Below are 57,671 nucleotides of genomic sequence, written 5' to 3' on the forward strand. Positions count from 1 at the left end.
GACACCCACGATCTTCATGTTGGCCGCTTCCATAGCGTCCTTAAAGCCAGCGGTGCGCTGCTGGGCATTGAAGGTAGTGGAAACACCCTCGATGATGCCAACTTCGTCACCGGCCTTGAGCTGCTTGGCCAGGTACTCACCTACCAGACGGGCACCCTTGCGGTTGTCCGGGCCTACAAAGGGCACGTCAAGCTGCTTGCTCTTGAGTACGTCCTGATCCAGACGGTTGTCGATGTTTACGACCTTGATGCCTGCATCCATGGCTTTCTTGATGACGGGCACCAACGCCTTGGAATCTGCCGGTGCGATGACGATGGCATCGACCTGGGACACGATCATCTGCTCGACAATACGAATCTGGCTGGACGTGTCAGTTTCGTCCTTGATGCCATTGGAGATCAGATCGAACTGGTCAGAATGCTCTTTTTGATAACCCTTGGCACCGTCTTCCATGGTGCGGAAGAACTCATTGGCGAGAGACTTCATCACCAGCGCGACCTTGGGTTTATCTGCATCCTGAGCATAAGCCGCGGACAAGGGCAGAAAAGCGGAAGTCGTGGAAAACAGAACAGCAGCAGCGAGAAGCCGCATAGGGCGGGATGCGTTCATGGTGCACTCCATTGTTGTCTTTGTTATGGCGCAAACGTTTGCGTGGCAAAACTATGAGAAGAATTAGCACGGTTGTCAATCTGCGAAGTGTGATGGCGGATGGGTTGCCAGAGAGAGAAAAACAGGGAAAACAGGCATGTCGAGCCGGCCATGACCGGCTCGACGAATAGCTTACGGTTTGGCGTGCTGAGTTTTCTCGATCAGGTCGAGGCGCTCTTTCCAGGGGTCCTCTTTAAGAACCGGACCTTCATCGGCCGCGAAATCCATGACCAGATTGCCCTCACGGTTGAACGGGAGCCAGCGCGCCACATTTGTACCGTTGGGATTACCCGTCTTGATAAAGTTGACAAAGATGGCGTGAGCATCGCTGGCCATGTCCTGATCCTTGTCCGTTACCTTGTCGCCATATCGCGCTTCCAGCGTTTTGAAGAAATAGGGAATTTCGCTGGCATGCTGCGCCCCTTTGGTCTCACTGCGCAGCGAATCGGCGACGTAGGAGAAGCGATAGAGAAATGCCTGGCGATCATGCTGGGAGATCTTGCTGGCAACGAAACGAGCCGGCTCCGTCATCATCCGGTCCATAGCAACTGCGGCCCCTACCGCCTGCACATCGCCTGTATTTTCCGGGTCGTATAACTGACGGGCCCGCTCTGCTTCACGCCCAAACGGTGCGAACAGCTCTTCCATTGTCTTGGCCGTATTAAAGCCAAGATCGGCGCTGGTCGAACCGATCAGCATGGGCACCTTGTTTTCCTGACCGGCGCTGTAGACCTGCTCCGGTGTACCCACCACGACCCGCCCGTCGAGTACCGGTCCGCCCACGTAAGTAGAGGCATTGCTGCCCATGGTCATCATGTTCAGGTCGCCCAGCACACGGTTGGCCGGCAATTCACGAAGCGCCTTCAATGCCTCGGAACCAGTGCCTTCAACACCAACACTGCGGGCGAAATTCTTGCCGATGGTCTCGGCGGAGGGATTGCCGGGCAAGTCACGGCTGATCTCATGCAGCTCACCCATCAAGGAACGTCCGCCCCCTGACATGACGATGGCACGGTCAAACAGCCCCCGCGTCAGTGGCGTGGTGGTGATATTGAGCACCGAGCCGCCGCCAGCAGACTCACCCATGACGGTAACGTTGTTTGGGTCACCGCCGAACTGACGGATGTTGCGCTTCACCCATTGCAGCGCAGCGATCTGATCCATGTAGCCATAGTTACCCAGCGGACCTTCCTTTGCAGCCGTTAGCGCGGGATGTCCAAAAAAGCCGAAGCGGCCAAGCCGGTAGTTGAAACTGACAAAGACCACGCCATCGCGGGCAAAAGCACTACCGTCATAGACCGACGGCGAAGCACCGCCGTTAACATAGCCGCCCCCATAAATCCAGACGACAACCGGCAGCGTGGCCTTGCGGTTTGCCGTCTCCTGCGCCGGACGCCAGACGTTGAGGTACAGGCAGTCCTCGGAGGGCTCTACGCCCAAGGGAGCTGCATCGCTGGCCATCGGCTTTTGCATGCAGTCTGCACCATAGGCAGTCGCCTCACGCACTCCGCGCCAGGGCTTCACGCGCTGAGGCGCACGCCACCGGTTCTCACCCACCGGCGGGGCCGCAAAGGGAATGCCTTTGAAGGAGATGACATCGCCCGACTGGCTGCCTTTCAAGCGGCCACTGTCGATGCCTACCTCAGTCAACGCGCCGGGTTGAGCGAAGGCACCCAGAGGCGCCATGAGCAGCCCCAGGGTTATCAGTTTCTTTAGGGATGGAGTCATTGTTTTTCCTTTTGGCAGATCAACGGCGCCAGCCGCCTGCAGAGCATCTGGGGCTCCTGCGGGTGTGACTTGCAGGCCGCTGTCGTGGTTCCACCACCAGACCTTGCGCCAGCGTGTCTGGTACGCAGCCCGAACCTGTTTTTCCACACGAATCCATACCGCGACGGCGACCTTTGGTCTGCGAACGCGGTTGCATTGAGGATCAAAACATCATTTGCACTGTCACAGCGGGAGTTGATGGCAATAGAGCATCATCTCGCCCTTAACCACAGATCGGCGCGCCTTTAAAAGCGTAGCCGAGACCAGACGCGGTATCGACTCGCCATACTTTCCGAGACTCATGCGGGAAAGCCCCTGGTAATGGAATGCCGCAGTTTGATGACTGCCGATAAAAGGACCCCACCCATGAGCATCGCCTCGATCATTGCCTTGATTCTTATCGTCGTCGTAGGAATCCCGTCATTTAAAATCATCAGGGAAACACTGGCGCGTGCTCGCCTGCTGGAAGACCAATTGGTCGCCATCAACACGCAACTCAGAGACGTCGAGTTCAAGCTGGAAGAGCTGGATGACAAGCTGGCCGCCACACCGGCCGTACGTTCTTTAGAGCGTGCGGCACGAGTCGAGGAAGAAGCCGCTCATCACTGAGTGAGCGATTAGCCAAGTTAATGCTGCGCTCCCAGGGCGTAGATGCGGCCAGGGACCGGTCTATGGTGAACGTCTTCTTTTAGGAGCTTTCGCCATGCTTACACGCACGCTCGGCAAGACCGGCCTCCAGGTATCAGCGCTCGGACTAGGATGCATGGGCATGTCGGACCTGTACGGTCCGGCGGACCGTACCGAAAGCATTGCCACGATCCACGCGGCGCTGGAAGCGGGCGTCAACCTGCTCGACACCGGTGATTTCTACGGCATGGGCCATAACGAGCTGTTGATTGCCGAAGCGCTCAGGGATCGCCGGGAGGCAGTAACGATCAGCGTAAAGTTCGGTGCCCTGCGAGGACCAGACGGGGCCTGGATGGGTTACGACGGCCGCCCCAAGGCTATCCGGAATTTCCTGGCGTACACGCTCAAACGCCTGAATACGGATCATGTGGATATCTACCGTATTGCCCGCCTCGATCCAGACGTTCCTATCGAAGATACCGTGGGCGCCATCGCCGAAATGGTCAAGGCAGGCTATGTGCGCCATGTCGGCCTCTCCGAAGTCGGGGCCGATACGATCCGCCGGGCCGCGGCCATTACCCCTATCGCTGATCTGCAAATCGAATACTCACTAATTTCACGCGGAATCGAAGCGGACATCCTGCCTACCTGCCGTGAACTTGGCATCGGAATCACGGCCTATGGCGTGCTCTCACGTGGCCTTATCAGCGGTCACTGGTCAAAAGACCGCGCAGGTGAGCAGGACTTTCGCGCCATCAGCCCGCGTTTTCAGGGCAGCAATCTGGACGCCAACCTCAAGCTGGCCGACACGCTCAAAGTCATTGCTCAAGAGAAAGGGGTTACCGCGGCACAGATGGCAATCGCCTGGGTGCTGGCGCGCGGTGAAGATATTGTCCCGCTGGTAGGCGCACGTACCCGTGAACGTTTGCATGAGTCGCTGGGTGCACTGGATATCATGCTAACCGCCGAAGAGCTGACCAGAATCGAGCAGGCCATTCCCGCCAACGCCGCGGCAGGAGAACGCTATCCCGCCGCTCAATTGGCTCACATGGACAGTGAGAAGCGGCACGACTGAGCGGTTTGCCTGATTCCCTTTATGAATGAACGGGTGAATTTTTGTCATTTGTAAGGCAGGAAAGCGGCCAGCAGAATGGACTGATACCTCTATAGTCCGGCCTATCTAAGGAGCGGTTTGCCATGACGACGCAGGCTTTTGTCGATCCCGATGAGATTCGCGCCCGGTTCTCCCGAGCCATGTCCGATATGTACAAGGCCGAAGTGCCCTTGTATGGGACATTGCTGGAGCTGGTGAGCGATATCAATCAGCGTACGCTGGCAAACAATCCGACCTTGGCAGAGCAGCTGCGCCAGACAGGTGAAATCGAGCGGCTGGACCAGGAGCGCCATGGGGCTATCCGCGTAGGTACGGCGCAGGAGCTGGCTACGCTGCGGCGCCTGTTCGCAGTCATGGGCATGTATCCGGTGGGTTATTACGATCTTTCCGAAGCAGGCGTGCCGGTGCACTCCACCGCGTTTCGTGCCGTCCACGAGGCTTCGCTGCAAAAGAGCCCCTTTCGCGTGTTTACCTCTCTGCTCCGTCTGGAGCTGATCGAGGACGAAGCACTCAAGCAGAAAGCCGCGGCGATTCTGGCGCAGCGCATTATCTTTACGTCACGCGCGCTGGAGCTGATCGCCCGTTGCGAAACAAAAGGCGGCCTGAGCGCAAGCGACGCCGATGCCTTCGTGCGTGAAGCCTTGGAAACCTTCCGTTGGCACGGCGAGGCCACAGTCAGCGCCAAGGTGTATCAGCAGCTGCACGACCAGCATCGCCTGATTGCCGATATCGTGGCGTTCAAGGGGCCGCACATCAATCACCTGACGCCCCGGACCCTGGATATCGATGCCATCCAGCAAGGCATGCCGTCACGGGGGATTACGCCCAAGGCAGTTATCGAAGGCCCACCACCCCGCCGCTGCCCTGTTCTGCTTCGCCAGACAAGCTTTAAGGCGTTGCAGGAAAAGGTGACCTTCATCGATGAACAGGGCAATGCCGTTGCTGGCAGCCACACGGCCCGCTTTGGCGAGATCGAGCAGCGTGGTGTTGCATTGACGCCCAAGGGACGTGCGCTCTACGACAAGCTCCTGAACATTGCCCGCACCCAGGCTCCCAGCGAGAGCAACGCCCAGGCATACATGCAGGCACTGACCGACATATTCGCAGAGCTGCCGGACAGCTATGAATCCTTGAGAAAGCAGGGGCTGGCCTATTTTCGTTACTTCGTCACCGACAAGGACGATGCGGTTACCCAGGATGGGCCAAGAGATCTGGATGCCCTGATCCAGTCAGATTATATCCACTATGAACCACTGGTATATGAGGACTTTCTGCCGGTCAGCGCGGCCGGTATTTTCCAGTCTAACCTAGGCGATCAGGCTCAGACGCTGTATACCAAGGCGTCCAGCAAGGACCGTTTCGAGCAGGCACTGGGCGCGTCGGTACTGGATGAACTGGCCCTGTATGCTGATACCCAGGCGCGCTCGCTCAAGCGCTGTGAAGAGCAGCTGGGAATACCTCTTTCATAAGGCCCGCAAGGCTCAAAGCGCTCTTCTTACCAGCGGAGCGCTTTAGATCGCCGTACCAGAGCGGCTGTCGGATTATTGCTATCTGCTGGGTGCGTCCAGCCTAAAGATATTTCATTTTTTTACCGATACAGAGCAGGTGAAACCTTTACTGCCTTCTCCTATCGGAGCGCGTCCCATGCTGTCCAATTTAAGTATTGCCAAAAAGCTTGGTGCAGGCTTTGGGCTTATCATCGCGATCATCTGCATCCTGGTGTATGTAGCCCGCCACGGCTTTACCGAGGTCGATAATTCGGTCAAGTGGAACATCCATACCTATCAGACCATTGATGGGGCTAACAACCTGTTAATCAGCCTGACCAACATCGAAACGGGTATGCGTGGATTTGCCCTCAGCGGTCAGGACGACTTTCTGGAACCCTACAACGCGGGGAAAACAGCGTTTGAGCAAACCTGGACGAAGCTTAAAAACCTGACGTCGGATAACCCGACCCAGCAAACCCGTCTGGATGAACTCAAGGCCACGCAAATGAAGTGGCTGAGCGAAGACATCGAGCGTTCCATCCAGCTACGCCGTGCAGTCGTACAAGGTGCCTCCTCCATGGACGACATGGTGCAACGCATCATCGACCGTCAGGACAAGGCCAAGATGGACAAGATGGACAAGATGCGCAAGATCATCGCTGACTTCAGCAACGATGAGTCCAAGCTGCTGGGCGTGCGTAATGAAGCCATGCAGTCTGCCGAACAGGTTGCTATCTGGACGCTTATCGGGGGTGGAATCCTGGCTGCCCTAGCGGCCATAGTCATTGCCTTCAGCCTATCCGTATCCATCAAGCGCCGTCTAAATGATGCCATTCAGGTTGCTCAGGGCATTGCCGCTGGCCGTCTGGATACTCAGATCCGCAGCACCGGCGAAGATGAAATTGGCAGCTTGCTTAAGGCCTTCAACGCCATGCAGCAGCGCCTGCGGGAAATGATTTCCGAGATCAAGGGTGGTGCCGAGCAGCTTCTGACGGCCGCTCGCGATATCTCCAACACCTCGGAGCAACTGGCTGTCGCCGCACGGGACCAGTCAAGCTCGGCATCCTCCATGGCAGCCACCGTGGAAGAGCTTACCGTCAGCATCAGTCACGTTTCGACCAGCGCGAACGAGGCCCATGGTATTTCTACTGATTCCGGCAAGCGCTCCGTCGAGGGTGGCAATGTCATCAAGCAAACCCTGGACAGCATGACGCAGATCGCCGGTACGGTGCAGAGCTCGGCTGAACAGATTTCCGAGCTGGACCGCCACGCCGATCAGATCACCTCCATCGTGAACGTGATCAGCGAGATTGCCGAGCAGACCAACCTGCTGGCCCTGAACGCAGCCATCGAGGCCGCCCGTGCAGGAGACCAGGGCCGCGGCTTTGCGGTAGTCGCCGATGAAGTTCGCCTGCTGGCGCAGCGCACCGGCAAGTCCACCCAGGAAATCGCCGACATGATCAAGAAGATCCAGGCGAGCACCCAGGACGCGGTCAGCAGCATGAACGTGGGCGTGACTCAGGTGAACCAGGGTGTGGAACTGGCTCACTCGGCCAGCCAGGCCATCGACGAGATTCGCGGTGGCTCGGATCGCATCATCTCCGTGGTTGATCAGATCTCCATGGCACTGCGTGAACAATCTGCTGCCAGCCAGGATGTAGCTCGCAGCGTGGAGCGCATCGCACAGATGGCAGAGACCAACAGCCATTCCATTGAAAGCGCCTCGCGCAATGCATCGAGCATTCAGCATCTGGCCCAGTCATTGGACAAGCAGGTCGCGCAGTTCCGCTTGTAAGCCCTGTGTGTTGAAAAGCCCACCGCCTGGTGGGCTTTTTCCTGGGTGCGTCAATAACGCCCGGCGAATTTCGCTACGTTTTAGTCGGCACTGCGCTTAGAATGCGCGCCTTGCTCCCAAGAGCAGATCAACGTCATGGGTTCCCTCACCCCATTCCACTAAAAAGGATGCATCATGCAACTGACCTCTTCCGTCAGGCGCTCGGCATTGGCCGGCCTGATTGGCTTTCATATCCTGATCATCATCGCAAGTAACTACCTCGTCCAGCTGCCGCTCAACCTGTTTGGCTGGCATACGACCTGGGGCGCATTCAGCTTTCCGTTCATCTTTCTGGCCACTGACTTGACGGTGCGGATTCTCGGCAAAGGCCCGGCGCGCCAGGTCATTGCCCGGGTCATGGTGCCGGCGCTGGTCGTTTCGTACATTCTTTCCGTGCTGTTCCAGGAGGGTGCGTTCCGCGGTCTGGACGCCCTGGCGCAATTCAATACCTTTGTACTGCGTATCTCATTGGCGAGCTTTTTTGCCTATGTGCTGGGCCAGCTGGTAGATATCCATGTCTTTGATCGTCTGCGCCAGCTGCAGCAATGGTGGATAGCACCTACCGCCTCGACGATCCTGGGCAACCTGCTCGATACCTTCGCCTTTTTCTCTATTGCCTTCTGGCACAGCGACAACCCTTTCATGGCCGAGCATTGGGTCGAGATTGCCTGGGTCGACTATACCGTCAAGCTCAGCGTCAGCCTGCTCCTGTTCCTGCCGCTCTATGGGGTGCTGCTGAGCGCCATCGAGCGCATACTGCTGCGCCGCGCCTGACAGGATTCGTGTCGGACTATGTCTCGTCTGCCCCATCAGGCCAGATGAGACAACCCCTTGGAAACACCCTGAAAAGGCATTCCAGACCCAACTCGACAGCTTTGTGCGGTGTTTTACAGTTTCCGAAACAGAATCGAACTGTTCTCGTTCGCAAACATCTCTTACCCTCAGCCGCTGCGTTGAGGATTATTCGAGACAGGTTTTTGTTATCGGACAGAGCCGGCCCCGTTGCCACAGCGCTTGACGACACCTTAGTCACATAGGTTCATGTATGCACCGCAGAGATCTTCTGAAAGCTTCACTGGCCTTTGCCGCGTATACCGGTCTTCCTTCGACGACCGTATTCGCCGCTCAATCCCTGTCTGGCGCCTCCAGCCAGGATGTAGAACCGTTCGAGTTCGATCTGCTGAAAAATCAGGCCAAGCAGATGGCAGCCAGTGCCTATGTGGATACGTCTCAGCAGTTGCCGCCCACGCTGGCAAAAATGACGCCACAGCAGTTCAACGCCATTCAGTACGATGCCAACGAGTCGCTATGGCATGACCTGAAAGGCCAGCTCGATGTTCAGTTCTTCCATGTTGGCATGGGCTTCAAACAGCCGGTCCGCATGTATAGCGTTGATCCAAAGAAAAAGCAGGCCACGGAAATCCATTTCCGACCTCAGATGTTCAAGTACGAGAACAGCGGCGTCGATAAGTCACAACTCAAGGGTGATCTGGGCTTCGCCGGCTTCAAGGTGTTCAAGTCACCCGAGCTGACGCAGCACGATATCGTCTCGTTCCTGGGTGCAAGCTATTTCCGTGCGGTAGACGACACCAAGCAGTACGGCCTGTCAGCCCGTGGCCTTGCCATCAATAACTTCTCGGATACGGTGGAGGAATTCCCGAACTTCACCAAGTTCTGGTTCGAGACGCCCGAGCCGCACAGCACGCGCTTTGTAGTCTATGCCCTGCTCGACTCGCCCAGCGCGACCGGTGCATATCGCTTCGACATCGACTGCCGCGCCACGCAGGTGGTAATGGCAATCGACGCTAATATCTATGCGCGCAAGGAAATCAAGCAGCTGGGTATTGCGCCGATGACGAGCATGTTCAGCTGCGGCACCCATGAGCGCCGCATGTGCGACACCATCCACCCGCAGATCCACGACTCCGACCGCCTCTACATGTGGCGCGGTAATGGCGAGTGGGTGTGCCGTCCGCTGAATAACCCCGCCAAGCTTCAGTTCAATGCGTTCGAAGACAAAAACCCCAAGGGCTTTGGTCTCGTGCAGAGCGACCATGAGTTTTCCAGCTATCAAGATACGGTGGACTGGTACAGCCGCCGCCCAAGCCTGTGGGTCGAGCCCACTACGGAATGGGGTGAAGGCAGCATTGATCTACTGGAAATCCCGACAACCGGCGAGACGCTCGATAACATCGTGGCCTGCTGGAATCCCAAGGTGCCTATCACGGCGGGCAAAGAGCTGCGCTATGGCTACAAGCTCTACTGGAGCGCACTGCCGCCGGTTAGAACACCGCTGGCACAGGTCCATGCGACGCGCTCCGGCATGGGCGGCTTCGTAGAGGGGTGGGCGCCGGGTGAGCACTATCCGGACGTCTGGGCCCGCCGCTTTGCGGTGGACTTCGTGGGCGGTGGCCTGGATACCCTCCCCCAAGGCACCGGAATCGAGCCCGTCGTCAAGGTCTCGAGCGGTGAGCTGAAAGACTTCCACGTCCTCTGGATACCGGACATCAAAGGGTATCGTGTGATCTTCGACTGGTATCCGACCAGCGATAGCGTGGACCCGGTAGACATGCGCCTGTTCATCCGCACCAACGACCGAACGCTCAGCGAAACATGGCTGTATCAGTACTTCCCGCCAGCGCCTGAGCGCCGTCGCTATCCTTGATGGTGATAGATTGCGCCTGAAAAAAGCGGCTCTTATGAGCCGCTTCTTTCATTACGTGAAAAGAAGTTTCAAGCGGTAGGCAACTGCGTTATAGAACGAACCGCCGGATTATACCGTTGAGGTCCATCGCCATACGCGACAACTCATCACTGGCCACGCCTGTCTGTGCTGCGCTTACCACAAAGGCGCTGTCAAAAGCGTGTGAAACGTTCAACCTCACCTAACACGTCGATACCTATCATGCCCATCCACCGTCTTTGTCCAGATCATGCAATCAGTTACCGCACTCTGATGCTTGAGGCTTATGCCTTGCATCCGGAAGCTTTTACCTCCAGCGAGGCGGAGCGCGCGGTGCTACCGTTGGACTGGTGGCGATCCCGGCTGGAAAGCGATGCGGTATTTGGCGCATTCGACAAGGATCAGCTGCTGGGTGTAGCAGGACTTTTCTTCGAAACTCGAGAAAAGATCAGGCACAAGGCCACTCTGTTTGGCATGTACGTTCCACAGCGGTTTGGCCGTCAAGGCATCGGCTTTCGTCTGATCCAAGCTGTACTGGAGCATACCCGACATCGCGAAGACATCAGGCTGGTACAGCTTACCGTCACGGAAGGCAACCACACCGCACTGCGCCTGTATGAACGTTGCGGTTTTGAGGTGTTCGGGGTAGAGCCGATGGCGGTCTCCATTGGCAAAGCCTTCGTCAACAAGGTCCACCTCTGGCAAGAAATCCATCCTGCCAAATAAAACCAACTGCCAGCTCAGGTTATCGGGTCAAAACGGTCGCGGTACAGGTCAGTCAGCCACTCCACAAAAACTCTCACTCGAGGCGATATCTGCCTATGTTGGGGATAGAGCAATGAAACCGGCAGGCCCGGCGTAGCAAACTCTTGTAGAGCCGCCTTCAGCCGCCCCGCTTTCAGGTATTTTTCCACCCGAAAGCGAGGCACCTGAATCAAACCGCAACCGCTCAGGGCTGCGCGGGTATAGCACTCGGCATCGTTGACGGAGATCCAACCGCCAAGATCGCACTCGATAACCTCCCCCTCAACCTGAAAGGTAAAGGGGTAACGAATGTCGTGGCTGCTGGCGAAGAAGCCGACGGCCTGATGCCGGGTCAACTCATCTGGATGCTTTGGCACACCATAGCGGGCAAAGTAGCCAGGGCTTGCACAAACCACCTCGGGCATGAGCGCCAGCCTTTTTACGATCAGCGTTGAGTCCCTAGGGTGCCCTGCCCGTACCACACAATCGATTCCTTCACGCACCAGATCCACCAACCGATCACTGCTGCTGATGGATAACTCAATGTCTGGATAACGCTGCCGGAATTCGGCGATTCGAGGAAGGATGATTCGTGTGGCATGACTGCCGTGCAGATCGACGCGAAGCATGCCACGCGGATTGGCCGCAATGGCACTCAGGGAAGATTCAGCCTCTTCCAGATCCGCCAGAATACGAGAGCATCGCTCGTAGTAGGCCTGACCATCGAGCGTTGTGCGGACCTGTCGGGTTGTACGTTCCAGCAGGCGCGTTCCCAACCGCCTTTCCAGCTCCTTAACCGCGTGGGTTGCCGTAGCACGGGGGATACCTAAGGCATTGGCTGCCTGCGTGAAGCTGCCCAGCTCGACGATACGGGTAAACAGCCGCAGCGACTCGAATCTATCCATGGCCTCAGCCCATTGTTGGTGCCTGTTGAACGGTCTTACCAAGTTCTGTGCATTTATCCAATGCCAATGAATTGCAAAAAATGACAGCCATGAAAGGGCTGGACGTTCCGGCCCTGCCTTTAGGAGTCGGACATGCCGCATTCATCCCGTACAGCCATTGTTACCGGCGCTTCCCGTGGTATCGGACACGCCATTGCCAAACGTCTCGCCCAGGCAGGCTTTTCCGTTGCCATTCAATACGCCCACAGCCGAGGCCCTGCGGAGGCTTTGGTGGCTGAAATAGAGTCACTGGGAGGTAATGCCCTCGCGGTCAGAGGCGACGTTGCCACCCTGGAAGATGTGCAGACCCTGTTCAAGGCGGCCAAGGAAGCCTACGGACGGATCGATATAGTCGTGAACAGCGCCGGTATCATGACCAATACTCCTGTTTCGGCAGGTGACCTGGAGGCGTTTGACCGGATGATGGCCGTCAACCTGCGCGGCACGTTTCTGATGTTGAGCCAGGCGGCGCAGCAGGTAGAGCGTGGCGGCCGGATCATTGCGCTATCCAGCAGCGTGATCGCCAAATCGCTGCCCACGTACGGCCCCTATATCGCCACAAAAGCTGGCGTTGAAGGTTTGGTCAGAGTATTGGCTAATGAATTGCGCGGCCAGGACATCACCGTCAATGCCGTTGCGCCCGGCCCGGTGGCAACCGAGCTCTTTCTCAATGACAAAAGTGAGGAGCAGATCCGGCAGATCGAACAGGCTACACCGCTTGAGCGCCTCGGTACGCCTGAGGACATCGCCGAGGTGGTGGCGTTTCTGGCAAGCCCTGCAGGCAGCTGGATCAACGCGCAAGTCATCCGCGCCAATGGCGGGTTCGCCTGATCCTATCGTCCGCCCCTGTTCTGTCCCAGAAAGTACACCCTGCGTCTTTCCTGGGGTATACGAAAATCCGATCTATAAAGACGTATGTAAAGCTGGCCCGCTGTTATTTCCAGGCGGGCCTGCTTGCCGAGGCGTCAGACATCGGCGTCCGGGAGCACCTTGCCCGGGTTGAGAATTCCCTGGGGGTCCAGCGCCATTTTAAGGGTGCGCATGGTGTTCACTGCGGCGCCATGCTCAAGCGTCATGAACTTGATCTTGCCCGCCCCTACGCCATGCTCGCCCGTGGCGGTCCCGTCCAGGGCGATGGCGCGGCGCACCAGCCGTTCATTGAGCGCTTCGGCCTCCGCCAGTTCAGCCTCACTGGACGGATCGACCACCAGCCCCAGGTGAAAATTACCGTCCCCCACATGTCCAACCATCGCGATAAAGAACGAGGCGGCCAGCACGTCTTTTTCAGTTTCCGTAATACAGGGCGTCAGCTGCGAGATAGGAACGCACACGTCGGTACTCCATACCCGCCCATTCGGCCGCATGGCCTGCATGGCGTAGTGCACATTATGACGGGCCTTCCAAAGCGCGTTACGCGCGTCGGCATCGGCCGCAGCGACAAAGTTCAGCGCCCCGTTACCCTCGGTGATCGATTGGGTCAGCTCTACTTGTTCGGCAACGCCTGCCGGTGAGCCGTGAAATTCGAAGAACAAGGTGGGCCGCTCATCCAGCGTCATCTTTGAATAGCGGTTCACAGCCATGATAGTCCGCGCATCCAGCAGCTCGACCCGGGCGACAGGAATACCGTACTGGATGATCGTTACCACCGAGGTCACAGCGCTCTCTACATCGGGAAAGGTACATACCGCAGCGGACGTGGTTTCCGGAATGCCATAGAGCCTTAAGGTCACTTCGGTGATGATCCCCAGCGTACCTTCCGAGCCCACAAACAGCCGCGTCAGGTCATAACCCGCCGAGGACTTGCGGGCACGGTTGGCCGTCTTGATGATCTGGCCATCGGCCAACACCACGGTCAGCGACAGGACATTCTCCCGCATGGTCCCGTAGCGTACGGCATTGGTCCCGGAGGCACGTGTTGCCGCCATGCCGCCCAGGGTGCTTTCTCCGCCCGGATCGATGGGAAAGAAGAGTCCCGTGGCCCGCAGTTCGGTATTGAGCTGCTGGCGCGTCACTCCGGCTTCAACCGTGGCATCCAGATCGCCCGGGCGAACCGCCAGGATGCGCTGCATGCGACTAAGGTCTATACAGATGCCACCCTTGAGCGCACAGACATGCCCTTCCAGCGAGGTGCCGCCCCCAAAGGGAACGATGGGTACGCCGTAGTGGGCGCAGACCTTGACGATGCGGGAGACTTCTTCGGTGCTATGTGCATAGCAGACGGCATCAGGCATCCGGGTCGCATGGTAGGACTCGCCATGACCATGCTGCTCACGCTCCGCGAGACTGGTTACGATCCGCTCACCGAGAAATGCCTGAATCTCCTCAATAACAGCAGATAATGGAGAGAGAAAGGGTTGTTGCGCATTCATGGGCCTTTCACCTTGTTCTTGTTGTATATAGCGAGTGCTCTAAGCTTAGCCCTTTCCTGCTGGCTTATTATTCAATCCATTGAACGTTTTCCGATGATATATAGATAGCCTAGAAACAATGTCTTGAACGGAGTCGTCATGCCTGAACTTTCACACCTGCTCGCCTTTGCGGCTATCACCCTGGGCATGGCGCTGACGCCCGGACCAAACATGGTCTATCTGATTTCCCGCTCCATCTGCCAGGGCCGAACGGCTGGCATGATTTCCCTTGGCGGCGTGGCCCTGGGCTTTGCGTTCTACATGGTCTGTGCAGCCCTTGGAATCACTGCTCTGCTGATGGCGGTGCCCTTCGCCTACGATGCGCTGCGGATAGGCGGTGCGCTGTATCTGCTATATCTGGCCTGGCAGGCCGTGAAACCCGGCGGACGGTCTCCGTTTCAGGTCAGGGATCTACCCAAGGACAGTCCACACAAACTCTTCGCTATGGGCTTTGTGACCAACCTGCTCAATCCCAAGATTGCCATAATCTACCTGTCGTTGCTGCCGCAGTTCATTTCCCCTGCACAGGGCAGCGTGTTGACCCAGTCCCTGCTCCTGGGCGCGACGCAGATTCTGATCAGCGTAACCGTGAACGGATTGATCGCCTTTACAGCAGGCTCTATTGCAGCGTTTCTGGCAGGCCGCCCCTTATGGCTGACTGTTCAGCGGTGGCTGATGGGAACCGTACTGGCAGGGTTGGCCGTCAAGATGGCAGCGGAACGTTAAGCCGTTATCCGCCCGACTGCACACGGCGGGCGGATAACGGCCTGATCATGAAAGGCTCATATCGATCACGATACGTCCTTCGATCTTGCCTTCGTGCATCCGGGAAAAGATATCGTTGATGTTTTCGAGGGGTTCGGCTGCAACCGTCGCCTTGACCTTTCCCTCACCGGCAAACTCCAGGGCTTCCTGCAGATCCAGCCGCGTCCCGACGATGGAGCCGCGAACGGTTGTGCCGTTGAGGACCATGTCGAAGATCGATAATGGGAATTCTCCCGGCGGAAGCCCGTTCAGGGCAATGGTGCCACCACGACGGGTCATGCCGATAGCCTGCTCGAACGCCTTGGGCGAGACAGCCGTGACCAGGGCACCGTGGGCGCCGCCGATCTCCTTTTTCAGATAGCCCGCCGGGTCCAGCTCACGGCAGTTGACCGTAACCTCAGCCCCCAGCCGGCGCGCCAGTTCCAGCTTCTTATCGTCCACATCGACTGCGGCCACGTTCATACCCATGGCCTTGGCATACTGAACAGCCATGTGTCCAAGGCCACCAATTCCGGAGATCACTACCCACTGCCCGGGCTTGGTTTCGGTCATCTTAAGTCCCTTGTAAACGGTCACCCCGGCACACAACACCGGCGCAATCTCCACAAAGCCCACATTATCCGGCAGCCGTCCCACGTAGCCGGCATCAGCCAGGGCATATTCGGCAAAGCCGCCGTTGACCGAGTAGCCCGTGTTCTTCTGATCCTCGCACAGTGTTTCCCAGCCCCCGAGGCAGTGTTCGCAATGACCACAGGCGGAGTACAACCATGGGATACCGACCCGATCCCCCTCCTTCACATGGGTGACGCCAGCACCCACCCCGACCACATACCCAACCCCTTCATGCCCCGGGATGAAGGGCGGATTGGGTTTGACCGGCCAATCGCCTTCGGCGGCATGCAGGTCGGTATGGCACACCCCGGAGGCTTCGATCTTCACCAAGACCTGTCCTGCGCCTGGGGTAGGGACATCCACCTCCTCGATTTCCAGCGGTTTACCAAACTCACGAACGACGGCAGCTTTCATTGTTTTAGGCATGACGTGATCCCTCATGGATACATGACGTATGGAGTCGTGCTGGCAAATACAGGTCAATCGTTCCGGCGCTCCATACTGCAAGCCTGGAGCAAACAAGGCACAGAAATGATGACCTGGCTCAAGGAAGGCTCAGGTTGAGCCTTCACAGGAGTAGATACGCCGCAGTCCCAGGGGCCGATGAGGATTCACCGGCCCCCATGACGGGCCTAGAAGAAACCCAGCGGATTCGTGTCGTAGCTGATCAGCAGGTTCTTGGTCTGCTGATAATGATCCAGCATCATCTTGTGGGTCTCGCGACCGATGCCGGACTTCTTGTAGCCACCGAATGCCGCATGGGCAGGATAGAGGTGATAGCAGTTGGTCCACACACGCCCGGCCTTGATGCCGCGACCCATGCGATACGCGCGATTGATATCCCGCGTCCAGACCCCCGCGCCCAGGCCAAACTCGGTATCGTTGGCAATGGCAAGCGCTTCGGCCTCGTCCTTGAACGTGGTCACGCCGATGACCGGCCCGAAGATCTCTTCCTGGAATACCCGCATCTTGTTGTGGCCCTTGAGCAGGGTCGGCTGGATGTAATACCCATTGGCCAGGTCGCCCTGCAGGGTTTCCACAGCGCCGCCAGTCAAAAATTCGGCCCCTTCGCCACGCGCGATTTCCAGGTACGAAACTATCTTTTCGAACTGCTGCTGAGAGGCTTGGGCGCCGACCATGGTGTCGGTGTCCAACGGATCACCGCGCTTGATCTGCGCAACCTTTTTCATGACTTCCGCCATGAACGGCTCATAGATAGATTCCTGCACCAGGGCGCGGGATGGACAGGTACACACCTCTCCCTGGTTGAAGAAGCCAAGCACCAGCCCTTCGGCCGCCTTTTCAATAAAGCTTTGCTCCGCACCCATGATGTCGTCGAAATAGATGTTGGGTGACTTGCCTCCCAACTCGACCGTACTTGGAATGATATTGGCCGCTGCGCACTTGAGGATGTGCGAGCCCACCGGCGTCGAGCCGGTAAAGGCAATCTTGGCGATGCGTGTGCTAGTCGCCAGGGCTTCCCCCGCCTCCTTGCCGTAGCCCTGCACGATATTGATCACACCGGGTGGCAGCAGGTCGCCAATCATCTCAACGAAGAGCGTAATGGAGAGCGGCGTCTGCTCGGCCGGTTTGAGCACCACACAGTTACCTGCAGCCAGCGCAGGTGCCAGCTTCCAGGCAGCCATCAGAAGCGGGAAGTTCCAGGGAATGATCTGCCCTACCACGCCGAGCGGCTCATGGAAGTGATACGCCGCCGTATGCTGGTCGATTTCGGCCGCCGTCCCCTCCTGAGCCCGGATACAACCTGCAAAGTAGCGGAAATGATCGGCAGCCAGCGGCACGTCGGCATTAAGGGTTTCACGCACGGCCTTGCCGTTGTCCCAGGTTTCGGCAATGGCCAGTTTTTCCAGATTCTGCTCGATGCGGTCGGTAATCTTGAGTAGGGTCAACGAGCGCGCCTGTACTGACGTCTTGCCCCAGGCATCTGCCGCCGCATGGGCAGCATCCAACGCTTTTTCGATATCTTCAGCAGAGGAACGGGGAAACTCGCCAATGACAGAGCCATTGACCGGCGAGGTATTGGTGAAATATTGGCCCTTGACCGGCGGTACGAATTCGCCGCCGATGTAATTGCCGTAACGGGATTGCAGGGTGATCAGAGCACCTTGGCTGCCAGGGGCTGCGTAACGCATGGTGGTTCTCCCGATGTTGTGTTTGTTATGAGGACCGGTAATACCTGAGAAATAGCAAGGCCTGGGCCAACTGTGGCAAATGTGCGCCGCAGGCGGCTTCGGCTGTCCGGCACGAACCGGCAGGTGTCACATCGTGTGTCAGCGCCAGGACAGCAGGCGTGACAGGCTGTACCACTTCTGACACAGTCGATGATCTGCATTGCATTTAACCTGCGCCTGATCAAGCATAGGCGCTATTACGCACTTCGCTGAATCGGAGGGTTCCTGTGAATCAAGGACCCGGAATTCACCTTGCGGAGCACAATAAGAATGACTGCCACACCCATGAGTCGTCACACGCGTCAGGTGCTTGCCGTTGGTCATGGTCTGGGCCAGGCCGACACCGATCCAGCCATTGCCCGTTCGTGGCGCCGCTGTCTCGAACAGCACCGCCTGGATCCGTCCACTGCCACCTCGCCCAGCGTACTCGAGCACCCTCGTATCCTTGAGCAGCGCGAGCGCTCGCAACGGGTACTGGAAATCGCCCATGGCGAGATGAATCGCCTGCATCAGCAGCTCGCGGGTGCCGGTCATGCCGTCCTGCTTACCGATGCCAGCGGCCTTATTCTCGATTGCATCACCCACGAGGCCGAACGAGACACCTTTCAGCGAGCAGGCCTGTGGTTGGGAGCAGACTGGAGCGAATCCTGCGAGGGCACCAATGGCATCGGCACCTGCGCGGTCGAACGGCATGCACTGACGATTCATCAGGATGAGCACTTCCGCAATCGCCACACCATCCTAACATGCTCCGCCAGCCCGGTATTCGACCCTGCCGGAGACCTTTTGGCCGTACTGGATGTGTCCTCGGCGCGGCGCACCGTTTCCCGGCAGAGCCAGTTTCACACCATAGCGCTGGTCAACCTGTCGGCCAAGCTCATCGAAAGCTGCTATTTCCTGCGTCAATGCGAGGACAGTTATCTGCTGCGCTTCCATACCCAGCCGGATTACGTCGGGCTGCTGAGTGAAGGCTTGCTGGCGTTTGATGAGTCTGGCCGAATCAGCGCCATCAACGAAAGCGCGCTGAACCTCCTGAGCACGACGCGACCGGCCCTTCTGGGGCAACCCGTGGAGGCGCTCGTCGAGCTTCCCCTTGCTTCGTTACTTGATCGTGCACAACCGCATCCTACACATTGCTGGCCGCTGTACAGCACTGAGGGAACACGCTTCTATGGGCAGCTGCGAGCGCCGCACAAGCTTGTTCATTCCGTGCCTGTCCGTACCCCGCCGCGTCCAGCGCTGTGCCTCGAAGATCCTGCCCTTGCGCGGGAGTTCGAGCGCGCCCGCAAGGTCATGGAGCGCGATGTTCCGGTGCTGCTCACCGGTGAGACGGGGACCGGCAAGGAGGCCTTCGCCAAAGCCCTGCATCTGGCCGGTTCGCGCGCCAGTAAGCCTTTTATTGCTCTTAACTGCGCGGCGATCCCGGAATCACTTATCGAAAGCGAGTTGTTCGGCTACGCCGGTGGCACGTTTACCGGTGCGCGTAAGGAAGGCATGCGTGGCAAGCTACTCGAAGCCCACGGCGGCACCCTGTTTCTCGACGAGATCGGCGATATGCCCCTGATGTTGCAGACCCGCCTGCTGCGCGTACTGGAGGAACGGCAGGTCGTTCCGCTGGGCGGACAACCGCAGACGATTGACATCCGCATCATTAGCGCCACCCACCGCGATCTCAGGATACGGGTAGGCGACGGCAGCTTTCGAGAGGATTTGTACTACCGGCTCAACGGTCTGGTGGTGAGCCTGCCGCCGGTACGTGAGCGGCTCGACAAGGCCGCGCTGCTCAATCACTTGCTGCTTGAAGAGGCGCAGGGCCAGAGCCTGCACCTGGACGCCGAGGCTCGCCAGGCCCTGCTTGGGTATCAATGGCCAGGCAATGTTCGTCAGTTGCGCAATGTCCTGCGAACCCTGGTGGCCTTGTGTGAGGATGGGGTGATTCGCAGGGGTGATCTGCCGCAGGAGATTTCCAGCCCAGCGAGCCTGCCCGCCCTGACGCTGGATGCGCCTCTGGAAGATGCCGAAAAGACCGCTCTGCTCCTGATACTGGAGCAGGAACATTGGCAGATGACACGCACGGCCGAACGCCTTGGCATAAGCCGAAACACGCTTTACCGGAAGCTGCACAAGCACGGCATTACACCCAGACGCTAGCGATCCCGCTTGCGGGAGCCGCTCAAGACCGGTGGTTTGGCGGAATGACCATTGGTCGTGTCGCGCCTTCGAGATCGAAAGATGCCTACGCTGATGCGAAACCCATCGCCAACTACTGGCACCTTTACGGTACTATCCGCGCTTTCTCGCCTCATCGGGCCAGCAGGCCTGAAGATGGCCTGCCCAGGCATTGAACACGTCAAGTTGCCAAGACCATGAATGGATTTTCAAACCGCTACCGTTTTCATGCGGTGTTATTTTTTTTGTTCCTGCTTACTCTGGCCGTCGCGTCCAGGCTGGTCTATCTCCGAGTTCATGACAGTGAGTTCCTGATCGATCAGGGCGAACGACGCAGCGTTCGTCATATCCCCATCCCCGTTACCCGCGGCCTGATTACCGACCGCAATGGCTCCCCCCTGGCCGTCTCAACCGAAGTGTCGACGATCTGGTGCAACCCTTCGGAAATGAAGGAGAGCATGGACCGGGTGCCTGCGCTGGCAGCGGCACTGCATCGTCCCGCCGGCGAGCTTGTGTCCTATATCAAGGCCCGCTCGGAAAAGCATTTCCTTTACCTGGCCCGTGGCCTGTCTCCCATCGAAGGCGAGGACATCATGGCGCTCGATATCAAGGGCGTGCACCAGCTCAAGGAGTACAAGCGCTATTACCCTACCTCCGACCTGACAGCCCAGTTGATTGGTCTGGTGAATCTGGATGGCGAAGGCCAGGAAGGCGTGGAGCTGGGCTACAACGAGTGGCTCAGCGGGAAAGCAGGCGTTCGCGAGGTGCTGATCAACCCGCGCGGCTCCATCGTCAAGAACATCAAGGTCGACAAACAGCCCAAGCCCAGCCAGGATATTGCCCTGTCCATCGACTTGCGTCTGCAGTTCGAGGCCTATCGCGCCCTGCAGGAGGCAGTAACCAAGTTTGGTGCCCTGTCCGGCTCGGCCGTACTGGTCAACCCCAAGAATGGTCAGATCCTGGCCATGGCGAACTTTCCGTCTTATAACCCGAACAACCGGGCATCCATCAACCCGACTTTCATGCGTAACCGCGCGCTAACCGATGTGTTCGAACCCGGCTCGGTTATCAAGCCGTTCAGCATGTCAGCAGCGCTGGCCACGGGAAAATTCAACGAAAATACCCAGGTGAGTGTGGCGCCGGGCTGGTTTGTCATCGACGGCCACACGATTCGCGACGTAGCACGTCGGGACATCCTGACCATGACCGGCGTGCTGATCAACTCGTCGAACATCGGCATGAGCAAGGTTGCCTTGGAAGTCGGTCCCAAACCTATCCTTGAGCAGCTGGCCCGGGTCGGCTTTGGCTCGCCCCTGTCTCTGGGTTTCCCGGGTGAAAACGCAGGTTATCTGCCCAACCATGTGAAATGGTCCAGAATCGCCACAGCCAGCATGTCCTATGGCTATAGTCTAGCCGTCAATACCGCCGAGCTGGCCCAGGCCTATACGGTCTTTGCCAATGACGGAAAGCTTGCCCCACTCTCGCTGCTGCGCGATAACCCACAACAACTGGTGCCTGCGATGGACCCACAGGTGGCGCATCGGATTCGCATGATGCTCAAGGAGGTAGTGGAAGATCCTAGCGGTGTCGTGCGCGCCCGGGTGCCGGGCTATCAGGTGGCAGGGAAAAGTGGTACTGCCCGTCGCTCCGGGGGCGGCGGCTACAAGGAGCATGCCTATCGTTCGATGTTCGTAGGCATGGCGCCCGCCAGCGATCCCAAGCTGGTACTGGCCGTGATGATGGACTCCCCGACCAAGATCGGCTACTACGGCGGTCTGGTTTCGGCACCGGTGTTCAGCCAAATCATGTCAGGTGCGCTGCGCGCGCTGGCCATTCCGCCCGACAACCTGCCGCCTACCAATACCGCCCAGAGTGAAACACCAGCCCCTCACTCCCATACGTGAGTGAGGGCTTGCCGGAGAGGATTTCGAGGAGATCCTTTTTCCGGCCCAACGAAAAAACCCCGCCTAGGCGGGGTTTTTGCTGACCGCTCGATATCCTTATCGAGTGCCATCCTGGCGGGTCTTTCATCCTTGAGGCTCATGAGCGCGTCCTGCGCTGCATTCCATGGGTAAGAAGATTACGCCACCGCCGCCTTCTTCCCTAGCGTCAATCACAGTCACTTCTTGTAAGCCTTTGCCTACATAGATAGCTTTCTGAGCAGATATGCCATTACCGTAATCTCATGAAACAAAGCGTCCGCTATCCTGCAGAACACCCACAGTCTGGTTCTTTCTAAACCTTCGCCTGTCCCCATAAGGGCACCCCTACATACCAACGTCACATACCTGTGCTTAGCTCGGCCGACGCGACGTAATGACGCCTGTTGCCATCCGGACTTTGACTGTTGAGGTTATCATTTGAACACCAGGACACTTCCCCCAGGCGCACTGATACCGGCCGATATCGAAGCGGCCCTGTCCGAACTGATCGCGCTGCGTGACGAGATGATCACGGCGGCCTGTGACGCACCCATCCTGGCGGAGCATGTGCACCAGAGCTATACCGAGAGCGCACATAACCTACTTAACTATCTGGCGCTACGCCGTCATGACATCCGGCCGCTACAGGCACGCCTGGCACGGCTGGGACTGTCGTCGCTGGGGCGCTCGGAAGCGTACATCCTGGTTGCAATCACCACCCTTATTGAAATCCTGCAAAAGCTCTCCGGCAGCAAGAACGCGCCCCCTCCCTATGAGCCGCTGGGCATGGACCGGGGCGAGCAGCTGCTGCATGAGCACACCGAGGCTCTGTTTGGCGCAACGCCTGTCGGGCGTGGAGTCCGAATCATGGTGACCATGCCCAGCGAGGCCGCACAGGACTACTCGCTTGTGCATGATTTGCTGGCGGCCGGCATGGACAGCATGCGCATCAACTGTGCTCATGACGACGCCAAGACCTGGCAACAGATGATTGAACATGCACGCCGAGCGGAAAAGGCCCTTGGCAAGCCTTGCCGCGTCATGATGGACCTTGCGGGTCCCAAGCTGCGCACCGGGCAAATCAACGCAGGCCCGGCCGTGATACGCGTCAAGCCGACCCGCGATGATTTCGGTCGAGCAGTCAAGCCAGCCCGCCTCTGGCTGACCGCCAGAGAAAACCCTCAAGCTCCACCGACCCAGGCAGATGCCAGCCTGCCGGTGGCAGCGGACTGGTTATCGAATCTCCAGCCACATACACAGATAATCCTTCACGATGCCCGCGGCTCGAAGCGGCAGATCGAGATCGTTGATATCTCCCGCGAAGGGTGCTGGGGCGAACTCTACAAGACCGCCTACCTGACGCCGAACACAGCCCTCTCGATCAAAGACAGGAAAGGCCGGAAACGCGAGACACGCATTGCGCCCTTCCCGGCTCAAGAGCAGGCCATCAAGCTGGTGGAGGGCGATGTGCTGATTCTGACCAAGGATCAACATACCGGGCATCCGGCAACCTACGACAGTTTCGGAGAAGTCCTGACCCCAGCGTCCATCGGCTGCACGCTGCCGGAAATCTTCGAGGATGTACGGGCTGGCGAGCCAGTCTGGTTCGACGATGGCAAGATTGGCGGAATCATTGATTCGGTGCAGAGCGAGACGCTGCGTATCCGTATCACCCACGCGCCTGGGGGTGGCAAGCTCAAGAGCGACAAAGGCATCAACTTTCCGGACAGTCATCTGCGTCTCGATGCGCTTACGCCCCATGACATCGAAGCCCTGGCGTTCGCAGCCGAGCATGCCGACGTGGTCGAGTTCTCTTTCGTTAACACGGCAGATGACGTCAGGACCCTGCTCCATCACATTGATCGACTGAACGCCCATGAGCTGGGCGTCGTGCTCAAGATCGAGACACGTCGAGGCTTCGAGAACCTGCCGGCGCTGCTCTTTGCAGGCATGAACCTTCCGCGTTTCGGCGTCATGATCGCGCGGGGCGATCTGGCGGTAGAAAGCGGCTTCGAACGACTGGCTGAGCTTCAGGAAGAAATACTTTGTCTGTGCGAAGCGGCCCATGTGCCGGTGATCTGGGCGACCCAGGTATTGGAAACCCTGGCCAAGAAAGGCGCGCCGTCGCGGGCCGAGATTACGGATGCCGCCATGGGCGTACGGGCCGAATGCGTGATGCTGAACAAGGGTCCGCACATTCTGAAGGCCGTCCATACTCTGCATGATCTGCTGGCACGCATGCAGGCGCATCACTCCAAGAAGCGGGATCTCCTGCGAAAACTTCAGGTAGCGCAGCAACCTACTCTGGCGGCCAGCTGCCCGGAGTGACACCTTACCGTGCCGATAGCGGGCACCATTTTGCAGCCAGGCGCTCTACAAGGGATGTTCCATAGCCCAAAACAGTGCCAGAGCCGCGTGCTTCTGGTACGTTCACCGCAGACATAACGGGAGTGATACGCCCTCGGCAGTGCCTGGCCCCGCCCTTGCAAAGCCGTTGGCCTCGCCATAAGCGAGCCCGTTATAGTCACGTGCGTGACCGCTAATCCCAATGGAGATCCCATGAGACATATCTTTGCCGGCGCCGTTTGTGTACTGGCGTTGAGCGCCTGCGGTAAATCGGAATTTGTCCAGCCCCAAACCCCTGCCAACACGCTGCAGTCCGGCATCAAGAAGGAGAACTTCGATCCCGGCGTCCGGCCTCAGGATGATTTTTTCAACGCCATTAACGGTCAATGGTTGAAAAACACACCTATCCCGGCCGACAAGACCAGCTACGGCGCCTTCCATGCCATTGCCGATACCACCGAGAAACAGCTGCACGCCATCATCGAGGCGCTGGCCGCCAAGCCCGACAAGGCTACTGGCAGCGACGAGCAGAAAATCGGCGACCTATATGCCTCCTTCATGAATGAAGCCGCCATTGAGGCGCAGGGGCTCAAACCCTTGCAGGGTGCGTTCGATGCTATCGACTCCATTCATGATCGTCGCTCGCTGCTCATCACAATGGCCCGCCTCCAGCGGCTGGGTATCGATGTTCCGCTCGAACCCTATGTCACTCAGGATGCTAAGGACTCCAAGCGATACGTAGCCGAGATTGCCCAGTCCGGTCTCAGCCTGCCCGACCGGGATTACTACCTGATCGATGACACGTCATTCGCCGAGATCCGCTCCGGCTTCGTTTCGCACGTGCAGCGCATGTTGGACCTGGCCAACCTCCCTGACCCTGCCGGTAGTGCCCGCAAAGTGGCTGCATTGGAAAAGCAGATCGCCCTGGCCCAGTGGGACAAGGTCGACAACCGCGACCCCATCAAGACCTACAATGCCTATGAGCCCACCCAACTGCGTACGCTGACCCGTGCCATCGACTGGCCGTCGTACCTGAAGGAGACCGGCTTTGTCGATCAACACCCGATCATTGTTGAACAGCCCAGCTACATCACGGGGCTTGGCAAGCTGTTGACGTCTACACCGCTCTCCACCTGGAAAACCTATCTCAAGTGGCACGTCCTGCATGCCTATGCCCAGGCACTACCGCACGCCTATGCCCAGGAGGATTTCGCATTCTTCCAGCAGACCCTGAACGGCGCCAAGGAGCAGCGTCCACGGTGGAAGCGTGGCGTAAGTGCGGTTGAAGGCAGCCTGGGTGAAGCTCTGGGCAAGGAATATGTCGCGCGTCATTTTCCGCCGGAAAACAAGGCCCGCATGGAGGCGCTGGTGCGCAACCTCATCGCCGCCTATGGGCAGGCTATGGATAAGCTGGACTGGATGAGCGAAGACACCCGCCAGGCAGCCAAGGCCAAGCTGGCGAAGTTCACCTACAAGATCGGGTACCCCAACCAGTGGCGTGACTACTCATCCTTGCACATCGCCCCGGATGACCTGATCGGCAACCTGCAGCGGGCCCAGACATTCGAGTATCAACGCAGCCTTGCCAAACTCGGCAAGCCGGTCGATCCAGATGAGTGGGCCATGACGCCACAAACAGTCAACGCCTATTACAACCCGCTGCGTAACGAGATCGTCTTCCCGGCCGCCATCCTGCAACCGCCCTTCTTCAACATGCAGGCAGAAGATGCTGTCAATTACGGTGGTATCGGTGCAGTCATCGGCCACGAAATCAGTCATGGTTTCGATGATCAGGGCTCGCAGTTCGATGGCGACGGTAATCTGCGAGAATGGTGGACCAAGACAGACCGCGAGCGCTTCGCAAAGCGTGCGACAGCGCTGGCTGAACAGTACTCGGCCTATGAGCCGGTACCGGGCTATCACATCAATGGCCGCTTTACCCTGGGTGAAAATATTGCCGACCTGGGTGGCGTAACGATCTCCTACTCGGCGTATCACCTGTCATTGAACGGCAAACCTGCCCCTGTCATTGACGGCATGACGGCCGAACAGCGCTTCTTTACCGGATGGGCGCAGGTCTGGTGCACCAAGTACACACAACAGAACCTGCTCAATCGTCTGAAAACCGACCCGCACTCACCGGCGCAATACCGCACCAATGGGGTGCTGAGTAACGTGCCTGGTTTCTACGAGGCCTATGACGTCAAGCCAGACGACCAGATGTACCTGCCCCCGGACAAGCGCATCAAGATCTGGTAAGCCCCTCCCCTCCCGGTGAGCCTGAATCCTTTCAGGCTCACCCTTGGAGCCATTTAGGACATGCTGATGCTCAATACACTGATATTCGATCTCGACGGAACCCTGACTGATACCGATCCGGTTCATTACCAGGCCTGGAAGCAACTTCTGGCCCGCGAGGGACGCAACTTGAGTGAAGAAGACTTCAGGCGTCACATTTCGGGTCGCGCCAACGACGCAGTTTGTAAAGACCTCTATCCAGACAAGACGCCCGATGAGCACACAGTGATTGCAAACGAAAAGGAAGCCTTGCTGCGTGAGTTAGCCAACACACTCGAGCCCACCGCTGGCCTTGAAACGTTGTTGAGCTACGCGGACCAACAGGGATGGAAACACGCGATCGTGACCAATGCCCCGCGTGCCAATGTCCACCACATGCTCAAGGCGCTTGGACTGGAAAACCGCTTTCCCCTGGTCGTGCTGGGTGAAGAGCTGGAACGTTCGAAGCCGGATCCCCTTCCCTATACCACTGCGTTGAATACGCTGGAGATCCAGCCCCGGCAGGCGCTGGTTTTCGAGGATTCTATTCCCGGCCTGACGGCAGCCAAGGCAGCAGGAATCGTTACGGTCGGTATTACCTCAACACTGACAGCCGATGAACTGCTGGCAGCCGGCGCCGATCTGGCAATAGCAGACTTCAACGACCCCAGGCTCTGGGAAATGCTGAAACGAACCTCCTGATCAGGCGACGGTATGCAACTCGGCCAAGGTGCTCATTTGCACTTGTGCCTCCTGACGCGTGGTGAACGGACCACTGATGCGCTCGCCATTGCGTACCAGATACCAGCAGACCATAAAACCGGCCTCCCGAAGCGCAGCAGGTACGGCACTGCCTACTACTGACATGATTTGAACAATGGGCATAAGGACCTCTATCTACTCTTAAGCCAGGCTTCACAGTACGCTGTGATTGATACCTTGAGAAATCGACAGGATTGATAGTGGTCATTAACGGTTCAAAGGTCCGACGAAATGATGACCCTCTTTTGATTGAAGCCATTACCGCCCTTGACGATGCCCAGCGCCAGGCGCTGCTCAGCCTTGAATTACACCCTGAGCAGATAGCCTTTCCAGGCACGCCTGAGGCTGCACTGATGAGTCTTGAGGAGCAGTCACCTCGGCATGTACAAGGGTTCACCCTGTTGGAAGCAGGCCTGCCGGCAGGTCTGCTTCTACTCAAGCGGCCTCCCCTGTCTCCCCAGTGGGTCAGCGCCGATGCCTGCTCGCTCCATGCCTTGCAAATCGCGGCTCGCGCACAGGGCCGAGGGCTGGGCAAAGCCTGCCTGCGGGCGCTTCCCGAGCTGGTCTGCAGGCAGTGGCCCGATATCCGGCATATTCAACTAGCAGTAGACGCCCACAATGAATCAGCGCTGGGGCTCTATTTAAAAGAAGGATGGATCGATGAGGGCAGGACGTATAAAGGACGCGTCGGTCTGGAACGTCGACTGACCCGGAGAATAGACTGCTAAACAGCGGTGAAACGGAAAAACCCCGCCGTAGCGGGGTTTCGTTGACCATGCTCGACATCCTGTCAAGCTGCCATCCTGGCGGTCATATCGGGTCCTTGATCTACCATGAGCGCTTCCGTGCGCTGCTCCGATGTAAATAGATTACGCCTCTCCCTTCGTTTCCCCTAGAGCCAACCGCTGAGAGTCCTTGTAAGCTTTTTCCTACAAATACTGGCCAATCGCCTTTCGTCCGTTTGGCTTGCTACCCCAGCCGTGAATACGAACCGCCGCCTCAGTCGCCGGGTCTTTTCCTGTATCCCTCATAACTACAGGAAACCTAATCAGCATGACTCCCAACCGAGGCCTTACCTGGCTGGCCCGTGGTGGCTACGCTGCCCGAGGCGTGGTGTACCTCATTATCGGTGGCTTCGCGTTACTGGCAGCCATAGGCTCAGGACAGCCCGTCGACAGTCATCAGAGCCTGCAAACCGTATTGGCGCAACCGTCCGGCAGTACCCTGCTCTGGATTGTGGTGATCGGGCTTGCAGCCTTTGCAGCCTGGCGTGCCGTACAGGCTCTACGAGATTCGGATCATCACGGCACGGATCTCAAAGGATTAACGATCCGTACAGGACTCCTCGCCAGTGGCGTGACATATGTCCTCCTGGCGCTCTTCGCCCTAGGCCTTCTGATCAGCGGTTTCAAAACTCCTGGTGAGGGCGGAGGCTCTGGAGGTGGTGGTCAGGCACAGGACTTTCTTTCACACCTGCTCAGCTGGGACCACTCCAATATAGTGATACGGCTGATAGCCCTGATTCCGCTGGGTGTAGGCATTGCCCATATCATCAAGGGGTGGAAGGCCTCCTTCGAACGGTATTTCGAGGCGGATGAAGGTGTCATGCGCATGGTACGCCCCGTCTCCCGATTCGGACTGATTGCACGGGGGGTGGCCTTTATCGAGATTGCCGTACTGCTGGCTGTCAGTGGCTCACGCTACGATGCAATGCACCCACCGGGAATCAAGGAGGCTCTCAACGGGCTTCAGAACTTGCCTTTCGGCCATATCATTCTGCTGGTGGTTGCGCTGGGTTTGATCGCCTTTGCGGTCTACAGCTTTGCCGAAGCGGTATGGCGTCGTATCAATATGAACGTCCCGGTATGACGTAGCGCCCTGCAAGGCAGGATCGCAGGGCGCTTTTACCTAGCGGAACAAGGTATCGACGTAATCTGCGCCGATACCGACGCGCTCGAAATGCTCCCGGCAGAGCTTGATATAGTCGTGTACATCGAAATAGCCCGCGGCGTTGCCGTCCTGATCCAGCCAGATCAGAGGGCCCTTGACGATAAAGAAGACCCGCATCGGCTCATCATAATCATAAGCCACCAGCGTATGCCCCTCGCCAGGCGTTTCGTAAACGAAGTCGCCGGCTCTGGCCGTCCAGCCATGCTCCAGGTAGCCCCACTTTCCAGAGATGGTATAGGCAAAAACCTCATGGGGATGGTAATGACGGTTCACCAGGCCCGCCTGTTTGGCCATGAGGACATCGCACCACTTGTTCTCGGAGGGCGAGATCCATAACGGGCGACTCGAGACGGTATCGGTAAACGGCACGTAATAGCGCTCGTCTTCTGTCGGCGCGTCCTCGATGTAGACCTCAGGCCTGGCATCGGGCTTCAAGCTGTTGGGAATCGGCTGGAGTTCTTTCCAGAATTCACGACGGGCGAGTTCAGGCATGGCAGTGCTCCTCTTATTATTGTTCTAGTGACTATAGCCAGCTTACGGGGCTTTGCAGGCCAGAAACCGGAGAGTGTCCAGGTTTGAGACCTAGGCAGCTTTTTGAACCATGTATTGTTCGTAGAAATCGATCACGGCGAGGTTTTTGTGCTTGGCTTCGAACATGATGTCGAACTCGTCCAGAAATGACTTGGCGTATTCGTTACACCAGCGGTTCCACATCCGGTCGCTGTGACCATACAGGTCACGCTTGTTGACCTTGGTCAGCAGCTGCTCCATTTCAATCTTCTCGTCAGCCGAGATACCCAGCTCCATCAACATCTCCTGGGACTGTGAGTAGTGCATGGCCGGACGTACGCCCCGCCAGCTTTCAACGATGCGCTTTACCCGTGGGTCATGACGGTCGATGTAGCGACCTTCGTGAATCCAGCAGTGGTGGATATCCAGAACGACCGGAGCGTGGTCGGCTAGCTCAAGGCAGGCGTCGACACCGTATTTCTTTTCCTCGTTCTCAAAGGTTATGCAGTTGCGGGCCACGTCTGACAGGCGCGGCCAGATATGCAGGATGCCTTCGACGCCCAGCTTGCCCGCAATGTGGATATTGCATTTGAAATCCTGAAACTGCCGTCCATAGCCCATCATGCGGATCATATCGGCGTGGTATTCAAATTCGCGGATACTGTTTTCCACCGTATCCGGGTTATCCGAGGCCAGCACGCAATACTGCCCCGGGTGCATGGAGAGGCGAATGTCATGGGTACGCGCATAGTCACCGATACCTTGGAACTGTTCGGAGATGAAATCCCGGATAGCCGTGGAGTCGTAGAAATAGGCATAACTGGGATGGCTGTAGAACGGCAGGATATCGCTGCTCATGCGCATCATGTGCAGGTGAACCGGCAAAGAATTGACATACTGCAACAGACGCATCTGGGCCTGAAGATTGTGCTCGATCACATAGAGCAGCTTTTCTTCGGCCGCCTCGGTTGTCTGGCTGGACAGCCAACGTAGCGTGGTGGTCTTGCCATTGTAGAGCCGCTCGATGGCTTCGATCTCTTTTGCAGGCAGGCTTCTGTCGGGATGGCGGTAATTGCAGGCAAAGCCGATCCGGTACATGGCAAACTCCTTCGAGGCACGGACAGGCGTTGCTCATAGGCATCACCTGTTCTGGATAACATTTTATTAGGAGGCTGTATTCGGGCCGAAGTGCCTGAACAGCGATCGCTACCGGTCGACAGACGCTACAAGCGCTCGCGCAAATGCTCTGCAATAAAGTCCAGAAACAGCGTGATCCGCAGTGAGAGTTGGGTATTGCGGTAGTAGACCGCATTGATGATCTGAAAGGAGTCCTGCACCTGATCCCTCATGATCGGAACAAGCAGACCCTGCTCGCGAGCCGACCGTGTCATGTAGTCCGCCAGGCACACAATCCCCTGTCCGGCCAGTGCCAATGCCTGAATCGTCATCCCGCTTGAGGCGGATATATCGGGCGAAACCGCCAGCGTAGCGCCTCGCTCGTTTGGTAGCGGCCACTGATTGAGGTGATCAAGCTGGCTGAAACCGATCAAGGTATGTTTATGCAGGTCAGCGACAGCAAGCGGTGTCCCATGCCTATTCAAGTAGTCCGGGCTGGCCAGCAGGCTGAGCCTGCTCTGCCCCAACGGTCGCGCGTGCAGAGTAGAGTCACGCAATTCGCCGATCCGGATGGCAACATCCGTGCGCTGCTCCAGCAGGTCGATGAAGCGGTCATTCGTGTCCAGCTCCAGCGTAATGCCGGGATACTGTTCACGGAACAGGCCCACCAACGGGACGATAACGTGGTACATGAAAGACGGTGCCGCATTTACCCGCAAACGGCCTGCCGGCCGTTGCCGCCGGATCGCCAGTTGCTCCTCGGCCTCATCGACCGAGGCCAGGATGGCACGGACCTGGGTCAGGAAATGCCGTCCCTCATCGGTAAGCTCCAGACGCCGGGTCGTGCGACGTAACAGTGTGGTGTCAAGCTTTTGCTCAAGGCGGCTAAGAGCGCGGCTCACGCCCGAAACGGTTTGTCCCAACTGGTCGGCCGCTGCGGTTATGGAGCCCGTTTCGACAACGGTCTTGAATACCAGATGTTCTTCCAGCGTGGTTTTCATGCCTGCCTTCGCCCGTCATTCTTGATTTCAAATCAATTATCTTTTCCAGTTTATCTACTTTAACGACAAGCATGTGCGGAGGACACTGTACCGCTTTCTGGCGCACCCCTTTTGCGCCCTACCCGTTTAAGTGGGAGCTTTCATGAATATCTTGTTGATCAATGGCGGCAAATCGTTCGCCCATTCCGCAGGGCGTTATAACGAAACCCTGCACACTCTGGCTGTAGGCCATCTGAGCGAGCTGGGTCATACCGTCAAGGAAACCGTGATCGAGTCGGGTTACGATGTTGAGGCTGAAGTCCAGAAGTACCTATGGGCTGATGCCATCATTTATCAGATGCCGGGGTGGTGGATGGGCGCCCCCTGGACCGTCAAGAAGTATCTGGACGAGGTCCTGACCGCCGGCCACGGCTCTCTATATGCCAACGATGGTCGTACCCGTAGCGATCCTACCAAGCAGTACGGCACCGGTGGCCTGCTGCAGGGCCGTCGCTACATGCTGTCCCTGACCTGGAACGCACCGCGTGAAGCGTTCGACGAGCCGGGCAACTTCTTCGAGGGCAAAGGTGTGGACGGTGTGTACTTCCCCTTCCACAAGTCGCAGCAGTTTGTAGGCCTTGAGGCCCTGCCGACCTATCTGGCGAATGATGTCATCAAGGCGCCGGATATCGAGCGTCATCAGGCCGAATACAAAGCGCACCTGACGCGCGTATTCGGTCAGCAGTAATCAGTCTGCGTCAGCATGAAGCCCGGTCTAGACCGGGCTTTTTCATGGCCGCTTAAAAGTCGTCGCACAACCCAATTGTCATGTTCCCGCCACAGAACTGAAAAGCTGGCTACGTACGCTCCTCGACCTTTGTACCGCTTTGTACCTTTTCGTAAAGCTTCGGATACATGAAAGGAGTCGTTAGTGAGACCGTCAAACGTCAGTTCGTGTGTGGTCGCTTCATCGTTCGTTCTGTCCCTGTTGGCTGCATCAGTACAAGCGGCCGGTCGTGCCGATAACAACGCCATCAACGGTGTGGACCTGCTGTCTGGCTTCAATACGCTCTGGACACCCGGCGCCACGTGGAATACCGGTACGCCGACCGCGCTGGGGGCACCGATTCTTCAGCGTAACGTTCAGTATGTTGTGGACCTTCCCATACTCGGACACGTGAGCAGGAAATCGCAGCCTATTACGATGACCGTCGCAACCAGAGCTATAGCGCCATCGATGGGCTGGGCTCACTGGCGGACGGATACCGCGCAGGTTCCGGTGCCTTTACCACCATCACCACGTTCGACGACTCCAACCAGACCGTCAAATACGACGACAAGGGCAACGGTGCAGGCGAGACCTCATCCGCCCTGGGCAAGGTTGTCCAGCTGGTCGGTGCGGTGCGCAACGATGCATCCACTACACCCGCCAAGAATGCCTATCAGTACCCTCGCCCCTGGCGCCAGACCCAGGAAGAGATTATTCAGCCCTCCCTGCGGCCGGCTCGCAGCAGCACTCCAGAAACGGACGGCGGCTTTCCCAGTGGACATACCAACGCGGCTTATCTTTCCTCGATTGCCCTGAGCTATGCCATCCCGCAGCGCTTCGAAGAACTGATGCTGCGCGCCTCGGAGGTAGGTAACAACCGGATCGTCGCAGGTATGCATTCGCCGTTCGATGTAATAGGCGGCCGTATCACCGCGACCTACTTTGCTATCGACAACCTCACCAATAACGCCCAACTTCGCAATGAGGCTTTTCAGCAGGCGCAGGCATACTTCACCGAGCAGTGCGGTGGCGATATCAACAACTGCATGGATCCAATCGACCCGGCAACGGACCGCTTCTCGCAACATGCGCAGGACAAGGCGCTGTATACCTCACGCATGACCTATGGCTTTGCGCCGGTAGGCCCGACAGACCTTGCGCCCATCGTGCCGGTCAATGCCGAAGTGCTGCTGGAAACCCGCTTCCCCTATCTGGACGCCAGCCAGCGTCGTGATGTGCTAGCCAGTACCGAAATCTCGTCCGGCTATGTGGTCATCGATGAGTCCAACGGCTATGGCCGCTTGAACCTGTTGGCGGCTGGTGATGGCTACGGGGCCTTCACCTCCGACGTAACGGTCAACATGGATGCCAGCCTCGGCGGCTTCAACGCCAAGGATGCCTGGCGAAATAACATCAGCGGTAGCGGTGGGCTGATCAAGAATGGCACCGGCGAGCTGACGCTAAGTGGCGAAAATACCTATACCGGCGGCACGACGATCAACGGCGGTACGCTCAGGGGCTATGCCCGCGCGTTTGGCAGCGGTGCCATCACCAACAACGCCACCCTTGTGCTGGACCAGTCCGTCGACGATACGATGGGCAACACCCTTGCCGGTAACGGCTCGCTGATCAAGTCCGGAGCCGGCTCGCTGGACCTGACCGGCAATAGCAGCTTTTCGGGTACCACAGCAGTCAACGAAGGCCGCCTGGCCGTGAACGGCAGCCTCGCCAACTCTGCCGTTACCGTCAACCAGGGCGCGACCCTGGGTGGCAACGGTACGGTCGGCACCCTCGTCGTGGCCCAGGGCGGCATCGTCGCGCCCGGAAACTCCGTCGGACAGTTGAACGTGAACGGTAATGTCACGCTCGCCAATGGAGCGGTCTATCAGGTTGAAACCAACGAGGCCGGCCAGACGGATCGCATCGTCGCGACCGGTAGCGCCACGATCGATAACAGCACGCTGTCGCTGGTCCAGAGCGGCAACTGGCAACCCTTGACGCGTTATTCCATCCTGACAGCCAATGGCGGGGTTACCGGCACCTTTGCCAACGTCACCTCCAACTATGCCTTCCTGACGCCCACGCTCAGCTACTCTGCCAATGGTGTTGAGTTGGCGCTGGAGCGCAACAGCACTGCCTTTGCCTCCCTGGGCACGACCCGTAACGAGCGTGCCGTTGCGGCTGGGCTGGATAGCATCGTAGCTGGCAGTGCGTTGTGGGATCAGGTGGCACAGTTGGACACGGCGACGGCGCAGCAGACCTTCCGTGCGCTGTCGAATGAACTGCACGCCTCTACCCAGACAGCATTGGTCGAGGACAGCCGCCTGGTCCGTAACGCCATGACGGATCGCCTGCATAATGCCCAGGTCTCGGCAGCTGATACCGCGCCGGGCATGCAGAACCTGATGGGCGATAACGCTAGGGGTGTGGTCTGGACGCAAGCCCTTGGCGCCTGGGGCAAGACCGATAGCACACATAACGTCTCAGGTCTGGATACGCACACCACCGGCATCCTGTTCGGCGCTGATGCACCGCTTAACGATACCTGGCGCCTGGGCGCGCTGGCAGGTTATAGCCACAGTGACTTCGACCTGCACCACACCTCGGGCTCGTCCAAGAGCGACAACTATCATCTGGGTCTGTACGCCGGCGCCCAATGGGATGCCCTGAGCCTGAAGCTGGGCGCGGCGCACACCTGGCATGACATTGATGCCAAGCGCACCCTGTCCGTTCTGGGCAGTGCCGATCGGCTGTCGCCTAATTATGATGCAGGCACCACGCAGGTGTTTGGCGAACTGGGTTATCTGATCAGGCAGGATCAGGTGACGCTGGAGCCCTTCGCGGGCCTTGCCCATGTCCGTGTGCATACCGACAGCTTCCATGAGCGCAGCGGTGCCCTGGCGCTGGATAACAAATCCCAGGATACAGACGTGACCTTCAGCGCTCTGGGCTTGCGTGCGTCGACTACGGCCTCGGTTGGCAGCGTACAACTCAAGCCCAGCGCAACTCTCGGGTGGCGGCATGCCTTTGGCGACGTAACGCCTGAGCACAAGGCAGCGTTCGAGGGTGGCAATACATTCACCCTGGAAGGCGCACCGATTGCTCGCAACGCAGCCGTTATCGAAGGCGCAGTGGATATGGCCCTGAACGAAACGGTCAGCGTAGGGATCAGCTACGGCGGCCAACTCAGCAGCGATACCACTGATCAGAATGTCAAAGCCAACCTGAGCTTGCGCTTCTAAGCATCTGGATGGCCTCTTTGGAGGCCATCCCCCACCTGACAACGAAATGGTTTGAGACCATAAAACTGTGACGATCGTCAGATCTGTATTGCCAGCCTCCCCTCCTGCCAGTAGATTCCGCGCCCAATGCCCATCGGCTGTAGATGAAGTTGTTGGTAAGCCTGATGAGTAGCTGCGCGCCTTGATCGCCCACGCGCGCCCTGCGGCCTGTTTTTAACAGAGCGAAGCCACGTCAAGCAGCCCAACATCCTCCTCATATACCCAAGGTCCCGCTAGCCGGCGGCTTTGTTTCTGCCTGCCCCGTTGTAGAGCCGTTTACATGTTGGATGTCGAACTCAATTCAATCATGCCGCAGGATGCGCTCACTCCAGACGTGGATCGCTTTGAAATTCTCAACCGGATTGGTGCCCGCCTGGCTGCCGAACTGGACCTGGACAAGCTGGTGCAGGAAGCGACCGATGCAGCCGTTGCGTTGATTCATGCGCAGTTCGGCGCGTTCTTCTACAACGTGCTGAACGAGCAGGGTGAAAGTTACATGCTGTATGCGCTGTCGGGTGTACCGCGCGAAGCGTTTGCTGATTTTCCCATGCCGCGTAACACCGCCGTCTTTGCGCCAACCTTCAAGGGCGAGGGCATCGTACGCTCTGATGACATCACCCAGGACCCCCGTTACGGAAAAAGCGCCCCCCATGCTGGAATGCCTGAAGGGCATTTGCCAGTGCGCAGCTATCTGGCCGTCCCGGTGGTTTCACGCTCCGGCGAGGTACTGGGCGGCATGCTGTTTGGCCACGCCGAGCCCGGCATGTTTACCGAAGAGCACGAATACCTGCTGGATGGCATTGCCGGTCAGGCGGCCATTGCCATCGACAATGCCCGTCTCTTCCGCAAGGCCCAGAACGAGTTGGCCGAGCGCAAGCGGGCCGAGCAATTGGCACATGAGCGCAGCAACCGCCTAGAGCTGCTGTCCGAGGCCATCGAGAAAGCACCTTCCGCCCACACGTTGGAGGAGCTGATCGAGATCGTGAGTCATGCAGCACGTCGGCTTTCCAATGCTGATGGGGTCGCGATCGTGCTGCGCGAAGGCGATCAGTGCTTCTACGCTGCCGAGATCACGCCCGAACCGCTGTGGAAGGGTCAACGGTTCGCCATTACCGACTGCATCTCCGGCTGGGCCATGACTCACCTGGAAACAGCAGTGATTCCCGATGTGCAGGATGATCCCAGGCTGATCAAACGCTTTTACACGCCTACCTTCATCAAGAGCCTTGTGATGGTGCCCCTAGTCAGCGATGGACGCGCTACCGCTGCCATCGGCGCGTACTGGGCCAGACTCCATACGCCTGAACCGGCCGAGATTGCTACGCTTGAAGCGCTGGCGCGCGCGGCCGGGGCCGTACTCAAGCGCCTGGAGGCGGAGCAGGCACTGCGCAAGCTGAACGAGACGCTGGAAGCGCAGGTAGCCGAACGCACCGCCGACCGGGACCGGATGTGGCGACTGTCAACAGACGTCATGCTGGTGGCCCGCTTCGATGGCACCATTACGGCGGCCAACCCGGCCTGGAAAACACTGTTTGGCTGGAACGAAAAGGAGTTGATTGGCCGCTCCTACTTCGACTTTACCCATCCTGATGACAGGCAGCGCACCCTGGCCGAGACAGAAAGTCTCGCCAAGGGAATCACCACCATGCGCTTCGAAAACCGATACCTGCGCAAGGATGGCAGCTACGGTTGGCTGTCCTGGATTGCCGTTCCGGATGGCACACTCATCCATGCCGTAGGTCGAGAAATCACCGCAGAAAAGGAGCAGGCCGAAGCGCTGCGAATGGCTGAAGAAGCCTTGCGTCAGTCGCAGAAGATGGAAGCGCTGGGACAGCTGACGGGTGGCATCGCCCATGATTTCAACAACCTGCTGACAGGCATCATCGGCTCGCTCGATATCATGCAGACCCGCCTGGCCCAGGGCCGTGTCGAGGCTATCGAGCGTTACGCCAAGGCCGCGATGACCTCTGCCAACCGAGCTGCCGCGCTGACTCATCGCCTGCTGGCCTTTGCCCGCCGACAGCCGCTGGACCCCAAGCCCGTCAATGTGAACAAGCTGGTCGTCTCGATGGAAGACCTCCTGCATCGCACCCTGGGCGAGAGCATTCAGATGGAGCTGGTTACTGTGGGCGGGTTGTGGATTACCTTGTGTGATGCCAACCAGCTCGAAAGCGCCATTCTTAATCTGGCGATCAATGCGCGCGACGCCATGTCCAACGGTGGCCGTCTCGTGATCGAAACCTGCAATGCCCATTTGGATCAGGCCTATACGTCACGCCAGCGCAACATAAAGCCCGGACAGTATGTGTGCATCTCCGTAACCGATACCGGCGTTGGCATGCCCAGGAAAGTCATTGAGCGGGCATTTGATCCTTTCTTCACGACCAAGCCCATCGGGCAAGGTACGGGGCTTGGCCTGTCGATGATCTATGGCTTCATTCGTCAGTCCGAGGGCCATGCCACTATCTATTCTGAAGTGGGCATCGGTACGACGGTAAAACTGTATCTGCCGCGTTTTCAGGGCTCGCACGAAGAGGATCGCGAAGAAACAGGCCTGACCGACGCCTACCGCACCGAGCACGGTGAGACGGTGCTGATTGTCGAGGACGAGCCCATTGTTCGCGAGCTGATCGTCGAGGTCCTCAAGGACTTGGGTTATAAGGCCTTGCAAGCCCATGACGGACCGTCCGGGCTCAAGATCATTCAGTCATCCCAGCCTATCGATCTGCTCATCACCGACATTGGCTTGCCCGGCCTCAACGGTCGCCAGCTGGCTGATGCCGCCCGCGAGCTACGCAGCGACCTGAAGGTTCTGTTCATTACCGGCTATGCTGAAAACGCGACGCTGGCGAGCGGCTTTCTGGAGCCCGGTATGGAAATGGTCACCAAACCCTTTGCCGTGGAAAAGCTGGCCATCCGTATCCGCGAGATGATCGAGCACTAACAGGTTCGCCAGCCCTTGCAAGGCTGGCGCGCTAATTGCTCGGAAGAGGTTTTCCTGGCGGCGGTGCCTGTTTTCCGCCGCTCGTTCAACCAGTTCTGGGTCCGACATGAATACTCGATTCGCCTGTAACGGCTGCGGCAAGTGCTGCAACGATCATCACGTCCCTTTGACGCTTCAGGAAGCCAAGGCCTGGGCAACCGATGGCGGCCAATTGATCATTCTGGTCGAAGGCTTTCTGGACAATGGCTACGGAGTGCCCGTCAACCAGCGTGAGCATGTACAGCGCCGTTCGCTACCGGTTCGTTGCGGCAATACACAGGCCTACGTCTCTATCACCTTCGCCGCGTATAACGTTGGCCCGTGCCGCAACCTGGACGACAGTAATCGCTGTTCGATCTATGAGCGTCGCCCCCTGGTCTGCCGGATCTACCCAATGGAAATCAATCCGCATATTCCGCTGCGCCCGGATTTGAAGGACTGCGCGCCTGAAACCTGGCAGTCCGGCCCTGAGCTGATTCATGGGGGGCGCCTCATGGATACAGAGCTGGCAGCTCTGATCGAGCGCTCCCGGCAGGCGGACCGCGAAGAAGTAGGCGCAAAGGCGGAAATCTGCCGTTTGCTGGGCATTCGTACCATGGCGCTCAAGGGGGATGGCTATACCGTTTTCCTGCCAGACCTAGGTGCCTTCCTGAATGCAGTGGATCAGGTAGAGGCCAGCCCTGAACAACCCTGGCCGCCGCTTGAAGAGGAAGAGTGGTCAATGCGGGTTTCGAGCGATGACCTTGCCAGCCAACTCGAAGAAACCGGTGCCATGATCGCTTCGGCCCTGGAAAACATCGGGTTCATCTCGCTCAGCAAGGTATCCTGACAGACGAAAAACGGGCCGGTCACCAATCTGCACCCAAAGAAGAAGCCGCTTTTCAGCGGCTTCTTTTCGATCAGGATTGTGCAATATCCGACTTGGTCATGTTGCCGTATGCCTGCGTCTTATCATGACGCCAATGCGGCAGGGAGTTCCAGTAACGCTCGCCTTTTTCAGCGTCGTACAAACCTTCCCAACGGGCAATGACCAGAACCGCCAGGGCATTACCGATTACGTTCAGGGCCGTACGCGCCATGTCCATGATGCGGTCCACGCCAGCAATGAATGCCAGACCTTCCAATGGAATACCCACGCTGCCCAGGGTAGCCAGCAGCACCACGAAGGATACACCCGGTACACCGGCGATGCCCTTGGAAGTCACCATCAGGGTCAGGACCAGCAGAAGCTGCTGACCAAGACTCAGATCGATGCCATAGAGCTGGGCGATGAAAATGGCTGCAATGCTCTGATACAGCGTCGAGCCGTCCAGATTGAAGGAATACCCTGTTGGAACCACAAAGCTGCTGATCGACTTGGGCGCACCGTAGGCTTCCATCTTTTCGATGATACGCGGCAGTACGGTTTCGGAACTGGCCGTGGAGTACGCCAGGATCAGCTCGTCCTTGAAAATGCGGATCAGCTTCATGACCGAGAAGCCGAACAGCTTGGCCACCAGTCCTAGCACCACTAGAGCAAAGAACAGGATGGCGACATAAACCAGGATCACCAGCTTGGCCAGCGGCAGCAGCGAGGAGAAACCAAAGTTGGCCACGGTTACAGAAATCAGCGCGAACACACCGATGGGCGCGTAGCGCATGATCATGTGGGTAACCTTGAACATGGCTTCGGAAATGCCCTGGAACACACGAACCACGGGCTCACGCGTACTGTCAGGCAGCGCGCCCAGGCCTAGTCCGAACATCACCGAGAAAAAGATGATGGGCAGCATCTCGCCACGGGCCACCGCAGCAAAGATATTGGAAGGGATCAGGTTGAGGATGGTCGCCACGAGCGCATGGTCGTGCTGAACCTCCTGCGTGGTCTTCTGGTACTGGGAGATATCCACCGTACCCAGGGTAGACATGTCGATCCCTGAGCCAGGCTGGAAGAAGTTGGCCAGCATCAGTCCCACCACAATGGCAATCGTGGTGACAATCTCAAAATACACGATGGTCTTGAGGCCGATGCGCCCCAGCTTTTTCGAGTCCCCTACCCCGGCGATGCCTACGATGAGGGTGGAGATCACGATGGGTATGACAATCATCTTGATCAGGCGAATGAAGATATCGCCGCCTGGCTTGAGAACATTGTCGATCCACCAGGCTTTTTCGCCGCTGAAGTGGTTGAGAAGCGCTCCGACTGCAATTCCCAGGGCAAGACCGATGAGAATCTGCCAGGCAAGACTAAGCTTGGGCTTGGACATGAATGTATATCCCCGTTGTTCTAGTTTTGGCGTTGTAATGGAAGGCGCCAGAAAAAGAGAATTGGCGCAAAAAGGCGGCCATCATTGGCTGACGAGACACTACCGTCTAATGCCGCTCCTATCTGCCCTATACCGATTCGGCATGGGCATGCCTCTTGATTTCCTTTAAAAACAAAGAGTTGGCTAGTCTACCACAGGCCAAAACAAACACAGCCGTCTAGAATATTTCTGAGGAATAGATCAGCTAAACGGTATTTCAAGGCCGTAGCCGCCAGGATCCGTACGCGGGCAATCACTTTTGCCGATGTTCAGGCTCAAGAGTACAACGGCACCCTAGTTCCTGGCAGGCGTGCGGCTGGCCTTGGAGGAGCGATCGTCCTGCCAGAGAGGCTCCATGCGCTGGCGATCCAGACTGAACGCAGGGCAGCGCCTATCACCACCGGCGATGCCACCGCTGGGATAACACCATAACGTACCGTCAACCCGGTAGAGTTCACTGGGTATGTCACAGCAGGCCGGAGAAACGTAATAAGCGGTCTCTCCCTCAAACGTCGTCCTGAAAATACGTCTGGGCGGATTGGCCTCAGGCAGCGCCTGTAACGACTTGATCCTGGCCTTTAACCAGTCCGGGGTATCTGCGGACTCCGTTGGGGTAGACACTTTCGAGCATCCTGCCACTGTCACCAACAGTAGTATCCATGCGATTCTCATGCAGCATTCCCTCTATTCATCGTTACGTCATTAAAGCAGATGGGCGAAAGTGCCGGAGGATCGCTCCGGAACTCGCCTTCGGGTGCAGGCTCGAAATAACGCACCCATCCGAGGACAACATCATGCACAAGACTCTTGCCTCTGCCGTCTTGCTGGCCAGTGCACTTGGCTTGGCCGCCTGTGAAAAGACTTCCGAAGACAACAAGACTGGCAGTCAGCCTACCAACGAGCAGGCGCAAGGCGCCGTGTCCAGCCCTGCCAGCGAGCAGGGCGTCAAGCAGGAACTGGCACCCGCTGCCAGAGCCTCTGACGAGAAGAAGCCCTAACGGTCGACTTACAGGCGTCTTACTCACGCAATAGCAAAAGGCTTACATCGCATGCCTGTAGTCAGCGCTATTGCCCGCGCCTTATCCTGCGTAATCTACACACATCGGACTGCAGCGCAGGAAGCGCTCAGGGAGATCAAGGACGAATGACCACGCCAGGATGGCAGCTTGCCAGGGATGTCGAGTATGGTCAGCAAAACCCGCTTCGGCGGGTTTTTTATTGCCTGCAAAAAGGTGCTCTTCCAACCGCTTTCGAACAGGTGGCCTCAAGCACGTTCAGCGCTAGCGCCGTCACGTTCATTGACAGCGCGTTGAAAATCCATATCGTTATATAGCTAACTATATAGCGATTATGCATGATGAACCTCACTCTGAAAGCTCTTATTCCTTCACGCCTGCTGGGCGTTACACTTGTGTCGCTCCTCTTCTCGACCTCCCCCGCCCATGCGGCTGATGATTTTCGTGTGACCTATGCAGGGTCGATGGGCGTGGTGATGGACAAGTCGCTTGGCCCGGCTTTCGCGCAACGTGAACAGGTCAATTACCAGGGACAAGGCCAGGGCGCCTATGGCATGGCCAACTTGTTGGCGTCCAGGAAAGTGGTAGCGGACGTTTTTGTATCCATCACGCCTGGGCCGATTGCCGTTCTACAAAAGGCCGGGCTGGTCGATACCGCCGAACCGGTCGCCAGTACCAGCATGGTGATCGCCTACAACCCGAAAGGAAAATATGCCGAGGCATTTCGCGCCGCCAGTGAAAATCCGACGCAGGCGACTCCTTGGTGGAAAGTCCTGCAGACACCATCACTGTGCTTTGGCCGCACCGATCCGGTAACCGACCCCCAGGGACAAAACATTATTTTCACGCTGATGCTGGCCAGCCGGTATTACCATCAGCCTGATCTGGCTGAAAAGGTACTGGGCGACACGCGAAATCCGCAGCAGGTATTTGCCGAAGGTGGGCTGCTGACGCGGCTGGAAGCCGGTCAGGTCGACGCAGCCTCCGGCTATGAAAGTGCTACGCGCTCAGCCGGTTTGCCCTATATCAAGTTGCCGGACGAGATCAATCTGAGCAATCCGGCCATGGAGGCAGACTGGTACAACCAGGCCAGCTTCGAGATTACCGACCCGCAAGGCAAGCGCAAGACACTCCATACCCAGCCGCTGGTGTTCTATGCCGCCGTGTTAAAAAACGCACCTCATCCTGAACAGGCTCAACAATTCATTGCGTTCATGAAGAGTCCGGAAGGCCAGGCGCTGTTCGAGAAAAACGGTTATGACCGCCCGAAAGGTGGGTCGATCTGAGTTGAACGCGCTCTGGTTGGGGATGCCGGCGGTCCTTCTGTTGATCATCCCTTTCATGACACTGGTACTGGTCACCCCCTGGTCAGGCTTTCACCTTGCCTATGGCGATGGCCAGGCAGTGGCCGTGTCACTGGGTATGAGCGCTATCTCATTGCCGGTAATCATTCTGCTTGGCCTGCCTCTGGCCGTATGGCTGGCCAGGACTCGATCCGTGTGGCGAGGCGCAGTGGAAATGGCTGTTCTCGTACCGCTGCTGGCGCCGCCCCTGGCGCTGGGTATCCTGTTGGTATCTGCCTACGGAGCCTATGGTTCGCTGGGGGAAGTGCTCTCTGCCATTGGTCTTGAACTCAATAACAACGCAGCCGCCTTTGTCCTGGCACAAATTTACGGCGGACTCCCCTACTTTGTACTGTCGGCTCGCTCGGCATTTGAGCAGGTGCCGGTCGAGACCGAAGAAGCTGGTAGAACGCTGGGGGCCTGTGCCTGGCAGATCTTTCTGCGGCTCACCCTACCCCAGGCAGCCCGCGGGCTGGCCGCTGCACTGGCCATTACTTGGGTAAGGGTGATAGGCGAGTTTGGCATCGTGCTGGTATTTAGCTATTTCCCGCAGGGGATTCCAGTCAAGCTGTTCATCAACCTGCAAAACGAAGGCGTCGACTCGGTATACACCCTGCTGTGGGTTCTGCTGATCACTACCCTTCCCCTCCCACTGTGGTGCGTGATGTGGGCGGGCCGCAGAGGAGCCGCGAGCCACTAGTACAGCGTTCTGCCTGTTGTCCTGAGCGCAATGGTCCGCGCCTTTTAACGGGCAAAAAAAAGCCCCAACAGGTGGGGCAGAAAAAGAAGTCAGGCAGCGAAGGAGGGTGGAAAGCTGCCTGCCTGATCACTGTATCGACACGGTTTGCCAGAGCTTGAGCCGCATTGAGTCAATTATCTGGAAAAAACTCAAACCGCTCCGTGTCCTGGATAGGGCAAGGGCTCGTTGCTCCATAAACTGCGCAGGTCGAATGGCAGGCGTCCGGCAAACTCGGCCACGACTTCAGCCGGTATCCTCTTGCACATCACTTCAAGGGACGCCTTGACGCCGCGCTCGACCGAAATGTCGAGGTTGCGAAAAACGGTTTCCTCGATGCGGCCCAAAAACTCGCTACGGCTTGTAGCCGGACTAGGTGCTGCTGGGCGCCAGTTCTCGAACATGGCCCCCTTCAATGGAATGGGTAGACACTTGGCCAGACGCGCGACCTGATCAGGATCGAGCTGCCGACGGACCGCTTGCAGCGTGCATTGCAAAGAGGTCATGGCAAGACGCCGGTTTCGAGTTCCCATACGCTCATCGACGTCCGCGATCCACTGCAAGGCCTGCTTTACGGACTGGTCCAGCTCTTCAACGTTGATGTGCATCTTACGCTTCCCCTTCCCGAGTGCCGGGCACACCGGTGTCTTCCGGCCAAAGGCTACGCAGCGGCATGGGGAACAGGCTGGCGACCTTGGCGACTTCGTTGGGGTCTATACGCTCATACAGGACACGTAGCACCGACTTGGCCGCCTTGTGCGGATCCAGATCGATTGAGGGCGATACAAGGCTGCTGATCTTTTTCAGGAAGGCGTCCTGGGTGTCTTCCTGGGTGGGTGTGCCCGCCGGATGGAAGTTCTCATAAAAAATACCGCGAATCATGAGGGGCAACTGGGCAGCCAGGTGAGCCGCGTTATCGATTCCGATACGGTCTCGTACCGAAAGCAGTACAGCGCGCAAGGCGTGATAAGCCGTCTGTCGATCAGAAGCGCCCAGGTGCGTGGCGATATCGTCAAGCCACAGGTTCGTTTGCTGAATAGTTCGGTCCAACACCTCGACATTGGATGACATAGAGGTCCTCCTCGTGATTGCAGGATGAATTCGGTTGACCGTGCGTCTGTAACAATGTCGCAACGAAGCGGAGCCCCTGCCGATGACTGGTTTGGACGCCAGTGCGTTGGTCGCATGGCTGGAACATCCCCCTGCCGAGCCCTGTCTCTGATATAGGCATGACCGCACCCTACCGCCCATGGATAAAGGGCCTCACTGCATTCGCGAGGTAACAACCATGAGCGCACCGGCCAGAGAACGACTGCAACGCTTCCTGCGTCGATCATCCACCTCGGATCAACACACGATCGACGTGCTCAGGCGCTATGCAGAACCGCTTCCGGACCTGGAAAGCCCTGATTTTGGCACTCTCTTCGATCGCTACGCCGATGCACGGGTGGTGTTGATCGGCGAAGCCAGTCACGGCACATCCGATTTTTATCGGACCCGCGCCGCTATCACCCGCCACCTGATCGAGCACCATGGGTTTTCGATCGTGGCCGTCGAGGCAGACTGGCCGGACGCCGGCTACATAGATCGCTACGTGCGCGGGCGAACAGACGATGACTGGAAGGCAACGGGCTTCAAGCGCTTCCCCACCTGGATGTGGCGTAATACGGACGTAGAAGCCTTTACACAATGGCTACGCGGTTATAACGAGCAACGAGCCCCTGAAGACCGGGTAGAGTTTCGGGGTCTGGATGTCTACAGCCTGCGCAACTCCATCGCCGAGGTGCTGGATTACCTGGGCAAGACCGATCCGGAATTAGCGAAGCAGGCCCGGGAGCGCTATAGCTGTCTTTCCCGTTGGCAGGACGAGCCGGCTATCTATGGTCATCTGGTAGAGCGCGCCGGAAAGGACTCCTGCGAAGACGCAGTCGTCAACCAGCTGCACAGCCTGCTCTCCACCCGGCTTGAAGAGCTTGCGCAGGATGAAGAAGATCTGTTCAACGCCAAGCAAAACGCTCGAGTGGTCCGGGCGGCAGAGCAATACTATCGGGCGATGTACCGCGGATCGGTCGCCTCTTGGAACCTACGTGATCGACATATGTTCGATACCCTGCAAACCCTTTTGGAGCACCGTGGCCCGGAGGCAAAAGCCATTGTCTGGGCACACAACTCCCATGTGGGCAATGCCGATGCGACTGCTATGGGCTGGCGCGGTGAATTCAATATTGGTCAGCTGTGCCGCAGCGCCTACGAGCGGGAGGCCGTCCTGATTGGTATGGGCACTGATCGGGGAACCGTCGCGGCAGCAGACGACTGGGATGGCGAGATGTATATCAAGCAGGTTCGCCCTTCCCGTCACGACAGCTGGGAACACCGCTTCCTGAAGGCGGGTGTACCGGCGTCTCTTACTGATTGGCGGGACTTCCGGCGAGAGGATCTGCGTGAGGCCTTGGGTGAGCTAAATCTCAACCGCGCCATCGGTGTCATCTACCGGCCTGAAACCGAGCGCATGAGCCACTACTTCGAAACGGTACTGGCCGATCAGTTCGATGCCTTCGTCTGGATTGAGGAAACCCAGGCCGTTACGCCGTTGGGCGACTCGGAAGCGGCAGGTTCGGCAGACGAGACCTACCCGTTCGGCCTGTAACATTCTTTGGCCAGGCGCGACGGCATTCTGCGCTTGGCCAACCTCATGCCGCTCAGCTGCGACGGGCAGCTGTTGCATTCACATAGGTAGCATAGAGTGACTGCCCACCCGTAATGAACAGGCGGTTGCCCTTAGGCCCACCAAATTCCACATTGGACACTGTTTCCGGCAGATGCAGGGTAGCCAGTGGCTGACCTTCAGGCGAAAAGACGCGAACACTGTTGTTAGCCGCGTCCCCTGCCCAGCTGCACCAGAGATTGCCATCGCTATCGCAGCGGAATCCATCGATTACACCGTTCTTTGCATCGATCAGGACACGCCCCCCATCAAGCTTGCCGCCCTCGCCCACATTAAACGCCCGCAGGTGGCAGGGCTTGACCGGATCACCGCCGCCAGCCGTATCACTGACATACAGGCGCTTGCCATCGGGTGAGAACGCGATACCGTTCGGACGCTGGAAATCTCCCACGGCCACCTGGGCCTCGCCACTTTGTGGATCGATGCGATAGACATTGGTCGGCAGCTCAAAGTCTGCCTTATGGCCTTCGTATGCCCCCAGGATTCCATAGCCCGGATCGGTAAACCAGACGGCGCCATCAGCCGCAACGACCACATCGTTCGGCGCGTTGAGCTTTTTGCCCTGGAACGCGTCCAGCAGTACCGTGATTGTGCCGTCATGCTCCAGGCGAGTTACCCGACGACTGTCGTGCTCACAGCTGATCAGCCGTCCTTCCCGGTCACGCGTATGGCCATTGGCATTATTGGACTGGGCGCTATACACCGTGACGCGACCGTCATCCTCATTCCAGCGCAGGATTCGCCCGGTAGGAATGTCACTGAAGAGAAGACAGCGCCAATCCGCCATCCATACGGGGCCTTCCGTCCAGCGACCGCCGCTCCAGAGGCGCTCTACCATCGCATTGCCCAGCCGCCCGGTAAATGCCTTGTCATGAATCTCCCAGGCAGGATCAGGCATGACGGTAGCCGGTGTCCCGTTCCAGTCACGGGTGAGGCCAAACGGATCGCCGGAGGGGGGATTGGTAGCTGCCAGCGCACTGCCAGCCGCCAGCGCTGCGGCCGAGGTGAGTGAAACAGTAAGAAATTCGCGACGCGCGAAAGCCATTCTGCATTCCTTATTGTGATTGTTAGAGGAAGTCGTCAAACGCCCACCCTAGAGAGGACGAAGCAAATAGTCTGACTAAAGAACTGTAGAACAGCGCGATATAAATGCCATCCTTTCAACAGCATTTCGCCAACCATCCCTCATTACAACTCAAGTTTTCCGCCTTCCAGTCGATGTATGACGAAGGGTGAGTAATGGGCGTAACTCAGCTAAACGATGCCCTACGCCCACTAAATACGTTTGATTACTCATGCTAGAGCGATGCTGTTCAGACCTCGCTCACCTTTATTTCAGGGACACACCATGGCCTGGTTTGCCAATGCAAGACTTGCAACAAAGTTGCTAATTGCCTTTCTTTTATGCGCACTGATCACCTTGGCGGTCGGCCTGTTGGGCAAACAGAACATCGACTCGCTATCCGATGATCTGGACAACGCGATCCACAACGATCTGGCCTCGGTACTGGCGGTCAATACGCTCTTCCGAAACGTCATTGCCCATAATCGCGATCTCTACAAAGTGCTGGCACTCAAGGCCACGAATGCGGAGCCCGCCGAAGTTCAAATAGCCCTGGACTCGCTGAAAGAGAACGGCGGGACGGTTGATAAAGCATTCGTGGATTATCGAGCGACCCCTCTGGATGGCGAGGAAAAGGCCGAAGGCGACAAATTTGCCAACGATTGGCCCGCCTATACTGCCAGCGTGGACAAAGTCATCTCGGCACTGAGTCGGGGGGAGCTTGAGACCGCTGTGAAGATAACCAACAGCGAGACCTATCCGGCTTATCGCAAGGCTGTTGGCGAGCTGAAGAACATTCTGTCCATCAATATCAAGCAGAGCGAAGAAAGTGCCGCCGATGCGATGCATACGCAGAAAAGCGCCAACCTAACGCTGCTCATGGGCATTATCATCGCCTTCTTCCTGGCCATTGGTCTGGGTCTTCTGATCACTCGCATGATTACTCGCCCGCTGCACTCGGCGGTGGATAGCGCCAAGCGCATTGCCCAAGGAGATCTGACCCAGCATATTCAGGCTCATACCCAGGATGAGACCGGTCAGCTACTGGTGGCACTGTCCAACATGCAGGGCAGCCTCAAGGACACCCTACAGGAAATTGCCCATGCCTCCCATCAGCTGGCATCGGCAGCCGAAGAGCTCAGTGCAGTAACCGAGGAAAGCACCCAAGGACTGACTCGCCAGAATGACGAGATCCAGCAGGCCGCCACGGCAGTCAACGAGATGACCGCCGCGGTGGAAGAAGTGGCACGTAACGCTGTTTCGACGTCCGAAGTTTCCCAGGCGACCAGCCAGGACGCCATGACCGGCCGCCATCAGGTACAGGAAGCCGTAACGGCCATCAATGTCATGACATCGGAAATCACCACCTCCACTGACAAGGTTGGCACATTGGCTGGTCAGGTGCGCGATATCGCCAAGGTGCTGGACGTGATCCGTGCCATCGCCGAGCAGACCAACCTATTGGCACTGAACGCCGCGATCGAGGCGGCCCGTGCCGGTGAGCAGGGTCGTGGTTTCGCCGTGGTAGCCGATGAAGTGCGCGCGCTGGCTCATCACACACAGGCCTCCACCGGAGAGATTGAAAGCATGATCAGTACGGTACGCGCCGGGGCGGATCAGGCGGTAGAAGCCATGGTGAAGAGCCAGTCGCTGGCCACTAACACCCAAAGCCTGGCGATTGCTGCCGGCGATGCGCTGACCCGGATCACCGAAGGTGTATCGCAGATCAACGAGCGCAACCTGGTAATTGCCAGTGCGTCCGAAGAGCAGGCCCAGGTCGCCCGGGAGGTCGACCGTAATCTGGTCAACATCCAGGACCTGTCGGCCCAGACTGCCGCAGGGGCTAACCAGACCAGCGCCTCAAGCCAGGAACTGTCCCGTCTGGCGACGTCTTTCAACACCATGGTGGCACGATTCAAGCTGTAACGCGGTAATACTGGAAAGCCCGCTCCGGCGGGCTTTTTCATGCGCGGTACTTTTTAGCAGGCAAACAAAAACCCCGCCTAAGCGGGGTTTTCTGACCGGACTCAATGTCCTTATCGAGTTTGCCATCCTGGCTCGGTCATCATCCTTGACCTTCGTATGAGCGCGTCCTGCGCTGCTGTCCGATGTGTGTAGATTACGCACAAGCCCGGCGGCGTCATAGCGCCAACTGTGGTAATGCTGTGTAAGCCTTTTGCTATACCGCTGTAGGACATGGCAACGGCTTTCGAAATATTCCCTGGCGATCGGTGGTCTGCTGTAAGGTATCCCTTGATGTTTCAGGAGTCCCTTTATGGCCATGAACACCACCTATGCTGCGCAGGAGCCCAGCCGCAATGAGGTTGATGCGCTCGAAGGTGCCACGCTCATCGAGTTCGGCGCGCCCTGGTGCGGCTTCTGTCGGGCCGCACAACCCTTGATTGAGCAGGCCTTCCAGGATCACCCAGCTATTCGTCATCTCAAGATCGAGGATGGCAGCGGCCGGCGACTAGGCCGCTCCTTCAAAGTCAAGCTCTGGCCTACGCTGATCTTCTTTCGAAACGGCCAGGAAGTCTCTCGTCTGGTGCGTCCTGCCAGCACCGACGATATCCGGCAGGGCCTGGCGGGCATTGATCAGTGACTGGCAAGCAAGGCGAAAGCACCCTTCGCCTTGCCGCCCGGCTAATGAGCCCCTGGTACCACCGAGTCGATAAACTGCTGCCGGAAGGATGCTTTGGGATCGAGCCGAAGCTCATTCGCATTAATGACGCCTGCCAGCCGCAACGTGACCCCGTCGTCCGGATCCTGTGGGTCATCCTGATCAGTCAGTTTGGCCGCCACACTGGCGATGCCTTCCTTCAGAGTGCCCAAGACGCCTTTTTCCTTTACGTCCTTTTCCAGCGAAACCATTTTGAGGTTTTCGTACCGGGGCTTCGTATAGGCCGTGAAGTTACCCTGTTGCGCCGAGACGTGTGTTCGTGAAGACAGCGTGCCCTGCTCGACATCGATATTGGCATAAGCCCGGAAAAAATCATTCAGCCGACTGAGCGGCAAATCATCGATTGCACTATCCATCTCAAACGTCGGGTTGGGCGACAGACCATCCAGACGCAGGCGGGTCGTCATGCTGCCGGCCCCCATGGGATTACCCGTCATTTCTGATTCTGCCCAGAGCGGATCATCGACATTGTCTGCATTGGCCAGATTACGAGTAACCGACTCTATATTACTGATGTAAAGCGTCACGGGGCGTTCTGGACGCTTGTCGATCAATTGAATTATTCCATCATGGATTTCCGACTGGTTAGGCGGTAGCGGCGATAAGGCATCGACCTGTTGCAACCAGCTCGAATCGATTCCAGTCTGACTATGACTTTCGCTGTCTGCCAGTACAAAGGTCAGCACCGGGCGATACATGTGCATCAGTCCCACAGGTTTTGCATCGACAAACTTTCCCCATTGGGTCCAGCTATCGATGCGCTCAGCTTCGAAGAACGGCTCCGGCACTGCACCGTTGGACTTTTCGATCCGAACGTTTTTGAGCGTGTAGCCCCCTTTCAACAGGCTGACGTCCACGTCTTCGATAGTGGCTCGATACCCCGGTATTTCGTTGAGCGTCTGCTCTACGTAGCGGTGGATACCATAAGGTGCTGCCAGTCGCGCCAGGACAAGCACGGCGACTACAATAAGCAGCACAGGAAGCGTTTTATCAGACGTACGTTTCATGAAACCTCTAGCAGACAGTCATCATGCGGTAAGCACTAGACCCGCAGGAGTCGCCTGAAATTTGTCTGGCCAGACGACCGGCATGGCTTGAAAACGGGAAAACGCCTTGATTCAACGTGTTTTATGACAAGCGAGACGCTAACTACTTCGCACCTGAAGCAGGTCAATGCAACTCTTGCATTGAAAAGAACCTAACAACATCACCTATACAGACGGCCACGGCGGCCGCTCTCCCTACTTCATGGAGAATTCGATGAAAGCTGTTCAGATTCACTCCTATGGCGATGCCAGTGTCCTTACCTATACCGACGTGGAAAAGCCGACCCTGAACCCCGACGATGTATTGATTCGTGTGGTGGCTTCCTCGGTCAATCCCGTCGACTGGAAAATCCGCCAGGGTTATCTGAAGGACATGCTGCCCTACGACCTGCCTGTGACCCTGGGCTGGGACGTTTCCGGCATCGTTGAAGAAGTCGGTGCGAGCGTTACTCGCTTCAAGAAAGGCGATGCGGTCTATTCCCGCCCGGACATCAAGCGCAATGGCACCTACGCCGAATACATTGCGGTGCGCGAAAGCGAAGTGGCCTGCAAACCCAAGACGCTGTCCCATGCCGATTCCGCCTCCCTGCCCCTGGCCGGTATCACGGCCTGGGAAGCTATCGTGCATGTGGGCCAGACCCAGCCGGGTCAGAAGGTGCTGATTCATGCAGCCTCAGGCGGCGTCGGCACACTGGCTGTACAGCTGGCCAAATGGCGCGGCGCCCAGGTGATTGCCACTTGCTCCGAAAAGAACCGCAAGCTCGTCGAATCCCTGGGTGCTGATCAGGTCATCGACTACAAGAGCCAGAACTTCCAGGAGATCGTAAAAGACGCCGATCTGGTCTTCGATACCTTGGGTGGTGATGTGCAGGAAGCTTCTTTTAGCGTTCTCAAGCCCGGCGGCATCCTGGTCTCCATTGTCGCGCCGCCATCCGAGGAAAAGACCAAAGCCCATAACATACGCAGTGCGTTCATCTTTATCGAACCCAATGCCGAAATCCTGCAGGAGCTGGCTCGTCTGGCAGACAGCGGTCACTTGCGTCCGGTTGTCTCTGCTGAATTTGGCTTAAAAGATATCGCCAAAGCGCACGCAGCAAGCGAGTCGGGCCGTACAGTAGGCAAGATCGTCATTCACGTCGGTCAGCCCTGATCCCACTGCTGGACGCAGGCCACGCTGCGTCCAGTCCTTTCATGGTAGTTTCATACCGTTCCCTCCCCGACCCGTCTATTCTTTCCCCTCAGCATTGCTGAAACAGCTCGATCCCGTCTAAACCAAGGCATACAGGCATTTTGCCTTGATTAAACCTGGCACAACTTTTTCATAGACCCCAGCTCTCTTGGATGAGAACAACAAAAGGAGCGGATCAGGCACCAACACGGTTCCTTTTCTGTTTTGGCGGACTTGAACGAGTCCAGACAAGTGCACGGTAGAGACTCAAAAGGTCTGTACCCGGGCGCTTCGGATATGAGGAATACCCTCGCTATGTTCGATGTGACTGCGTCTTTGCAACAACGCTTCGACTTACTTCACAGTCGCGCTGACACCTGGTCCCTGCGTTATGTCAGCGAAACCACCCATGCCTTGAGCGTCACCCGAAATGTCATCGATCCGCCCTTCTTCCAGAGGGACGAAGGCGCAATGGTCTATGTTCGCCTGGATGGGATCGAGACCTATGCAGCAACCTCGGACCTCACCGTAGCGGGTCTTCAAAAAGCCCTCAAGCAGGCCGAGCAGTATGCCCAGGTACTGGCCCGGCATAGCCTGATCGACTTTACCGATATGCCGGTGGCCACGGCCAGGGCGGATTACTTTTCGCCCAACCTGGACAAGGCCTTTCCCGATACCCGCGAATGGCTCGACATCCTGACGGCGGAGTCTGCTTCCGTTCCGGGCAACGAGCGCTTCGTGGATTGGTCCGCCCAGCTCAACATTGTCGAGACCGAGCAGATCTACCTGAACAACCACGGCGCCTGCGTACGGCAGGCCCAGCGGTTTCTCTTCCCCGACATGCACGTTACCGCCTATGACGGCACCGATACACAGACCCGTACCCTCGGCTTTGGCCGCTTGGGTCAGCAAGGCGGTCGGGAAGCGGTGGAGCGCATCGGGTTGATCGGCTGCGCACCGCGCCTGGCCGATGAGGCGCTGCAATTGCTGCTCGCGCCGAACACGCCCAATGAGACGCTTGATCTGTTGCTGATGCCCGATCAGATGATCCTCCAGATTCATGAGTCCATCGGTCATCCGCTGGAGCTGGATCGCATCCTGGGCGATGAGCGTAACTATGCGGGAACGAGCTTTGTCACACCCGACATGTTCGGAAGTTACCGGTACGGCTCCGAGCTGCTCAACGTAAGCTTCGATCCCGATATTCCCGAGGAGATTGCCAGCTACAGCCATGACGATGATGGCAGCCCGGCGCGTAAGGCGTTGTTGATTGAAGACGGTATTCTCAAGCGACCCTTGGGGGGTGCACTTTCACAGCGACGCAGTGGCATGGCAGGCGTCGCAAACAGCCGGGCCTGCAGCTGGAACCGTCCTCCCATCGACCGGATGGCCAACCTGAACGTTGAAAATGGCGACCAGTCCCTTGCGCAGCTGATCGCCGGGATCGAGCAGGGTGTGCTCATGGCCAGCAACCGCTCCTGGTCCATCGACGACGCACGTAACAAATTCCAGTTTGGCTGCGAATGGGGGCAGATGATCGAGAATGGGCAGCTCACTCATGTTGTGAAGAACCCCAACTACCGCGGCGTTTCCGCTCAGTTCTGGCGTAGCCTGTCGGCCGTAGGCGATGCCTCGACCCGAGAAGTCATGGGTACCGCTCATTGTGGCAAGGGTGAGCCCAACCAGGCTATTCGGGTCGGCCATGCGAGTCCCGCCTGTGTGTTCAGCCACGTCGATATATTCGGAGGAGAAGGCTGATGACTATAACCCCACTCGCCTCCACCGAAAAACCGGCCGATGTCTTCGCAGCCCTAGTGGACTGGTTGCGTACCGCCGTATCAGCTGAAGAACACTTCACGCTCTGGTACAGCGCTGAAGCATCCGATTTTGTCCGCTTCAATCATGCCAAGGTCCGACAGGCCGGCCATGTTCAACAGGCGGAGGCAACACTCAAGCTGATCCAGGGTGAGCGCCATGCCAGCTTCAAAGTAACGCTATCAGGTAACCCTGCGGCCGACCGCAGCGCCCTGCAGGATGCATTGGCTTCATTGCGCAAACTCGTGGCGGCCCTGCCGGCAGATCCCTATTTGCTGATGGATACCAGCCCCTGGCGCAGTGAAAACATTCAGTCGGGTAATCTTGCCTCAGCAGGGGGAATCGCCGAGCAGGTCAGCACACTGGCGGGTGCTCAGGACCTTGTAGGCTTCTATGCCGGCGGCCCTGTCTATCGCGGCTTTGCCAGCTCATGGGGTAGCCTGGGTTGGCACGAAGCCAGCAGCTGCACCTTTGACTGGAGCCTTTTCGAGCCGAAGGGCAATGCCGTCAAATCCATGTATGCCGGCACTTCCTGGGATCGCGAACAGGTAGCCGCACAGATGGACAGCGCCCAGCGTCAGCTTGCGCACTTCAACAAGCCAATCCGGCAGCTTTCGCCCGGTGAGTACCGTGCATACCTTGCTCCAGCGGCCTTGAACGAGGTGGTAGGCCTGCTGAATTGGGGCAGTTTTTCTGCTCGGCAACTGGCAACCAAGCGGAGTGCACTGCAAAAACTGCACAGTGAACACATGCTGCTCAGCCCATTGGTAAGCTGGACGGAGCAGGCATCTGGCTCACTGGCTCCTGCGTTCAACCCGGCCGGGTTCCAACGGCAGGACCAGCCGCTCGTCGAGGCTGGCAGGATGGTTGGCCAGCTCGTCAGCCCGCGCAGTGCACGTGAGTACGGTCTGACGCAGAACGGCGCTGGCAATGGCGAAAGCTCACAATCGCTGGTGATGAAAGCTGGGGATCTGGCTGATGACGCCATTCTGAAAACCCTGGATACCGGGCTGTATATCGGCAATCTCTGGTACCTGAATTATTCGGATATCACCGTGGCTCGTCTGACCGGCATGACGCGCTTTGCCTGTTTCTGGGTAGAAAATGGAGAGATCGTCGCGCCAGTCAGTACGATGCGCTTTGATGACAGCGTCTTCAATTTCCTGGGCTCCAGCCTGGAAGCCGTGACCCAACGGCGCGACCTGTGCGTCAGCGACAGCACCTACGGTCAGCGACATACCGACTCAACCCTGTTGCCCGGCGTTTTGACCAGCCGATTCACGCTCACGCTCTAGCTTATCCCCGCCTTGCCCGGTCGCCTCCTCCCATAGCAGGTAACCGGGCCGTTTTCGCTGTGATTGTTGCTGATCTTTCGACTTAGCCAGGACTATCCGATGTCTGACGATCCCGCTGAACCCCTGACGATTCCACCCGGCACGCCGCGGGCGTTTATCTGGCATTACAACCGGCTGTATCCTGGCTGGAATATAGCCATCGTTCTGCTGCAACTCTGTGCAGCGGCCTGTACCACACTGATTCCCTATGCCATCGGTGAAATCACCGGCGCTGTCAGCCAGGGACTTTGGAGCAGCACCGATGTACTGGAGGCCTGCCTGCCCTACCTTCTGCTGCTGGCCGGATTGGCATTAGGTGAAATGCTGTTCTCACGCACCATGAGTATCTGCATGATCATTGTGCGGCCGATGCAGAAACGCCGGGTCACCGGCGATCTTTTCGCCTATCTGCAACAGCACTCCCACCGCTATTTCAGCGAACGGTTTGCTGGTAGTCTGTCCCAGCGCATCAGTGAAGCCAGCGTGGGACTGCTCGAAATCAACTATATGGCCGTGGTGGAGCTTATGCCGATTGCGGTGACACTCATCGGCTCGCTATTGTTGCTGGCTACAGCGTCCGTCTGGTTGAGCCTGAGCCTTTTGGCCTGGATGCTCATCTATGTCACGGCGTCCTATCAGATGGCCAGACGTGCCCAAGTGTTTGCCCATGCCCATGCGGAAGCACGCAGCACCACCTCCGGCAAAGTAGTCGATGCTGTCACCAACCTGAGCAGCGTTCGGCTTTTTGCCAGAAACCAGTATGAGCGGCAGTACCTGGACCGTTATCTGTCCCGGGAAAAGCAGGCGGCCCGTCGCTCGTTCTTCTTCATGGAACGGGTACGCTGGTTTCAGGATGCCATGGCTTTAGTTCTGCGGCTGGGCCTGATCATTCTGGCTTTGTATCTTTGGCACATAAAGCGAATCGATGTCGCTCAGTTCGTCATGGTCGCCAGCCTTGGCTTATTGATCGTGGCCAACGCCAAATACCTGAGTTATCAGTTCCTGCACTTTTTTGAGTCGAGCGGCAATATTCAGAACAGTGTTGATACCTTAATAAAACCCCATGAATACCCGGACCGAGAAACGGCACAGGACATAAAAATCGAGCGCGGCGATATTGAGCTTGAAAATGTGACGTTTGGATATTCGGCCACCCACCCCATACTCCAAAACTTCTCACTCAAAATACCGGCCGGACAACGCGTGGGAATAGTAGGGTATTCCGGCTCAGGAAAGTCCACATTATTAAACTTGTTACTTCGCCTATATGAACCGCAAGAGGGCAATATCCGAATTGACGGCATTGAAATACGCGACATGACATATGAGTCGCTTTACCGACAAGTAGGTCTCATTCCCCAGGAGCCTGGTTTATTTCATCGCACGTTGAGTGAAAACATCGGATATGGAAAAGAAAAAGCCAAACAGGATGATATTGAAATAGCGGCACGCCGTGCACATGCCCATGATTTCATTAAACACATGGAGCAGGGTTATGAAGCATTGGTAGGTGAGCGTGGCGTTAAACTCTCCGGCGGGCAACGGCAACGTATCGCCATTGCCCGGG

45 protein-coding genes and 1 pseudogene (2 of these 46 running past the window's edge) are annotated in these 57,671 nt (G+C 57.7%); 30 read left to right on the forward strand and 16 right to left on the reverse strand.

The window, feature by feature from the left end:
* On the reverse strand, positions 1–609 hold the 5' portion of the coding sequence (locus tag HMPREF1487_RS05990) for a sugar ABC transporter substrate-binding protein (RefSeq protein ID WP_010795716.1). It extends 351 nt beyond the left edge of the window; the window shows 609 of its 960 coding nt (coding positions 1–609); the start codon lies at positions 607–609; the stop codon falls past the left edge of the window.
* A gap of 171 nt (positions 610–780) precedes the next feature.
* Positions 781–2,376, reverse strand: coding sequence for a carboxylesterase/lipase family protein (locus HMPREF1487_RS05995; RefSeq protein WP_010795717.1), 1,596 nt, complete (start codon positions 2,374–2,376; stop codon positions 781–783).
* Between the two features lie 405 nt (positions 2,377–2,781).
* Between HMPREF1487_RS05995 and HMPREF1487_RS06000 the strand changes: the two genes are divergently transcribed.
* The 7 genes from HMPREF1487_RS06000 to HMPREF1487_RS06030 all read left to right on the forward strand — a co-directional run bounded on the left by HMPREF1487_RS06000 (position 2,782) and on the right by HMPREF1487_RS06030 (position 10,889).
* Positions 2,782–3,024 (forward strand): hypothetical protein, encoded by a 243-nt coding sequence (locus HMPREF1487_RS06000; RefSeq protein WP_010795718.1) that lies wholly within the window; start codon positions 2,782–2,784, stop codon positions 3,022–3,024.
* Between the two features lie 94 nt (positions 3,025–3,118).
* Positions 3,119–4,117 carry an aldo/keto reductase gene (locus tag HMPREF1487_RS06005; protein WP_010795719.1) on the forward strand — a complete coding sequence of 333 codons (999 nt, stop codon included), beginning with the start codon at positions 3,119–3,121 and terminating at the stop codon, positions 4,115–4,117.
* Between the two features lie 122 nt (positions 4,118–4,239).
* Positions 4,240–5,625: a 2-oxoadipate dioxygenase/decarboxylase HglS gene (locus tag HMPREF1487_RS06010; protein WP_010795720.1), complete on the forward strand. Its 1,386-nt coding sequence runs from the start codon at positions 4,240–4,242 to the stop codon at positions 5,623–5,625.
* A gap of 175 nt (positions 5,626–5,800) precedes the next feature.
* Positions 5,801–7,441, forward strand: a complete 1,641-nt coding sequence (locus HMPREF1487_RS06015; protein ID WP_010795721.1) for a methyl-accepting chemotaxis protein — start codon at positions 5,801–5,803, stop codon at positions 7,439–7,441.
* Positions 7,442–7,615: 174 nt separating this feature from the next.
* Complete coding sequence (locus tag HMPREF1487_RS06020) at positions 7,616–8,254, forward strand: 7-cyano-7-deazaguanine/7-aminomethyl-7-deazaguanine transporter (RefSeq protein ID WP_010795722.1); 639 nt, start codon at positions 7,616–7,618, stop codon at positions 8,252–8,254.
* Positions 8,255–8,525: 271 nt separating this feature from the next.
* Positions 8,526–10,145 carry a glucan biosynthesis protein D gene (locus HMPREF1487_RS06025; RefSeq protein ID WP_010795723.1) on the forward strand — a complete coding sequence of 540 codons (1,620 nt, stop codon included), beginning with the start codon at positions 8,526–8,528 and terminating at the stop codon, positions 10,143–10,145.
* Positions 10,146–10,385: 240 nt separating this feature from the next.
* A complete protein-coding gene (locus tag HMPREF1487_RS06030; RefSeq protein ID WP_010795724.1) occupies positions 10,386–10,889 on the forward strand; it encodes a GNAT family N-acetyltransferase in 504 nt (167 codons plus the stop codon).
* 14 nt (positions 10,890–10,903) lie between these two features.
* On the opposite strand, the gene HMPREF1487_RS06035 is transcribed toward HMPREF1487_RS06030, so the two are convergent.
* Complete coding sequence (locus tag HMPREF1487_RS06035) at positions 10,904–11,812, reverse strand: LysR family transcriptional regulator (RefSeq protein ID WP_010795725.1); 909 nt, start codon at positions 11,810–11,812, stop codon at positions 10,904–10,906.
* Between the two features lie 132 nt (positions 11,813–11,944).
* Here HMPREF1487_RS06035 and HMPREF1487_RS06040 point away from each other — a divergent pair, with 132 nt between their 5' ends.
* Entirely contained in the window at positions 11,945–12,682 is a 738-nt protein-coding gene (locus HMPREF1487_RS06040; protein ID WP_010795726.1) for an SDR family oxidoreductase, read from the forward strand.
* 134 nt (positions 12,683–12,816) lie between these two features.
* On the opposite strand, the gene HMPREF1487_RS06045 is transcribed toward HMPREF1487_RS06040, so the two are convergent.
* Complete coding sequence (locus tag HMPREF1487_RS06045; RefSeq protein ID WP_010795727.1) at positions 12,817–14,220, reverse strand: FAD-binding oxidoreductase; 1,404 nt, start codon at positions 14,218–14,220, stop codon at positions 12,817–12,819.
* A 138-nt stretch (positions 14,221–14,358) separates the two neighbouring features.
* On the opposite strand from HMPREF1487_RS06045, the gene HMPREF1487_RS06050 reads away from it, so the two are divergent.
* Positions 14,359–14,985: a LysE family translocator gene (locus tag HMPREF1487_RS06050; protein ID WP_010795728.1), complete on the forward strand. Its 627-nt coding sequence runs from the start codon at positions 14,359–14,361 to the stop codon at positions 14,983–14,985.
* A gap of 45 nt (positions 14,986–15,030) precedes the next feature.
* Here HMPREF1487_RS06050 and adhP read toward each other — a convergent pair whose 3' ends face one another.
* Complete coding sequence (gene adhP, locus HMPREF1487_RS06055) at positions 15,031–16,062, reverse strand: alcohol dehydrogenase AdhP (RefSeq protein ID WP_010795729.1); 1,032 nt, start codon at positions 16,060–16,062, stop codon at positions 15,031–15,033.
* Between the two features lie 206 nt (positions 16,063–16,268).
* A complete protein-coding gene (locus tag HMPREF1487_RS06060) occupies positions 16,269–17,789 on the reverse strand; it encodes an acetaldehyde dehydrogenase ExaC (RefSeq protein ID WP_010795730.1) in 1,521 nt (506 codons plus the stop codon).
* Between the two features lie 309 nt (positions 17,790–18,098).
* Between HMPREF1487_RS06060 and HMPREF1487_RS06065 the strand changes: the two genes are divergently transcribed.
* From HMPREF1487_RS06065 to HMPREF1487_RS06085, 5 genes are all read left to right on the forward strand, one after another.
* The gene (locus tag HMPREF1487_RS06065; RefSeq protein WP_010795731.1) at positions 18,099–19,979 is read left to right on the forward strand and encodes a sigma-54-dependent Fis family transcriptional regulator; all 1,881 of its coding nucleotides are present in this window, start codon (positions 18,099–18,101) and stop codon (positions 19,977–19,979) included.
* Between the two features lie 215 nt (positions 19,980–20,194).
* Positions 20,195–21,901, forward strand: coding sequence for a peptidoglycan D,D-transpeptidase FtsI family protein (locus HMPREF1487_RS06070; protein ID WP_010795732.1), 1,707 nt, complete (start codon positions 20,195–20,197; stop codon positions 21,899–21,901).
* 456 nt (positions 21,902–22,357) lie between these two features.
* On the forward strand, positions 22,358–24,247 hold the full coding sequence (locus HMPREF1487_RS06075; protein WP_010795733.1) for a pyruvate kinase: 1,890 nt from the start codon (positions 22,358–22,360) through the stop codon (positions 24,245–24,247).
* Positions 24,248–24,478: 231 nt separating this feature from the next.
* Positions 24,479–26,524, forward strand: a complete 2,046-nt coding sequence (locus tag HMPREF1487_RS06080) for a M13 family metallopeptidase (RefSeq protein WP_010795734.1) — start codon at positions 24,479–24,481, stop codon at positions 26,522–26,524.
* Between the two features lie 66 nt (positions 26,525–26,590).
* Positions 26,591–27,244, forward strand: coding sequence for an HAD family hydrolase (locus HMPREF1487_RS06085; protein ID WP_010795735.1), 654 nt, complete (start codon positions 26,591–26,593; stop codon positions 27,242–27,244).
* Here the strand turns inward: HMPREF1487_RS06085 and HMPREF1487_RS06090 are convergent, their stop codons facing one another.
* Positions 27,245–27,427 carry a hypothetical protein gene (locus HMPREF1487_RS06090; protein WP_010795736.1) on the reverse strand — a complete coding sequence of 61 codons (183 nt, stop codon included), beginning with the start codon at positions 27,425–27,427 and terminating at the stop codon, positions 27,245–27,247.
* A 77-nt stretch (positions 27,428–27,504) separates the two neighbouring features.
* Between HMPREF1487_RS06090 and HMPREF1487_RS06095 the strand changes: the two genes are divergently transcribed.
* Together HMPREF1487_RS06095 and HMPREF1487_RS06100 are read left to right on the forward strand one after the other, a co-directional pair.
* Positions 27,505–28,032 (forward strand): GNAT family N-acetyltransferase, encoded by a 528-nt coding sequence (locus tag HMPREF1487_RS06095; RefSeq protein ID WP_010795737.1) that lies wholly within the window; start codon positions 27,505–27,507, stop codon positions 28,030–28,032.
* A 325-nt stretch (positions 28,033–28,357) separates the two neighbouring features.
* The gene (locus tag HMPREF1487_RS06100; RefSeq protein WP_010795738.1) at positions 28,358–29,173 is read left to right on the forward strand and encodes a DUF1206 domain-containing protein; all 816 of its coding nucleotides are present in this window, start codon (positions 28,358–28,360) and stop codon (positions 29,171–29,173) included.
* A gap of 39 nt (positions 29,174–29,212) precedes the next feature.
* Here HMPREF1487_RS06100 and HMPREF1487_RS06105 read toward each other — a convergent pair whose 3' ends face one another.
* The 3 genes from HMPREF1487_RS06105 to HMPREF1487_RS06115 form a co-directional block, all read right to left on the reverse strand.
* A complete protein-coding gene (locus HMPREF1487_RS06105; RefSeq protein WP_010795739.1) occupies positions 29,213–29,746 on the reverse strand; it encodes a 2,4'-dihydroxyacetophenone dioxygenase family protein in 534 nt (177 codons plus the stop codon).
* 90 nt (positions 29,747–29,836) lie between these two features.
* The gene (gene uvsE / locus HMPREF1487_RS06110; RefSeq protein ID WP_010795740.1) at positions 29,837–30,862 is read right to left on the reverse strand and encodes a UV DNA damage repair endonuclease UvsE; all 1,026 of its coding nucleotides are present in this window, start codon (positions 30,860–30,862) and stop codon (positions 29,837–29,839) included.
* Between the two features lie 125 nt (positions 30,863–30,987).
* Positions 30,988–31,881 (reverse strand): LysR substrate-binding domain-containing protein, encoded by an 894-nt coding sequence (locus HMPREF1487_RS06115; RefSeq protein ID WP_010795741.1) that lies wholly within the window; start codon positions 31,879–31,881, stop codon positions 30,988–30,990.
* Positions 31,882–32,023: 142 nt separating this feature from the next.
* On the opposite strand from HMPREF1487_RS06115, the gene HMPREF1487_RS06120 reads away from it, so the two are divergent.
* From HMPREF1487_RS06120 to HMPREF1487_RS06135, 4 genes and pseudogenes are all read left to right on the forward strand, one after another.
* Entirely contained in the window at positions 32,024–32,608 is a 585-nt protein-coding gene (locus HMPREF1487_RS06120) for an NAD(P)H-dependent oxidoreductase (RefSeq protein WP_010795742.1), read from the forward strand.
* Between the two features lie 183 nt (positions 32,609–32,791).
* Positions 32,792–35,871, forward strand: a pseudogene (locus tag HMPREF1487_RS06125) (autotransporter domain-containing protein).
* A gap of 319 nt (positions 35,872–36,190) precedes the next feature.
* The gene (locus tag HMPREF1487_RS06130) at positions 36,191–38,854 is read left to right on the forward strand and encodes a GAF domain-containing protein (RefSeq protein WP_010795744.1); all 2,664 of its coding nucleotides are present in this window, start codon (positions 36,191–36,193) and stop codon (positions 38,852–38,854) included.
* Between the two features lie 106 nt (positions 38,855–38,960).
* A complete protein-coding gene (locus HMPREF1487_RS06135; protein WP_010795745.1) occupies positions 38,961–39,722 on the forward strand; it encodes a YkgJ family cysteine cluster protein in 762 nt (253 codons plus the stop codon).
* A gap of 70 nt (positions 39,723–39,792) precedes the next feature.
* Here the strand turns inward: HMPREF1487_RS06135 and gltP are convergent, their stop codons facing one another.
* Both gltP and HMPREF1487_RS06145 read right to left on the reverse strand, forming a co-directional pair.
* Positions 39,793–41,139, reverse strand: a complete 1,347-nt coding sequence (gltP, locus tag HMPREF1487_RS06140) for a glutamate/aspartate:proton symporter GltP (RefSeq protein WP_010795746.1) — start codon at positions 41,137–41,139, stop codon at positions 39,793–39,795.
* 333 nt (positions 41,140–41,472) lie between these two features.
* Positions 41,473–41,850: a DUF6970 domain-containing protein gene (locus HMPREF1487_RS06145; RefSeq protein ID WP_010795747.1), complete on the reverse strand. Its 378-nt coding sequence runs from the start codon at positions 41,848–41,850 to the stop codon at positions 41,473–41,475.
* Between the two features lie 122 nt (positions 41,851–41,972).
* Between HMPREF1487_RS06145 and HMPREF1487_RS06150 the strand changes: the two genes are divergently transcribed.
* From HMPREF1487_RS06150 to HMPREF1487_RS06165, 3 genes are all read left to right on the forward strand, one after another.
* Positions 41,973–42,176, forward strand: coding sequence for a hypothetical protein (locus HMPREF1487_RS06150; protein WP_010795748.1), 204 nt, complete (start codon positions 41,973–41,975; stop codon positions 42,174–42,176).
* A gap of 356 nt (positions 42,177–42,532) precedes the next feature.
* A complete protein-coding gene (locus tag HMPREF1487_RS06160) occupies positions 42,533–43,480 on the forward strand; it encodes an extracellular solute-binding protein (protein WP_010795751.1) in 948 nt (315 codons plus the stop codon).
* Positions 43,452–44,237, forward strand: coding sequence for a molybdate ABC transporter permease subunit (locus HMPREF1487_RS06165; protein WP_010795752.1), 786 nt, complete (start codon positions 43,452–43,454; stop codon positions 44,235–44,237). Before HMPREF1487_RS06160 ends, HMPREF1487_RS06165 begins: the two co-directional genes overlap by 29 nt.
* 188 nt (positions 44,238–44,425) lie before the next feature.
* Here HMPREF1487_RS06165 and HMPREF1487_RS06170 read toward each other — a convergent pair whose 3' ends face one another.
* Positions 44,426–44,881 carry a DUF2267 domain-containing protein gene (locus HMPREF1487_RS06170; protein ID WP_010795753.1) on the reverse strand — a complete coding sequence of 152 codons (456 nt, stop codon included), beginning with the start codon at positions 44,879–44,881 and terminating at the stop codon, positions 44,426–44,428.
* A 1-nt stretch (position 44,882) separates the two neighbouring features.
* On the reverse strand, positions 44,883–45,344 hold the full coding sequence (locus HMPREF1487_RS06175; RefSeq protein ID WP_010795754.1) for a DUF2267 domain-containing protein: 462 nt from the start codon (positions 45,342–45,344) through the stop codon (positions 44,883–44,885).
* A 217-nt stretch (positions 45,345–45,561) separates the two neighbouring features.
* On the opposite strand from HMPREF1487_RS06175, the gene HMPREF1487_RS06180 reads away from it, so the two are divergent.
* Positions 45,562–46,920: an erythromycin esterase family protein gene (locus HMPREF1487_RS06180; RefSeq protein WP_010795755.1), complete on the forward strand. Its 1,359-nt coding sequence runs from the start codon at positions 45,562–45,564 to the stop codon at positions 46,918–46,920.
* Between the two features lie 52 nt (positions 46,921–46,972).
* Here HMPREF1487_RS06180 and HMPREF1487_RS06185 read toward each other — a convergent pair whose 3' ends face one another.
* Positions 46,973–48,043 (reverse strand): SMP-30/gluconolactonase/LRE family protein, encoded by a 1,071-nt coding sequence (locus tag HMPREF1487_RS06185; protein WP_010795756.1) that lies wholly within the window; start codon positions 48,041–48,043, stop codon positions 46,973–46,975.
* 303 nt (positions 48,044–48,346) lie between these two features.
* Here HMPREF1487_RS06185 and HMPREF1487_RS06190 point away from each other — a divergent pair, with 303 nt between their 5' ends.
* Positions 48,347–49,987 carry a methyl-accepting chemotaxis protein gene (locus HMPREF1487_RS06190; RefSeq protein ID WP_010795757.1) on the forward strand — a complete coding sequence of 547 codons (1,641 nt, stop codon included), beginning with the start codon at positions 48,347–48,349 and terminating at the stop codon, positions 49,985–49,987.
* Between the two features lie 349 nt (positions 49,988–50,336).
* Entirely contained in the window at positions 50,337–50,663 is a 327-nt protein-coding gene (locus HMPREF1487_RS06195) for a thioredoxin family protein (protein WP_010795758.1), read from the forward strand.
* 41 nt (positions 50,664–50,704) lie between these two features.
* On the opposite strand, the gene HMPREF1487_RS06200 is transcribed toward HMPREF1487_RS06195, so the two are convergent.
* Complete coding sequence (locus tag HMPREF1487_RS06200) at positions 50,705–51,748, reverse strand: DUF748 domain-containing protein (RefSeq protein ID WP_010795759.1); 1,044 nt, start codon at positions 51,746–51,748, stop codon at positions 50,705–50,707.
* Between the two features lie 253 nt (positions 51,749–52,001).
* On the opposite strand from HMPREF1487_RS06200, the gene HMPREF1487_RS06205 reads away from it, so the two are divergent.
* From HMPREF1487_RS06205 to HMPREF1487_RS06220, 4 genes are all read left to right on the forward strand, one after another.
* Entirely contained in the window at positions 52,002–52,937 is a 936-nt protein-coding gene (locus HMPREF1487_RS06205) for an NADP-dependent oxidoreductase (protein ID WP_010795760.1), read from the forward strand.
* Between the two features lie 333 nt (positions 52,938–53,270).
* Positions 53,271–54,713, forward strand: coding sequence for a TldD/PmbA family protein (locus HMPREF1487_RS06210; RefSeq protein WP_010795761.1), 1,443 nt, complete (start codon positions 53,271–53,273; stop codon positions 54,711–54,713).
* Entirely contained in the window at positions 54,713–56,065 is a 1,353-nt protein-coding gene (locus HMPREF1487_RS06215) for a TldD/PmbA family protein (RefSeq protein ID WP_010795762.1), read from the forward strand. Before HMPREF1487_RS06210 ends, HMPREF1487_RS06215 begins: the two co-directional genes overlap by 1 nt.
* 99 nt (positions 56,066–56,164) lie before the next feature.
* Positions 56,165–57,671, forward strand: the 5' portion of a protein-coding gene (locus tag HMPREF1487_RS06220) for an ABC transporter ATP-binding protein (RefSeq protein ID WP_010795763.1). The gene runs 320 nt beyond the window's last position; only the first 1,507 of its 1,827 coding nucleotides appear in the window; its start codon is at positions 56,165–56,167; the stop codon falls past the right edge of the window.

It is taken from the genome of Pseudomonas sp. HPB0071 (genome assembly GCF_000478505.2).
GTDB lineage: Bacteria > Pseudomonadota > Gammaproteobacteria > Pseudomonadales > Pseudomonadaceae > Chryseomonas > Chryseomonas luteola.

Coding starts and splice junctions, on each gene's coding strand:
- HMPREF1487_RS06170 (WP_010795753.1), bottom strand. CDS start 44,881: ATGCACATCAACGTTGAAGAGCTGGACCAGTCCGTAAAGCAGGCCTTG.
- HMPREF1487_RS06185 (WP_010795756.1), bottom strand. CDS start 48,043: ATGGCTTTCGCGCGTCGCGAATTTCTTACTGTTTCACTCACCTCGGCC.
- HMPREF1487_RS06205 (WP_010795760.1), top strand. CDS start 52,002: ATGAAAGCTGTTCAGATTCACTCCTATGGCGATGCCAGTGTCCTTACC.
- HMPREF1487_RS06180 (WP_010795755.1), top strand. CDS start 45,562: ATGAGCGCACCGGCCAGAGAACGACTGCAACGCTTCCTGCGTCGATCA.
- HMPREF1487_RS05995 (WP_010795717.1), bottom strand. CDS start 2,376: ATGACTCCATCCCTAAAGAAACTGATAACCCTGGGGCTGCTCATGGCG.
- HMPREF1487_RS06195 (WP_010795758.1), top strand. CDS start 50,337: ATGGCCATGAACACCACCTATGCTGCGCAGGAGCCCAGCCGCAATGAG.
- HMPREF1487_RS06025 (WP_010795723.1), top strand. CDS start 8,526: ATGCACCGCAGAGATCTTCTGAAAGCTTCACTGGCCTTTGCCGCGTAT.
- adhP (WP_010795729.1), bottom strand. CDS start 16,062: ATGCCTAAAACAATGAAAGCTGCCGTCGTTCGTGAGTTTGGTAAACCG.
- HMPREF1487_RS06000 (WP_010795718.1), top strand. CDS start 2,782: ATGAGCATCGCCTCGATCATTGCCTTGATTCTTATCGTCGTCGTAGGA.
- HMPREF1487_RS06150 (WP_010795748.1), top strand. CDS start 41,973: ATGCACAAGACTCTTGCCTCTGCCGTCTTGCTGGCCAGTGCACTTGGC.
- HMPREF1487_RS06090 (WP_010795736.1), bottom strand. CDS start 27,427: ATGCCCATTGTTCAAATCATGTCAGTAGTAGGCAGTGCCGTACCTGCT.
- HMPREF1487_RS06070 (WP_010795732.1), top strand. CDS start 20,195: ATGAATGGATTTTCAAACCGCTACCGTTTTCATGCGGTGTTATTTTTT.
- HMPREF1487_RS06130 (WP_010795744.1), top strand. CDS start 36,191: ATGTTGGATGTCGAACTCAATTCAATCATGCCGCAGGATGCGCTCACT.
- HMPREF1487_RS06210 (WP_010795761.1), top strand. CDS start 53,271: ATGTTCGATGTGACTGCGTCTTTGCAACAACGCTTCGACTTACTTCAC.
- uvsE (WP_010795740.1), bottom strand. CDS start 30,862: ATGTACCGGATCGGCTTTGCCTGCAATTACCGCCATCCCGACAGAAGC.
- HMPREF1487_RS06035 (WP_010795725.1), bottom strand. CDS start 11,812: ATGGATAGATTCGAGTCGCTGCGGCTGTTTACCCGTATCGTCGAGCTG.
- HMPREF1487_RS06200 (WP_010795759.1), bottom strand. CDS start 51,748: ATGAAACGTACGTCTGATAAAACGCTTCCTGTGCTGCTTATTGTAGTC.
- HMPREF1487_RS06105 (WP_010795739.1), bottom strand. CDS start 29,746: ATGCCTGAACTCGCCCGTCGTGAATTCTGGAAAGAACTCCAGCCGATT.
- HMPREF1487_RS06165 (WP_010795752.1), top strand. CDS start 43,452: ATGACCGCCCGAAAGGTGGGTCGATCTGAGTTGAACGCGCTCTGGTTG.
- HMPREF1487_RS06030 (WP_010795724.1), top strand. CDS start 10,386: ATGCCCATCCACCGTCTTTGTCCAGATCATGCAATCAGTTACCGCACT.
- HMPREF1487_RS06065 (WP_010795731.1), top strand. CDS start 18,099: ATGACTGCCACACCCATGAGTCGTCACACGCGTCAGGTGCTTGCCGTT.
- HMPREF1487_RS06145 (WP_010795747.1), bottom strand. CDS start 41,850: ATGAGAATCGCATGGATACTACTGTTGGTGACAGTGGCAGGATGCTCG.
- HMPREF1487_RS06135 (WP_010795745.1), top strand. CDS start 38,961: ATGAATACTCGATTCGCCTGTAACGGCTGCGGCAAGTGCTGCAACGAT.
- HMPREF1487_RS06015 (WP_010795721.1), top strand. CDS start 5,801: ATGCTGTCCAATTTAAGTATTGCCAAAAAGCTTGGTGCAGGCTTTGGG.
- HMPREF1487_RS06085 (WP_010795735.1), top strand. CDS start 26,591: ATGCTCAATACACTGATATTCGATCTCGACGGAACCCTGACTGATACC.
- HMPREF1487_RS06005 (WP_010795719.1), top strand. CDS start 3,119: ATGCTTACACGCACGCTCGGCAAGACCGGCCTCCAGGTATCAGCGCTC.
- HMPREF1487_RS06010 (WP_010795720.1), top strand. CDS start 4,240: ATGACGACGCAGGCTTTTGTCGATCCCGATGAGATTCGCGCCCGGTTC.
- HMPREF1487_RS06080 (WP_010795734.1), top strand. CDS start 24,479: ATGAGACATATCTTTGCCGGCGCCGTTTGTGTACTGGCGTTGAGCGCC.
- HMPREF1487_RS06020 (WP_010795722.1), top strand. CDS start 7,616: ATGCAACTGACCTCTTCCGTCAGGCGCTCGGCATTGGCCGGCCTGATT.
- HMPREF1487_RS06040 (WP_010795726.1), top strand. CDS start 11,945: ATGCCGCATTCATCCCGTACAGCCATTGTTACCGGCGCTTCCCGTGGT.
- HMPREF1487_RS06175 (WP_010795754.1), bottom strand. CDS start 45,344: ATGTCATCCAATGTCGAGGTGTTGGACCGAACTATTCAGCAAACGAAC.
- HMPREF1487_RS06115 (WP_010795741.1), bottom strand. CDS start 31,881: ATGAAAACCACGCTGGAAGAACATCTGGTATTCAAGACCGTTGTCGAA.
- HMPREF1487_RS06120 (WP_010795742.1), top strand. CDS start 32,024: ATGAATATCTTGTTGATCAATGGCGGCAAATCGTTCGCCCATTCCGCA.
- HMPREF1487_RS06060 (WP_010795730.1), bottom strand. CDS start 17,789: ATGCGTTACGCAGCCCCTGGCAGCCAAGGTGCTCTGATCACCCTGCAA.
- HMPREF1487_RS06190 (WP_010795757.1), top strand. CDS start 48,347: ATGGCCTGGTTTGCCAATGCAAGACTTGCAACAAAGTTGCTAATTGCC.
- gltP (WP_010795746.1), bottom strand. CDS start 41,139: ATGTCCAAGCCCAAGCTTAGTCTTGCCTGGCAGATTCTCATCGGTCTT.
- HMPREF1487_RS06050 (WP_010795728.1), top strand. CDS start 14,359: ATGCCTGAACTTTCACACCTGCTCGCCTTTGCGGCTATCACCCTGGGC.
- HMPREF1487_RS06045 (WP_010795727.1), bottom strand. CDS start 14,220: ATGAATGCGCAACAACCCTTTCTCTCTCCATTATCTGCTGTTATTGAG.
- HMPREF1487_RS06100 (WP_010795738.1), top strand. CDS start 28,358: ATGACTCCCAACCGAGGCCTTACCTGGCTGGCCCGTGGTGGCTACGCT.
- HMPREF1487_RS06215 (WP_010795762.1), top strand. CDS start 54,713: ATGACTATAACCCCACTCGCCTCCACCGAAAAACCGGCCGATGTCTTC.
- HMPREF1487_RS06160 (WP_010795751.1), top strand. CDS start 42,533: ATGATGAACCTCACTCTGAAAGCTCTTATTCCTTCACGCCTGCTGGGC.